We start from the raw sequence: 55,612 nt of genomic DNA, 5'->3' as shown, positions 1-55,612 counted from the left end.
CCGGGGCTCAAGCGCGGGGCGCCGTACCTAGCGCCGATCCTCGAACCGCTGCAGAAGCTCGAGCGTTATGCGAGCGCCGAACTGATGGCTGCCGTTATTTCGGCGATGTTCACGGTGTTCATCAAGAAGAACGACAACTTCAACGATGGCGGGCAGGGGCAGGCGGTATTCGGCGATGAAGACGCAGGCGTAGGCGGGGACCTAGGTCCAGCGCCGCTGGAGCTTGGCGAGGGCGCGATTGTCGACCTTGCACCAGGTGAAGAGCCGATGATCGCAAACCCGGCCCGCCCGAATGCCCAGTTTGACCCGTTCTTTTCCGCAATCGTGAAAGAGATTGGCGCCGCGCTGGAACTGCCGCTTGAAGAGCTGATGCTGCACTACAGCAGCAGTTACAGCGCCGCCCGCGCCGCGATGCTTCAGGCTTGGCGGTTCTACACCATGCGCCGCTGGTGGCTAGTGTGCGACTTCTGTCAGCCGAGCTACGAATTGATGTTCGATGAGGCCGTGGCCGCTGGGCGCATTCGTGCACCGGGCTATCACGACCCAGCGCTACGACGCGCTTACACCCAAGCCATTTGGATTGGTCCGGCGCGGGGCGCAATTGATGAACTCAAAGAGGCAAAAGCCGCTCGCGAGCGCATCGATGTCGGCATCAGCAACGAAACCATGGAAACCGCAGCGATGTCCGGAGAGACCTGGCAGCAGGTCAATCGTCAGCGTGCGCGTGAGCTGCAGCAGCGCCGCGACAACGGAACCACGCCTGTAGCCGCAGCGGCTTCTCCATCGGCGCCGGCGGCACTACCCGAAATACCTGAAGACGAGGAATGAACATGGCAAGAGCCTTTGAGCTGGCCAGCGCTCAGCCTTGGCTGATGCTCCCGGACGCCCTGGACAATCTTCTGTCGATTGCTGATCGGCAGAACGATCTGGAGGCGTTGGAAACTCGCCTGGGCAGACAGCTCGACCACACCCACACCGTCACACAGCGGGGAAACGTTGCGGTGATTCCGGTGACCGGGCCAATTTTCCGATACGCCTCTTTCTTCACGCGGATCAGCGGTGCGACCAGTACCGGAACGATCGCCACCGACCTGCAGGCGGCACTGGACAACCCAGCTATCCGCTCGATTGTGCTCAACATCGATAGCCCGGGCGGTGAAGCGAACGGTATCAACGAACTCGCCGATATGATCTTCGCGGCCCGCGACAGGAAAAAAATCGTCGCTTACGTGGGTGGCAGCGGTGCAAGTGCCGCCTACTGGATCGCGAGCGCGGCAAGTGAGGTTGTCGTCGACGATACGGCGCTGCTGGGCTCAATCGGCGTAGTGCTCAATGTCACCGTCTCAAAAGAGCAGGATGGCAGGAAGAGCTATGAGATTGTGAGCGGCACGGCGCCAAACAAGCGCCCGAACGTGGAGACCGACGAAGGGCGAGCGGAAATTGCCAAGACCGTAGACGCCCTGGCCGATGTCTTCGTGAGCAAGGTCGCGCGCAACCTGAATGTGTCCTCAGACAAGGTCCCCGAAATGGGCGGCCATGGGGGACTGAAGGTTGGAGCCGAAGCTGTCGCATCAGGCCTGGCGCATCGCGTCGGGTCACTTGAATCTGTTATTGCCGAGTTGGCCGGCCCTGCCAGCAACCCACCGAGGAAATCCCTTGTGACCACAGTAAAAACCACGGCGGAGCTGCACGCAGCTATTGAGACCGGAACCGATCCGAAGACCATCACCATCGCGGCAGCCGAAACCGTCGACAAGGACGCGATCCGTGCTGAAGCGGCCACTGCCGCCACCGCGAGCGAAAAAGCCCGCATTCTCGGCATCCAGGCGCTAGGTGTGAAGGGTTTCGAAACCGAAGTTCAAGCCGCCATCGACAGCGGCGTGTCAGTTGACGCGGCTGGCATGTCGCTGTTCAAGGCTGCGCAGGATCGTGGCGTGACCCTCGACAGCATTCAGCGCGACTCCAAGTCCGCTGCAGCTGCTTCTGCTGCGAATGGCAAGGACAAAAAAGAATTTTCCACCAAGTCCATTTGGGCTAGCCGCAAAGGGCCAAAAGCATGAAATACGACATCGTGACCCAGGGCGCGCGCACTGCCGCGTTTCTGCTCAATGAAGCGAGCGGCGAGCGTTCGCGCGAACAGATCCTGCTGCTCAAAGGCGCTACCGCTTTTCCTGCCGGGCAGATCCTGTCGAAGAATGCCGCCGGCAAATACGTGGCCTTCGTAGCGCCCGCTGATGGCGCAACGGTCGAAGTGGCGATTCTCTACGAAGGCCGCGATGCCGATAACACTGCTGACCGCTACGCGGCGGGGGTGGTGCGCGACTGCGAGGTGATTGAAAGCCTCCTCGTCGGCCTGACCGATCCTGCCCGAGTTGCACTGGCTGCCGCTGGCATCATCCTGCGCTGATTCAACCCACCCGATTAATACAGACCGCCGCTGGCGGTTTTTTCGTTTCTGGAGAACGGAATGGCCGATTTGAGTATTTTCGCGGGCGACGAGTTTGGTCGCATCGCCATGACCACCGCCATCAACCAGCCGGTTGAAGGCCAAGCGGTTCCTACCCGCCTGGATACGCTGTTCGAAGAAGAGGGCGTGACGACCACGGCCGTCTTCATCGAGCGCGAGAACGACAACCTCACTCTGGTGCCCGCTGCTGAGCGTGGCGCACCGAGTGACCCAACCACTGGTCCAGGCCGGGACATGATCCCGTTCCAGACCATCCACCTGCCAACTCGCGCCGTCATTCGCGCCGATGAAGTGCAGGGCATCCGTGCCTTCGGCAGCGAGAGCGAGCTGGAGACCGTGCAAGCCATGGTTGAAAAGCGCCTGCTCAAAATGCGCAAACGGTTGGACGCCACCATCCGTTATCAGCGTGTGGGCGCTATCACCGGCAAGGTATATGACGCCGATGGCACCCGTGTGCTGCTGGACCTGTACGCACGCTTCGGCATCGAGCAGCAGACCGTCGCCTTCACCATGAACGCTAGTGAAACCAAGTTGCTGGCCAAGGTCACAGAAGCCAAGCGCAAAGCCGAAGATGCAATCGGCGGGACCGGCATCATTGCTGGCTGGCTGGGTATCGCTGGTCGCAACTGGTTCGACTCGTTCACCAACCACGATTCGGTTCAAAAGGCGTTCGACCGCTGGAACGACGGCCAATTTCTGCGTGACGACCACCGTCGCGACGGCTTCAGCTTCGGCGGCGTCAACTGGGAAGAGTTCTACGGCAACCTGGGCGGCGTTCAGTTCATGGATGCGGACACCGCGTACCTGGTCCCGGTCGGCGTCGATGGTCTTTTCATCACCAACTATGCGCCGGCTGACTACATGGAGACGGTCAACACCACCGGTGTGCCGTTCTATGCCAGCCAAGAGCCACTGCGCCACAACAAGGGTATCGACATGGAGGCACAGAGCAACCCGCTGAGCCTCTGCACCCTGCCGCGCGCGATCATCAAGCTGACCAAGTAATGGGGAGCTCGGAGTTCGACGACATCTTCGACGATGCGGACGATGAGCTTTTCGAGGTGTTTGGCACCAAGGGCGGTGCGCTTTACGAAGCCAAGGATGGCGGCCCATCTGAAACGATTGGCGCGGTCATCCTCGAGAATGTCGGCTCGCCCAACGGTGAGACCTTCGTCGTGGTAGCGCTGGCGGTCGATCTTCGGGTGAGCGAGGTGCCGAACCCGCAGCGGGGCGATCTGGTAAACGTCAATTGCCGGCGTTACGCCTTGTCCGAGTTCCTGGGTACCGATGGAAAAATCAACCGCTACTCACTGCAACCGGTGGACTGATGCCTTCCAATAATCTGCTGAGCGCGGGCCGAAAGGCCTTGATTGAGCGACTTTCGACGATCTCCATCAACAACGGGTACCGAACTCCTGCAGGGGCCAATGTGCGCTCCGGTTGGTTCAACGAGGTGCTCAAGGAGAACGCCGTGGGTTTTCCATTGATCGTTGTTCAGAAAGCCAAGGGAATGGCGCCTGTAGCTGGTCCGCATGCGCTCAAGATCATGCAGGGCTTCAACGTGGTCGGGGCCGTCAAATCAGGGTTGGACGACTACGAAGACGCCGTTGAGGAACTGGAGCATGACCTGTTGCTCTGCCTGATGCCAACCCTTGGCGTTTTGCCGGACTGGCTGCCCCGGGGCGTAACCGGCATCACCATCGGTGCTCCCGAATCGTTCCCGCCTGCCGAGGGAGTCAGTGCCGCCACGGTACTGATCCCCGTTCACCTTCACACCATCATTCAGGTGCAACCAAATGCCCAAAGATGAAACCACGGTGGCTCCGGCCGCTGCGATCGAGACTGCCGAGCGCGCTACGCCTCGGTTTGAGGTCGAGTTGATCAAGCCTCATACCCATGCCCGCGAAGATCTTCTGCCGGGTGCAAAAATCAAAGTCACCGCTGAGCAGCGCACCTGGTTGAAGAGCCTTGGTGTCATCGCCGGCGACACTCCGGAGAAGTAAAACATGGCTCGTGAAATCGAAACTTTCGTCGTCGGCGGTCTGGTGAAGATGCGCCCGTACGGTGTCGGTGGTGCGTTCCTGCCCATTGGCCTGGTATCTACCCTGCAACAGGCCATCGAGAAAACCGACATCACTCTGGCTGACACCACCAGCCCGCAGGGCGGCGAGTACGACGCGATCAGCCGCATTACCAGCATGGGCCTGACCATGAACTGGCGTGAGCTGTACACCGCCAACTTGGCAGCGATGTACTGGGGCGATGTGTCCAAGGTTCCGGCCACCACCGTGACCGACGAGACTCACACCGCGACCAAGGGCGGCACGATCCTGCTGGATAAAATGCCTCTTACTATCACGTCGGTGACCGGTGCGACCGGCAGCACCGTTTATGTCGACGGCGACGACTACCAGATGACCGGGGCCGGGCTCGAGATCCTGGAAGCGGGCGCGATTGCCGACGCTGCTGAACTCAAAATCACATACAGCTCTGCGGCGGTGGATGTTGTCGAGGCGCTGACCAACAGCGGCAAGATTTACGAGATCCTGTTTGAGGGCGCCAACGGTGCGGGTACCAAGCAGCGCATGAACCTGCAGTACTTCCGCTGCCAGTTGAGCCCGGCTGCAAGCACTGACTGGATCAGCACCGATGACTTCATGGGTTCAGAGGTCACCGCCAAGGTGCTTTCCGATCCGGCCAAGGTCGGCGCCGGCAAGTCGAAGTACATGAAGATCATGAAAGAAGTGGCCGCCTGAGCTTCATAGATCCATGACCAGCCCGCTTCGGCGGGTTGCTCTCTTTGAGGTATGCAATGGTTCAGCAAACGAATTCCAAAGAGCTCCTGATTGGCGAACTTCCGGTGGTATGTCGAGAGCTCACCGTTATGCAGGTCCGCAAGTGGCTTGAAGAGGCGGGCAGTCTGAGCACGATGGACATAGTGTCATCCGCCTTGTTCGCAGACTGTTCGATCGATGACATCGTGCGGATGACCGACCTGACTCCCGACAAGATCGATGCGCTGCGCCCGTCGCAGGTTGAAGCAGTCATCGCCGTGTGTAAGGAGCTCAACCCTCATTTTTTCGCACTTCTGGAGAGACTGACCGGAGCTCTCCAAAACAAAGCCTGAAGAACCTTGATCAGGCTTTGCATGCCTTGGTTCGGCTTGGCCACGCCAATGCCCTCTATTACCCCTGGTCCTATTACAGAGCTGCCATCGCGGCCGCTAAGTGAGCCCCCGTGCAAAGCATTGAACTGAAGGTCACAGCTGACATTGATTCCGCAACCAAGAACGTTGGTGGTTTCCGGAAAGAATATGCAGAGATGGTCCGTGCGGTCGAAAAGCCGCTGCGCCAGGTGACCTCGTTCCGCGAGCTTGAGGGCGTGCTCGAAAAAACCGGCAGGAGTATCACGTCTGCCCGTGAGGCAGTCCGCTCGTTCGGTGACCAACTCGCGGCGACGGCTGTGCCAAGTCGGCAGCTTCAGGCTGAATACCGGGACTCGATCAACCAACTGAAGATCCTTGAGCGGCAGGAGCAGAGCCAAACCGCGCAGCTTGCGCGTATGCGCAAGGAGTTGCAGTCAGCGGGCATCGACACTCGCAACCTGTCGGCTGAGCAACGGCGCCTTCAGGGTGATCTGTCACAGAAGCTTGGCGTTGGACAGCGCGACAAAAGCATCCAAGACGCCCAGGCCAATCTGGGGATCGCAAAGTTTTCAAACACCAGCGCCGAGATTGCGCGGCTTCAGGCCGACTTTCAGTTGCTGCGATCCACCGGGAAGCTGTCGTCGACCGAGATCGCTATCGCACAGAACACTCTGCGCCAGAGCATTGCTGCCGCATCTGCGCAGACCTCGCAGCTCACCGGCGCAACGAAACAGTGGAGCGCGAGCCTTGATGATGTAAAAACGCAAATTCTGGCGGGTGCAGCCGCATTCGGCGGTTTCGCACTGGCTGCCACGCGCTCATTCTCGACGTTCGCAAGCTTTCAACAGCAGATCGCGGGCATCAACACCATCACTGATCTGACCCAGGACCAGCTTCATGATCTGTCTGACGGTATCCGCGCGCTCAGTCGCGACACCGGCAAATCAGCGAGTGAGAGTGCAGCGGCCGTCTACGACCTGCTCGGCAGTGGCGTAGCCACGGCAGATGCACTGGATGTGCTGGCGCTTTCCACCAAAGCAGCAGTGGCCGGTATGAGCGAGACCAAAACGGCCGCCGGCGTTGGCGTCTCTATCGTCAATGCCTACGGTGAAAGCATCTCCAACCTTGGGCTTCGGTATGACCAGCTGTTTGTGGCCATTCAGGACGGCGTCGTAAGTTTCGACCAGTTGGCGGCTGGCTTGGGCCAAGTATTGCCCACCGCTGCCGCTGCCAACGTGAGCTTCGCCGAAGTCGCCGCCGCGATTGCCCGAATGACCGTCCAAGGCATCCAGGCACCGATCGCGATTACTGCGCTGCGCAGCGCCATCAATCAACTGGCTTCTCCAGCCGTCGAAGCACGCAAAGCCATGGCGGGTCTAGGCATCGAATGGAAAGGCTTGTCGGCAACCCTCCAGCAAGTCGCTGATAAGAAGCTTGGCTTCGATGCTCTGGCGCAGATCATTCCCGACACTGAAGGCCGCACGGCAATTCTTGCATTGACCAAGGACTACACGTCGTTTGTTGACGAGGTGAAGAAGGTAGAAGGCGCAGCCGGCGCGACGGAGCGTGCCTACAGCATCATGAAAGCAACCCCGCAGGCGCAGGTTGAAAAGTTTAAGGCTGCACTGGAAGACCTGAGCAACTCCTTTGGCCAAGCGGTTGCTGCCGGCTTGCCGCTGATCGGGCTGCTGCGAGACCTGCTAAACGCATTCAACGAAGTCGATGAGCGAATCAAGCTCGGTATTCTTTCTTTTGTGGCTTTCGGTGTTGGAGCGAAAGCAGTGGGCGCTGCGATCACTGCCGCGCGTCTGGCATTTAAGGTGCTATCTGGTAGCGCAGCTGGAGCCTCCGCTCAGCTTGGGATTGCTGGGGCAGCCATGGATGGCGTCAGCGGAAAAGCCACCCGGTTGAGCGGGATTTTGAAAAGCCCACTGGGAGGCTTGGTCCGTGGTGGTGCGTATGGCGTCCTGATTTCTCAACTGGCTGAGCTGTACGGTCTGTATCAGCAGATGGAGGAACTCGAACAATCTCAAAAGGATCAGAAAAAGGCGACGGCTGATCTGATCACCAAGAACCAGGAGTATCAGGAAACCTTGATCGCCACGCCTCAGGCATTGGCGAACATGACCCAGGAAGAGCGGAAGAGCTACGCCGAAAGGCTTAAGGCAGCTCAGACCTACTACCGTGCACTGTCGGAACAGACGGCACGCGCCGACTCCGAGAAAAATGGCCCTACCGCACCTGTCAGCCCTGAAGCTCTCGAAGCATTTCGAAGGTCGAGAGAGTACGGCAAGGCAATCGATCAGATAAACGACGCTGAACAAGACCGGGTTGCCGAGGCCGACCGAAACAGCAAAGCACTTACTGGCATCCAGGACAAGCTGACGACGGACACGAAGGCGGCATTGGCCAAGCAGGTGCAGGCGCAGCGTGCGGCAGTCGCAGATATCAAGAAAGCTCAGAAAGAGCACTTAGATACTCAAAAGAAATACGCGGACGCGCTGGCCTCCCTCAACTCCGGGAGCGACTCAACTGACGTTAGCTATGGCTCCGCCCAAGCCCTTAAAGTTGCGGCCAAGAAAGCGCTGGACGATGGCGATATCGAAGGAGCGAAAAAGCAAGCTGATCAAGCCCTGAAGGTCATTCAGAAGCTGGCTGATAGTGGCGCGAACACCTACGGCTTCGCAGGGTTCATCAAGCAATTGCAGGCTATTGAAGACGAGGCCGATAAGATCACTTTGTCGAAGGCAGAAGATAGCCTTAAATCCGCCACGGATAAAACAGCGCAGTTGAAAGCGGATTTGGACGCACTCAGTGTTGTCAAGATAAAGCCAGAGCTTTCCGAGGAGGCCGTAGCTCAAGTCAAAAAGCAAATGCGGGAATTGCAGCTTTCATTGGGTCAGCCGGTGGATCCATTGGTTGCCACGACCGCCTTGCCGCAGGGGACCAACCTTGCGGACAGCTTGGTTAAAAAGGTGACAGCGGGAACCCAGGTTCCCAATGCAGATGATATTGCAAATCCACCGGTCCTACCGACCCAGGGTCGAAAGCTTAAATATGTCCCCGGCACGGATAGTTATTCAAGCGAGACGATTGGTGTTGATGTAGCGCCCAAACTACCCGCAGATGCAGCGTCAACTCTGCAAAAGCAACTGGACGGGCAGGGCGACATTCCTGTCGACGTTGAACCAGAAGTTCCAGAAATCGATTCAGTGGATGTCCCGGTCGAGACCGCCGTTGATGACGCCGCGCTGACCGAAACTCAAAGCCATATCGCAGCGGTGGCTGATCAATTTAGACGAACTCTCACGATTCCGGTGACCGTCACCGGCGGCGGTGACGCGGGATTGACGGTTGCCAGCAATGATCTGGCCGGATACGCCGATGGTGACATGGTGCGCGGACCTGGCACCGGCACCAGCGACTCCATCCTCGCAAGGCTTTCCAATGGGGAGTTTGTGATGCGGGCGGCGGCAGTGCGTCATTACGGTCCGCAGTTACTTCGTCAAATTAACGACCGGCGACTGCCTAAGTTTGCCGAGGGTGGTGCTGTGGGGTCTCGGTTCGTGCCAGATGTTTCGGCACCCCCGCCGGCGCTGCTTGAACAAGCAGCCCCCGCCAGTCAGGAGCCTTTCGCCAATGTTGCGCTGACGGTTGGTGGGGAAACCTACAACGTCCAAGCGCCACAGCTGGAGTTCCAGAGGATCGTACGCAACCAACGTCTGAAGTTCGGCACTTCCTAGTATCCCGCTTCGGCGGGTTTTTTATTTCTGGAGTAACGATGAGCCTTCCACTGATCACGCTGAGCGGCGTTCCGATTGTTCTCCACGCCGGCGCTCCCGATCAGGCAGATACGCCCTTGCTCGGCGAAACCGTGCTTCGCCTTTCAGGGGGCGAGGCGGTCAAGATGACTCACTGGGGTAAAGCGTCGGGCACGATCAGCGCACAAGGTTGGATGCCGCCTGGGCTTGATGGGTTGGATTACAGCCAGCCTCTCGAACTCCGGTTGACGTCTCAGGAGTGCATTGTCGGCGAAGGGCGAGTTTTCGCCCTGACCAGCACGCCTCGGCCGGACGTCAATCCTTGGGCCTTCGCCTTGGTTGGGGCTCAATGGGAGCCGACAACATGCATCTTCTCAGGTGCGCAGGCTGAGGCTGCAATCGTTATTGGTGCCACGCGCTATATGGTGCAGTGGATGCCTGCTTATCGAGTGTTCGCCAGCAAACCGCCCAAAACGCAGAGTTCGGGACAGTCAAGCTTCGGCTGGACCATCACCTGGGAAGAAATCTGATGCTCAATGGTGGTCCGATAAATGCGGCTGCGATTAATGCTTTCCTGAAAACCGTACCCTCTGTTCCAGAAGCACAGCCAATCGTTACGGGTGAAGCTTTTCGGTGGCGAGTGCAGGTGATGGTCGCTGGCGCCGATGTGAGCGCTCGGCTGACGGGGCAGGTGGAGATTGATCGGGAGCGCGGTGCCGCCGGACTGGCATCGTTTACCCTTCACATGCTGCCTGGCTCGGTATTGCCGATGGATTGGGTAGGCCGTGAGGTAACCGTCGACTACATCAGCACCGCCAAGGGCATCACGACACAGAAGCGGCGATACACCGGCAGGATCGTAACCACCGAGTGGAATCCGATTACCCGGTTACTCGTTTGCCAGTGCGGGGACCAGCTGCAGCAGCGGGTCGAAAGTATGACGGTCGAGGACGTCGACACGCTGATCCCGGCGTTCTGGTCTCCCAATGTCTTCGACGCCGCCGAAGGAAGGAGCCGGTGGGACTACGCACAGGAGCGGCTGGGTACTATTCAGTCGAGCCTCGATTCGTCGGCAGACGGTAGTCTGCGGCTGACCACCTGGTACGCGGGTGCCGAGGAGTACGTTTTCCGTGCTGGCACGACAATCTACAACTCGATCAAGCTCAGTTACGCCGATCTCACCAGCCTGACGAATAAGGTCGAGATCGAAACCAGTTACAGATTCTCGCGGCTCCACCAGCTCAACCAAGGATTTCACTGGACCCATCCGGACACATTTGGCCTCGGCGGCACCCAAGGGTTTTGCTTGTGGCGCCAAGACAGCACCGACCTGCCGGACGTTGCAATGATGAAGGATTCAGCGTCTGGCGGCGGTTTCAGCATTATTCGGACTCCCGGCTACACCCGGGTACCCGCCAGCGGCGCCGATATCTGCGGCACCGGCCAGCCGTGGGTCAACTCGTATCCGGATCTGCTGCTCGGCTTCTCGTTTGTCGGTGCTCGCCGGTGGACTCAGGCTGTGACAGAGAAGTACACGCTTACGGTGGTGTCAGAGGTGAGCGTTGCCCAGGCGGGTGAGGTTACCTCTCGCGACTCTCTGTCGGTCGAGTACTCGAATGCAATCGTTGATGACTGGGAAGGCACATCCTTTGGCATTGACGCGCCTCGGCCAACTACCACCGAAGGCGCTGTTGGCATCAGGGAGGGCGGCGGGGGCGGCACGGAGATTGGAACCGTTACCGATGGCGGGCTATCTGGCCATGCCGACGTTCGTGATGAAGATGCTCGGCAGTCAGCCCTGCGGTGCGTCCTCAATCAGGCAAAGACCGCTGTTGTGTTGGCCCATAGCGGCACCACGATCAGTTGGGACGTGCCTACCAGCATGGTGCTGGATATCGATTTGGGCAACACGCTGCGGATATCTGATCAGGGCATCAATGCTCGCGCCAGGTGTAGCCGGGTACTCGACACTCTTGATCTGGCGTCCGGATCGGCAATTACCACGCTCGCGATCACCGTCATGCGAGGGGGTGGCACCGTGGACGACCCGCTGGATCCGCCGGCGCCGTCAGTTGAGCCGCAACCCGATGATGCCGAGGACCCAGTCTCGACCTCGTTGCCTACCCAGCTCGGCGGAAAACCGAGTTCGCCAGCCTACGACGAATCGATGGAAGGATTTGCGGGCAACTATGACAACGCAGATCCGACCCTTGAGCAATTTCCTCGCCGGCTACAGATCACGGCTACCGAAATCGACGCATTGTTGCGTGATGAAAAAATAGTCGAGTTGACGGCGACGTACCGCGTCAGCATTCCCAACGACCTTCTGGAGCTTTGACCATGTCACTTGAAAGTGATCGCAGAGCCATCGGTACCAGCAACGAGCAAGCGCGGCAGAACATAGGCAAGCAGTTAACCAACGACCTCAACCGATTGGTGCGGCCGCAATCTCAGAGAAAGCAACTGCCAGAGCTTGCCAAACGTGGACCTCTCCCAGCTCAGACGGGCACCAGCACTTACACAGCGCCGGCCGCCGTAGGTGGCGGAGGGGGTATCGCTTCACCGCTGAGCGAAACCGACTACTCCAAGCGGGAATACTGGGAAAACTCGATCATCAGTAGCGATGGTTTGTTCTCGATCCCTGCCATCAAGAAGCTGGTCCTGACTGACGCCGACGGCGTGCAGGCAATCATCAACCTCGCCAAGCCTGTACAGCCTCAGCCTTCATAGGAAAAAACATGCTCGCATACTTGAATAACTGGGTGACACAGCTGACTGCCGCGATAACTGCCGAGGACGAACTTCTGCCGCTGGGTAGTGCGGCGGATCGGTTGCAGTTCGAAAATCAGTATTACCTGACTCTTACAGAGTCGCTCGATCCACTTGCTGGCGCGCCTTACGAGATCATTATGATCCAGGCTGGCGGCGCCCAATTCTCAGCGATTCGTGGAGCCGAAGATACAACCGCCAGGGCATGGCCATCCGGGACGTTTGTGTACATGTCGCTCACAGCAGGAGTTCTGGGCATCATCGTTCAATCAATCGAGCAATTTGATACTCGTTTGAGAGCGCTCGAGGCAAACGCAGGGGGCGGCGGCGACACAGGGGGTGGTGATCCAGGCGACGGCGGTCCTTTATAAGCCGCAACGATTGAAGGAGTCGACATGCAACGAATGCTGGTATGGCCTTGGCATGGGCTGATAAAGGACGGCGCGGTTCAACTGAAAGATGGGAGCATTCGAGCATACAACCAGCCTCTGAACTTCCCCACGGCTCAGTACGGCTCCGGCGACACGCACAAGATCGTAGTGCCGAACATTGAGCCGCTAAGCGACGCCGAGATCAGCCAGGCACCGGCGGGCGGTGAGTATTGGGCTGGACAGGCGCTTATCTCCGCTGGCTCGCTTTACAACAAGATCATCAACGGCTGGATCTATCAGGCGCTCGACGGGAGCCGATGGCAGATCAGCGTGTTGAATCGCACGCTCACCGACACTGACGCAACCCTACAACTCCGGGCGAGTTTGTTTGGAGAGTTCGGAAGGGCGGGCGAGACGCATACCACCACCCTGAACGTAGCCGTCGGGCGTCTCGCGGACCGGACGCTACGGACGAGAATATTCGCGGATCTTGGGCCAGCCACCGCCTGTGTGATCAGGCTGCACTCAGTGAGTGAGAGTGGGCGGACCGCCATCTTTGCCTGGATGGCCTACAACGATCTAGGGCAGAGCGAAGAGTTCACGAAGGTCTTGGATTTCAGGCCGCGCGCTTACATGTATTACAAGGTCTCTATCGAGGGTAGTCATTCCCAGCTGAGGCTGACTGGAGAAATCCTGTACACGCTGGACGATATTCTTTCCGTCAGCACCGAGGCCAACGCCAGCACTCTTCGATGCTCGTTCGCGCCAGGCATAGCTACGGAAGAAGTGGGGCGAGAACCGTACTTTGACTCCAACGGCGCGCCTGCGGGCGAGAAGGTCACCTATAACTACTCCGAGCAGGTCCCCATTGTCACGATGGAGGGCGGACAGTGGCGCTCACCGTCATCGTGGGTGATCCGCAAGCGATGGATGGTTATGGTGTCGTTCACTGGCGAAACCCCAAGACCGTGTTACCTGACCGCAACGGATACCAGCATGGTGGGTTCGGCCAGCTTCACTCGCATCACCGACACCCAGTACATCACGCAGGAATATCCGGACGGGTCCTACAACGTTCTACAGGAGGGCGCATCGCACGTCGAAGGCGGGGGCAGCTCAGGCGGGAATTTCACTATCGCCTGGGAGGGCGGGGAATCTTCGTGGAGCGCACAGATTTCCTATGGAGCCGTCTACCACACCATTGGCAGCCTGCAAACTACAGTTATTTATTGTGACGACCAGTCCTCATCTGGCTCATCATCGGGGGCGTTCATGATGGACCCAGTGGGCGGCGGCGAACTAATGGGTAGCGGTGATGGTCGCGTGCCACAAGCATCCGCTGGGATAGGCTGGCTGGCAAAGCTGTATTCTTTCAGCCTCTACAGCAACAACCTGATCGGTGTTTCGGTGAGAAATAGTTCGGGTGATGAGCAATTCATAGGCTGCCTGACGGCGGACGGCTTTACTGCCCAGCCCGCGCCATACCCCTCCAACGATGTCCGTCACTTTGGAAGCTACAACCCGTTCACCAATGAAAGCGTGATCGGTTCTCCCGCACCCATCAACTGGGTTTGATCTAACTCTCGAAACAGGAGAAGCCAGCTATGCAGCCGGCCCGGCAAGACCTGCCCGTTACTCCGGGAACAACCTACAGAGATACCGTGCGGATCATGCAGCCTGAGTTCGTGTATCGGTCAATTACCAACATCGACGGCGCTCCGGTCCGCATCACTGCACCAGGCCATGGGCTGGTGTCAGACTGGCCGATCTGGGTCCGCGGCGTTCAGGGAATGCCCGAATTGAACCGCGAGCCAGCCAGGCAAACGCCGCACAAGGCCAAGTTCGTAGACGAAGACGTCGTTGAGGTGAATTCGCTATCCGCCACAGGGCTGCGGCCACAAGGAGGGCAACTCATCTATCGGCGCCCGGTCAGCCTGAGCGAAGCATCAGTAGAGATGGTAGTGAGCCGCGCAAACGTGCCTCTGTTCACGCTGGCGCTGGGCTCTGGGCTTTCGATCACCTCGGCAGGCACGATCGAACGCGTGCTGACTGCCGAGCAAACGGCCTTGCTGGTCGGCGAAGACCTGACCTACACCCTCGATGTCACCTACGCAGGACCGACTGTCACCCGCTATTTCGTCGGCGCGATCGGTGCTGATTGCCGGTGTGCAAGTGATGAGCACCAGGTGCTGAGCATTGGAGAGCAGGGGCCGCCTGGCATCGGCGCGGCAGAGATCAGCTCAGACCCTAACAACCGACTCACTTTCGGGACCGATCTCAAGCTCTACGTCTCGGACGATTTAATCCCCGACCCACTCAACTATTACATTCTCGCCAAAGGATAAGCCCTATGTCTCTCGAAACCCGAATCATCGGCCTGGCTCAAGCCATTGGTACCGACATCAAGACGCTGACCGCTAAACAAGGTGATCTGACCTCTCTTTCCACCACGGCCAAAGGCAACCTCGTCGCCGCCATCAACGAGCTGTATGGCCTGCTGGGTTCATCGGGCGCGGTCATTGACGATACCGCCGGCGACGGTGCGACCGCTGTAACCTGGTCGGCCAACAAGATTTTTGATTCCATCGAGGCCGCGAAGGTCGCGGTACAGAACTCGATTCTGGGTGGCGCCAGTGCGGCCTATGACACCCTGAAAGAATTGCAGGATCTGATTGTGGCTGACGACGGGTTGCTGACTGCTCTCACCACTGCGGTGGCGAATCGTGTGCGCTTCGACGACGTGCAGACGCTGAACACCGCACAGAAGCTTCAGGCTTGCACCAACATCGGCATAGGCAACCCGGAATCGGACTTCGCGGCTTCCTACGCTACCGCCAAGGCCTAAGCCATGAGCCTGGAGACGCGCATCCTCGCGCTGGCTCAGTCCATCGGGGCCGATATCAAGGCGTTGATAAGCGGGAAGGTCGATAAGACAACCGGGTACACGCGGGCAAATATCCTCGGCGCGGTGTCGCAGGCCGGCGGGGTGCCGACTGGCGCGATCATCAGTAACGTGCTGGATACCACGACCAACATTCGTGTCATTAAGTGGGCGGATGGCACCTCATGGGCGATCGGCAACATAGCGGCCACGGCCATCGGTGCAAACCAGACAGGTAACGTAACGGCCAACATGCCGGCAGGTACGTTTGCGGGCACGGCCATTGTTCTGCCGATGTGTTCCCCCGGCACCAGCCAGGACTGGTACGGGGTCACGTATGCGTTCTTCATAAACACCGGCCAGATATCAATCTTCTGCCGCAATGGTGCCACTGCACAGACTTTCCAAACCAGTTATATCGCCATTGGGCGATGGTACTAATCGAGGTCGCTCTATGCCTTACGCCGCGATGGACAAAATCAGTGAGACGCCGTTCGACGATGCGGTCGAAATCACTCAGGAGCAATACGACGAAGTCATGGCACTGCTCGCCAGCGGCCAATTCGTGCATGTGGTGGTAGACCCTGCTTTCGACTACGAGATTCTGCCGCCGCCACCTCCACCAATGAAGACCACGGAAGAGCTGATCGCTGATGCCACTGCTCAGCTCAACGCTCTAAACCGATTGGCGAATGCGCAGGTCACCGCTTTGCAGGGGCGCGTGGACGCACTTGCGGACGCCGTCGAACTGGAGATGGCTACACCGGAAGAGGTGGCTGAACAGACTGTTCGGGCAGCGCAGCTGAAGACGTGGAAGCAGTATCGGGTGCTGCTCGGCCGGGTAAGTGCGGCTGCGGGTTGGCCAGAAGAACCAAGCTGGCCGAGCATGCCAGAGCCTTATACCAATGAGACTTCCGCGGTAGCAGCACCAGCCGTATAAGCCTGACGAGTAGAAACCTGTAACGGAGCCTGCGATAGCGGGTTTTTTTGTGCCTGGAGAAAAGTGAATGCGTACATCCCAGAAAGGCATCGGCCTGATCAAATCAGCTGAGGGGCTGCGTCTCGTTGCATATCCCGATCCGGCTACGGGCGCTGATCCATGGACGATCGGCTATGGCTCGACCCGGGGCGTCGTAAAGGCATGACGATCACAGAGGAGCAGGCCGAGCGGATGCTCATGAATGACGTTGCCCGCTTCGAGCCGGAGCTTGATCGACTGGTGAAGGTTTCGCTGAGCCAGAATCAGTGGGACGCACTGATGAGCTTCGTCTACAACCTCGGCTCGGCCAACCTTGCATCGTCGACGTTGCTGAAGCTGCTCAATGCTGGCGACTATGATCGGGCTGCTGCTCAGTTCGGTCGATGGAACAGAGCTGGCGGTAAAGAAATGCCGGGGCTGACGGCGCGCCGGTTCGCCGAGCAGACACTGTTCCTGAGCAAAGCATGATCGCCGCGCTGAAGCTGGTGCCCATGTGGGCGTGGGGAGTGGTGGTGCTGGTCATCGCCCTGTGCGTCGGATCATTTGCAGCGGCGTGGTTCTGGCAGGCCAATGCTTACGGGAAGGTGATCGCTACCAACGAATCGAGTTACCAATCCGACCGGACGCTGATTGCCAATGCTGCTTCAGCCCAGGCCCGCGACGCCCTGGCCAAACAGCAGGAAGCCGAAAAGAAGCTTGCCGCCCTCGACAAAACCGCCACCGAACAGAAGGACAAGGCCAATGCTGAAAACGAAACTCTGCGCCGCGCTATTGCTGATGGCACTCGCCGGTTGCGCATCGCAGGCACCTGCTCAGCTGGTTCCGGTAGCAGCAACGTGCCCAAAGCCACCGGCGCCGCCGGCGTGGGTAATGCAGGTTCCGTCGAGCTCTCTGCAGCAACTGGACGATCTGTTTTCGATATCCGCGCCGGAATAATTGCTGACCAAGCAGCCCTGAGAGCTGCACAGGCGTACATAAGGGACGTGTGCCAATGAGGAAGCGCCTCGCGAAAACAGCGCTATCCGAAGGTCATGAAAGCGCTGTAAGCCTTGGTCATTGCCCAGATAAAAAGCCCGTAGGAGGTAAGGCCAAGCAGGATTGAAAGTGCATTGAACCAGAAACCCGCACGCTCTTTCCATTCTGGCTCGTCTGCATAGAGCCACTGACTCAAATAAGTCGATCCGGATGCAACCACAATGCAGAATACACCTAGCACAAAGATCGCCAGAGCGTTAGTAAAAGCCGGTATGTGAGCTTGCCTCTCCTCGGTTAGCTTACCGATAAAGGCAAGCAGGGCTACCGAGGCACCCCCATTCATTAGCAAAGCGGTTTTTAGCGCATTCTGACCTGATTGAATGACGGAGCGGAACATTTCCAGATCGGAGGCGTGGTTGCTCTTCTCCCGCTCAACCATGATTTGGAGCTGTGCTTTCAGATGTTCGATTTGGTCTTGGCTCAAGTCGGCAGGGCTGGTTCGCACGCAGTTATCGAGATATTGAATCAGGTTGTCGCACTGGATTGATTCGTTTTTGTTGCTTTTTATCTCCTTCACAGTCTCCAAGAGCTGTGAAGCAAATTCCTTTGCATTCATGTCCTTTACCACCTGGCCGGTCATTACTATTATTCCTTCCGTAAGTCTAAGGGAAGAATTAGGTGATCGCCCTGATTCCTGACATTCCCCGCCTCCTTATTCACTTCAACCCAAGTGAAATTCCTCAGTTAGCCTGCAGCCTTCCTTCGTAATTTGGCGGAGTGCCGGGCCGCCGCTGTCGTAGTGGCCAGTGGGGAAGTGCCAGACCCATCTTCTGGTGCCGCTCACTTTCATGCCGAAAGCGCTGACTTGGGACACCCAAGCCCCCAAGTCAGCTCGTCAAAGGATCTTAAACGCTGGACCGCTTCGCGAAGACGAGGTCGAGGCAAACTAACCTACAATGTGTCAGTGGGTTAGGTACCAACCTCTTGGCTGGCACCTGCGCGCTCCACTCTTGGGATTCCCTAAATACGATCAGATTTTCGAAAGAGCAACTCGCCAGTCCCCATTTTCGGTTCTTGACAAAGTGCTTAGATCTCCAGATTATCAATCAATGACCCTTACAAATCTCGTTAGCATGGTGCGCCCCTTGATGACTGCCTTTGGCGGGCCATAGGGCGATGTGCGCTTAGAACAGAAGCATTGACCAGAAGCCCCGCCAGAAATGGATGGGGCTTTTTCATTCCCCTTCCAAATCATTGATGACAAGGAGAGTGAACATGCTGTTGATTCGCCCAGCCACACGTACTGACGCCGAGGCCGCGTTTGATATACGCCTCCAGGCGATCCGGCATCAATGCATTACCGTCTATACCGCTGAGCAAGTAATGGCGTGGACTGATGTGGCGCTCACAGACCGATATCGGGCTTGGGTGGAAAAGGAGTACCACGTTGCCTGGTTGGGCGAGACGCCGGTCGCAACAGGTCTGATTGATTTCCAGTCTGGTGAGATAGGCGCTATTTTCGTTTTGGCTACATTCATGGGACAGGGGATTGGCAGGGCAATGCTCCTATACCTTGAGCGACTGGCCTTTAAAGCCGGAATCGTCGACATCCATTTAGATGCTACCCCTAACGCAACCGCGTTCTACCGTCGGTGCGGCTATCACGGAGATAATCAAGGTATCTATACCTCGCCCTCCGGTCTTGAGCTAGCTTGTACGCCGATGCGAAAACAGTTGGCGAGTGAAGAGCTACTGGCCGAAACGCGGGCGACAAGCAGGCTCCCAAACTCAGTCTGAGTAAGTCAGTCCGGCATCCATTGATGCGGCAATAGATGCTCAATTTCACTGGCTTACTGCGTCGGCAGCCGCGTCAGCACATCTTAAAGATAAGCATACGGATCATGCTCGCTGATGCGCGCCAACTGGATCATACTCATGATCACGACCGCGCGCTTGCCGCTGCGCGGCGATCCGGCAGACATCAATTTGAGCGCCCAGGTGCCCAAGGTTGGATCTAGTTCAGCACCACATAATCTTCACGCACGTGCTTGGAGCCGAGTCGCTGGGGTTCGACTGAAATCTGGCACGCTGGCTGAGCCGGGACTAGGCATGATTTGGCTATTTCAATGTTGAGCCTGTAGTAATTATCCTCCGACGGCACTATCGTGGCCACTCTTCTGCCATCGGAGGCAAGGCTGTGGGCGTTTTTGACAAAGTATTGAATTATGCCGTCGGTTGGGCGCTGGACAGGTTAACTGACGGTGTCCAGTCTGGCTCGGCAGGCGGAACAGTTGCTATCGTTTCTGATTCAAATTTCAAGGAAGCCGCCGCCGAGATTAGGCAGGCCGTAGCAGGCGTAACCGCTGCCGTCATAGGGAAGATCGAAAGCGATCAGCTTGAGCTGCTTTGTTCTCGCATACGTAATATGGGAGACCTCATCAAACTCGCCGACCAGTCAGAGGTCCGGCGATATATTTTTACGTTGCGAGAAGTGGTGGACTACGCCGAGAACAGGGTTTCAGAGGGTAAGAAGGAATGGCAAGGCCCGTTTCTTATGGGCAAGGTCGCGATTTTCGGCGCTCTCCAGTTTTGCTCAGCAGAGTCCTCAGAGGATCGAAACGCGCTGGAAAGCCTCTGTAGGAAGGCGAAGTATGGGCTTCTTGATATAGCCGTGACTGAGATGGTTCAGACAGGGAAGAAAATCCCTTGGGATCAAATTGAGCGGTTCCTATCTGCAAAAAGTGATGCTGATTTGACGCTGATTGGCCCCGATAACTCTACTTGCGCTTCTTCCGGTGATATATCGTCAGCTACCTACGTAGGTCTGGATGATATGTATGTTTCTGAAATAACCGTGAAAGTATCAGCGAGGGTGAGGCGCGGTGATGTAGTTGCGATTCTCGAGGGAGGTAAGGCGACGGAAGATGTCGTTGCCGAACATGATGGAGTTGTACACTCCATATTGGTTATGCAGGGAGACCTCGTGACCACTGGAATGATCATTGCCCATATCAAAAGGTGCTGAGCTCCCACGCTTCTGTTTCCAGCCGCGTTAGCTGCCGCGCTATCTTGATCCGCCGCTCGGGGCCCGAGTGGGATTACACCGGCAATCCTGGCGCTCCGACCTTCACCCCGTCAGCTCCGGCTCGAACGACTGAAGCGCCGGACGTGCCTGGGGTGATGATGCCCGTGGGAGAGGCCAAGTCTGACGCGATCTGGGCGGAAGTGGTGAGGGATCCGGCATATGTCAGCCGATTCGGTCGCAACTCAGGCTACACGGTCGACCCTTCTTGCCTGGCCGATCGCGCCTGCCATCCCTGAAATCGCCGCAGATCCCGCCGCGCTGGCGCCCGACACTATCTGATCGCAGCACGCGACCGGACCCGCCATCGAGCGGGTATTTTTTTGCCTGGAGAAAGTGATGGACGTGACTGAAAAAGATCGCGATGTACTGGCGCGCACGTTGTGGGGCGAGGCGCGCGGCGAGGGGCTGTCCGGTATGGTTGCCGTGGCATGGTCGATCCGCAACAGGGTCGAGGACGGCAAGGATAGGTCGTGGTGGGGCGAGGGCTACACCGGTGTGTGCCAGAAGCCGTACCAGTTCAGCTGCTGGAACAAGGGCGACCCCAATCAGCCTTTCCTGAGTGGCGCCCGGCAAATCCCTTTCCGCGAGTTGGCGCAGTGCCGCCTGGCCGCTGACATGGTGATCGATGGGAAAGTGCCAGACCCAACTAGCGGGGCGACCCACTACTACGCCGCTTCAATGCTGACGGCACCAATATGGACGGTTGGCGCGAAAAAAACGCTCACCCTCGGCAATCACATTTTCTTCAAAAACGTGCCCTGAAAACCACTAGCTGCGAGAAGTATGGTCAATTGGGACAATGGAATCTTCAGCATCTTGCGCGACCCGGTTCACGGTATCTGCCCATGTGGCCAACAGCTTGGTTCTCATGTCCGCATAGCCGGTTTCGTTGACCATATGAGCGTCAACCAATGCTTGGGCAAAGCCACAAAGGAATTGGTATCGTTCGGCAGCATGTCGTGCATCGCCGGTGCTTTGGATGTCCGCAAGAACGGCTACCCAAGTTGCATACACATTGTCCGGTAGGCCTATGGGCAGCCCGGCAAGGGCGAGGTTCGATTTTGGCATCTGCGGTCCTTAAGCATCGGATCAGAAAGCGTTAACCCTACGCGCCTACGGCATCGCTTGCTATCAATTCATCCGGACGAAATCACATTTCGTCAGAGAACCATGGCTCAGTTGGAACTACGCCATAGCTGCCATTTCTAGAATGTCATGACGAGTTTAGGAGGGATATATGCCGTCATCAGACCTTCAAGAATGGAATTTCCACTGGCGTCTCGTCGCTGGCATAGTTTCCTGCCGCAAGTGTCTAGCCCATCAGTCGGAGGAATTGCGAAACGCTCTACTTGTGCATACCGATACGTGCCCCTATCGGTTGAGTAAGCGTACTCCATGGGACGAACTGGGTCGCGCACTTCATAACATCGGTGTGTCAGATCACTGATCCCTGCCGCTGACACCGAGGACCACTGCATAACTAGTTCCAGTGCCCAGCTGCAGCCATTTCTGATGTACAACGCCACCTCATCACCTGAATCCGACTAATCTTCAAGCTTCACCCAGGGAGGTTATCCGTCATGTATGACGAAAGAGAGAAGGCGCTAAAGTTGGCATTAAGGACAGTCCTCAGCGAGGCTAAAGAGCGAGGGCTGGATGTCGACCTGCTCTGCGAGGGGGCAATGCGATCAATTCTCGACGGTCCGGCGCGGGAGCCGGTGTTGATTGCTGACGCAGTATTGGCAATTGAAGTGGCAGCGGATGCGCTGGATTGGGCCGCACTGACATCTGCCTAAAATTGGCCTGGAGTCGCGCGTAAGTTTAGAACGGCGGCGGCTCACTGCGGGTATCTGCGAGTTTCATTACCATCTCTTGCAGGTGGCGATTCTGCTCGTACAACTGCTGATTGTTCTGGCTGAGGCTGGACATCTCACCGATCCGCATCACCAATGACGTTTGTCCTTTCGCTGCAACTTCCCTTCTTAGGCGGTCACGCTCGTCAGTTACGACGGTCAGCATTTCCACCAGTCGCTCAACGTTCTGGCGATGCCGGATCACCTCTTCCCTCAGAGCTTCGTTTTCGATTTCAATCAGCTCGACCTCTTCGGCATCATAATTTTGCCCCATGGCGCTATCTTCAATACTGTTTGGATATACAGTAATCTAGATTCGCGAGCAAACGCTACCCGCCGCTGACGAGCTGCGTGCAGACGGTTCTCTATTTCCGATGTGTATAATTGGCCTCCCCAGATGTGGCATTTCTGCCTTGGGGGAATTTTGGGGGAATTGATCCCCCGAATAGTGTGGAACCATGTTGTGTCATGCTTAGCTGAAAGCCGCACCATACAAGGGTTTTTGGATTTATGGGCAATATTTGTTGGGAGTGAAAACGGATTCGAAATCCGTTGTACTGGCGACAGTACCTAGGGTTCAAATCCCTATCTCTCCGCCATTATTGCTACACGCGAAACCCCTGATGACTTCACCGTTATCAGGGGTTTTTCGTTTCCGCGGTTAATTGCCAGGCAACATCCCGCCTTGCTCGACGAGTAAGAGCGAGTCATCGGGCTAAAGAAGGAATTCAAAACCCGACGCGCCCGTCAGGGCGCACCGGTTCTCAAGCCTTATGCGTCCCAGGGACGATCGCCATTCTCGTCCTTGATGCGGGTCGGCAGACCCATCACATCAAGTGCTTTCAGGAACGCCTGGGCAGGCAGTTCTTCGACGTTGACCATGCGTTGCACATCCCACTCGCCGCGGGCGACCAGCAGGGCGGCTGCGACCGGTGGTACGCCAGCGGTGTAGGAGATGCCCTGGCTGTCGGTTTCGGCGAACGCTTCTTCGTGGTCGGCGACGTTGTAGATAAAGACTTCGCGCGGCTTGCCATCCTTGGTGCCTTTGACCAGATCACCGATGCAGGTCTTGCCGACATAACCCGGCGCCAGCGAGGCTGGGTCCGGCAGCACGGCCTTGACCACTTTCAGCGGCACGATCTCAACGCCTTCGGCGGTCTTGACCGGTTGCTCGGAGAGCAGGCCGAGGTTCTTCAGCACGGTGAATACATTGATGTAGTGCGCGCCGAAGCTCATCCAGAAGCGCACGTTGGGCACGTCGAGGTTCTTCGACAGCGAGTGCACTTCATCGTGGCCGGTCAGGTAGAGGTCCTGGGAGCCTACGACGGGCAGGTCGTCGGTGCGTTTGACTTCGAACATGGTGTTGCTGGTCCACTGGCTGTTCTGCCAGCTCCATACCTGTCCGGTGAATTCGCGGAAATTGATTTCCGGATCAAAATTGGTGGCGAAATACTTGCCATGTGAGCCGGCATTGACGTCGAGAATGTCGATCGAATCAATGCGGTCGAAATACTGTTGTTGCGCCAGCGCTGCGTAAGCGTTGACCACACCCGGGTCGAAGCCGATGCCGAGAATGGCTGTGACGTTCTTCTGCTGGCATTCTTCGAGGTGTTTCCACTCGTAGTTGCCATACCAGGGCGGCGTTTCGCAGACCTTGCCCGGCTCTTCGTGGATAGCGGTATCGAGGTAAGCAACGCCGGTGTCGATGCAGGCGCGCAGCACGGACATGTTGAGGAATGACGAACCGACGTTGATGACGATCTGCGATTCGGTTTCCAGAATCAGCGCCTTGGTCGCTTCTATATCCAGTGCGTTCAGCGCGAAAGCCTTGATTTCAGCAGGCTGTTTGAGGCTGCCCTTGGCTTTGACGCTGTCGATGATGGCCTGGCACTTGGAGATGTTGCGCGACGCGATAGCAATACGACCGAGTTCGTCGTTGTGCTGCGCGCACTTGTGGGCCACCACCTTGGCGACACCTCCTGCACCAATGATAAGAACGTTCTTCTTCAATTTCTTTCTCTCTCCTTTCTGCCAGCTTACGAGAGGCTGGACAGGTAATCGTCGAAACCAAACTCACGAACCACCTCGACTGTACCGTCGAGTTGTTTCACTGCGATGGACGGCATTTTCAGGCCGTTGAACCAGTTTTTCTTGACCATGGTGTAGCCAGCCGCGTCCACGAACGACAGCCGATCGCCGATGGCCAGCGGACGATCGAATGGGTATTCCCCGAAAATATCCCCTGCCAGGCAGGATTTACCGCACACCATGTAAGTATGCTCGCCTTCGCTTGGGGCCAGCTTGGCGTCCAGGCGGTAGATCAGCAGGTCGAGCATGTGCGCTTCGATGGAGCTGTCGACCACGGCCAGATTCTTGCCGTTGTACAACGTGTCGAGGACGGTCACTTCCAGCGAGGCGCTTTGAGTGATGGCTGCTTCGCCAGGCTCCAGATACACCTGCACGCCGTATTTCTGCGAGAACGCCTTCAGGCGCGCGCAGAATGCGTCCAGTGGATAGCCTTCGCCGGTGAAGTGAATGCCGCCACCCAGGCTTACCCACTCGACCTTGTGCAGCAGGTGCCCGAAACGCTCTTCGATGGTCGATAGCATCTTGTCGAACAGGCTGAAGTCGCCGTTCTCGCAGTTGTTGTGGAACATGAAGCCGGTGACCTGTTCGATCACTTTTTCGATTTTTTCCGGGTCCCACTCGCCCAGACGGCTAAACGGGCGCGCCGGGTCGGCCAGCAGGTAATCGGAGCTGCTCACCTGAGGGTTGACGCGCAGGCCGCGCACCTTGTCCGCGCAGGCAGGGGCATGACGCTCCAACTGGCTGATGGAGTTGAAGATGATCTTGTCGCAGTTCTCGAGCATCTCTTCGATCTCGTCATCTGCCCAGGCGACGCTGTACGCGTGCGTTTCGCCTGCGAATTTCTGGCGGCCCAGTTTCAGCTCATAAAGAGAAGAAGAGGTGGTCCCGTCCATGTACTGCTGCATCAGGTCGAACACCGACCAGGTTGCGAAGCATTTGAGCGCCAGCAGGGCCTTCGCACCGGAGTGCTCGCGCATGTACGCGATCTTTTCCATGTTGCGAAGCAGCTTTTCTTTGTCGATAAGGTAGTACGGCGTTTTGATCATTTCGTGGCCTCCAGCAATGCCAGGCGAAAAAGGACGGGGATTGTGCCTTCACTCGAAAGGGATCGAAAGAGCGAAACCGACTTTTTGCTGCCAAATGCGACGTTCGCGACTGAATTTGCCGCTTCCTGAAACATTTTGTGTGCAGTTCGGCGATAACGCTCAGTGCGATTCCTGACAACTCTTTCACTGTGCAGCCCCTTCGTGCTCAGCCATCATTTAGCAATCAACACAGTGACAAAATGTCGCAATCGCTTGGAGACGAGTAAGNCGTCGTGAAAACCGACCTCCGGGGCATCCTTTCGATCACGAATTGATAGAGCAAACAGAGAAAAGGCGATCACTGAAAATGACCAAGACCTCGCGACCTTTATATATTTCCTACGCTGGCCCTTCGCTGCTGGAGATGCCGCTGCTCAACAAGGGCAGCGCCTTCACGCCGCAGGAGCGTGTGGATTTCAACCTGATCGGCCTCTTGCCGCAGAACGTTGAAACCATCGAAGAACAGGTAACTCGCGTCTACGACCAGTACAACCAGTGCGCGAGCGATCTCGACAAGCACATTTATCTGCGTTCGATTCAGGACAACAACGAAACCCTGTTCTTCCGTCTGCTGGACTCGCACCTGGAAGAGATGCTGCCGATTATCTACACCCCGACTGTCGGCCAGGCGTGCCAGGAGTTCTCCAAGATCTATCGCACCCACCGCGGCCTGTTCATTTCTTACCCGGATCGTGATCGCATCGACGACATCCTGCGTAGCGCCACGAAAGATCGCATCAAGATTATCGTGGTCACTGACAGCGAACGCATCCTGGGGCTGGGTGATCAAGGCATCGGCGGCATGGGCATCCCGATCGGCAAACTGTCGCTGTATACCGCATGTGGCGGCATCAGCCCGGCCTACACCCTGCCGATCGTGCTGGACGTGGGCACCAACAACAAAGAACTGCTGGACGACCCGATGTACATGGGCTGGCGTCACGAGCGCGTCACCGGCAAGGAATACGAAGATTTCGTCGCGATGTTCATCGAAGCCGTGCAGCGTCGCTGGCCGGACGTGCTGCTGCAGTTCGAGGACTTCGCCCAGACCAACGCCATGCCGTTGCTGGAGAAGTATCGCGACGAGCTGTGCTGCTTCAACGATGACATTCAGGGCACTGCGTCGGTTGCCGTCGGTACGCTGCTGGCGGCCTGCAAGGCCAAGAATGAAACCTTGGGCCAACAGCGTGTGGTGTTCCTGGGGGCCGGTTCGGCCGGTTGCGGGATCGCCGAGCACATTATTGCTGCCATGGTGATCGAGGGGCTGAGCGAAGCCGAAGCGCGTAAGCGCGTGATGATGGTCGACCGCTTCGGCCTGCTGACCGACAGCATGGACAACCTGCTGGACTTCCAGAAGAACCTTGCACAGAAGGCTGGCGACGTGGAAGGCTGGTCGAGCGGCGAGGGCTACCCTGAGCTGCTGGATGTGGTCACTAATGGCAAACCTACCGTGTTGATCGGTGTGTCGGGCCAGCGCGGTCTGTTCACCGAGCAGATCATCCGCGAAATGCACAAGCACTGCGCCAAGCCACTGGTGATGCCGCTGTCCAACCCGACCTCGAAAGTCGAGGTCACGCCGCAGGAAGTCCTGACCTGGACCAACGGCGATGCGCTGGTGGCAACCGGTAGCCCGTTTGCTCCTGTGACCGTGGGCGACCGCACGTTCCACATCGCGCAGTGCAACAACTCCTACATTTTCCCGGGCATTGGCCTGGGGGTGATCGCGGCGAAAGCTACGCGTATCACTGACAAGATGCTGATGGCCGCGTCCAACGCGCTGGCCGAGTGCTCACCGATGGTGACTGGCAAGGGCGACGCGGTTCTGCCGCCGCTGAAAGAAATCCAGGACGTGAGCAAGAAGATCGCGTTGGCTGTGGCCCTAGAGGCGCAGGCTGAAGGCGTGGCACTGGAAACCACCGAGGAGATGCTGGTGGAAGCCATCGAGCGTCATTTCTGGATGCCGAACTACCGCAGCTATCGTCGTAGCGCGGTATAAGCCGGACCGGAAAGTCCGTGCCACCTCTGTAGCAGCACGGCTTGCCGGCGGTAGCGTTCTCAAGACCGACCGCCGGCAAGCCGGACTGCTACAGATGATCATCGCGCTACGAGAGACCGCCCCATGGAAACATGCGGCGGTCTTTTGTTTTGTGGCAAATAACTTCAGGATGAAACCCCGACAAAAACAAAAAAGATCGACGAGGGACGCATGCAAACGGACAGTGTGCTCTATGACTACGTGATCGTTGGCGCAGGCCCGGCTGGCTGCCTGCTGGCCAATCGACTGTCACTCAACCCTTCTCATCGTGTCCTGTTGCTCGAAGCGGGCGGGCAGGATAACTACGCCTGGATTCATGTGCCGGTGGGCTATCTCTACTGCATCGGCAATCCGCGCACTGACTGGTGTTTCAAGACCGAGGCCGAGCCGGGCCTGAACGGACGAGCCTTGAATTACCCGCGAGGCAAAGTGCTGGGCGGCTGCTCCTCGATCAACGGCATGATCTACATGCGTGGCCAGTCTCGCGATTACGACGGGTGGGCGGCGCAGGGGAATGTGGGCTGGAGCTGGCAGGACGTGCTGCCGATCTTCAAGCGATCTGAAAGCCACTACGCGGGCGATTCTGAATTGCATGGCGCGCAGGGTGAATGGCGGGTCGAGCAGCAGCGGTTGTCATGGACGTTGCTGGATGCGTTTCGCGAAGCTGCTGCGCAAACGGGCATTGCCTCCATTTCCGACTTCAACGGCGGCGATAACGAGGGTTGCAGCTATTTTCAGGTGAATCAGCGGCGGGGCGTGCGGTGGAACGCGTCAAAGGCATTTCTGCGGCCCATCGCGCAGCGTCCCAATCTCACCGTGCTGACCCATGCCGAAGTGTCCCGGATCGAGTTTGAAAACGGCCGTGCCAGCGGGGTGCTCGCCCAGGTGGGGCAGCAGGAGCGACGGCTGCGGGCCCGGCGTGAAATCATTCTGTGTTGCGGCTCTATCGGCTCGCCCATGGTGCTGCAGCGTTCCGGGATCGGCCCCCGTCCCTTGCTGGAGAAGCTGGGCATTGAAGTGCGGCGCGAGTTACCCGGTGTGGGCGCGAACCTTCAGGATCATTTGCAGCTGCGGCTGATCTACAAAGTCAGCAATGGCCATACCCTGAACCAGATGGCCGGCAGCCTGTGGGGCAAAATGAACATGGGGCTGCGCTATGCCCTCAATCGCAGCGGGCCGCTGGCCATGGCGCCGAGTCAGTTGGGCGCGTTTGCCCGCTCAGGGCCGGAGCAGGCGACCCCCAACCTTGAATATCACGTGCAGCCATTGTCGCTGGAGCGGTTTGGCGAACCCTTGCACCATTTTCCGGCGTTTACCGCGTCGGTGTGTGATTTACGCCCGCAAAGCCGTGGGAGCGTGGAAATCCGCTCGCCACTGGCCGACGCCGCGCCGCTTATAAAGCCCAATTACCTGAGCGATGAAGCCGACCTCAGGGTCGCCGCCGACGCGATCCGACTGACCCGCCGCATCGCCGCCGCCCCCGCGCTCGCGAGCTTCGATCCGGTCGAGTATCTGCCTGGCGCCAGCCTGCAAACCGAGGAGGAACTGCGACAAGCCGCCAGCAGCATTGGCACCACGATTTTCCATCCGGTCGGCACCTGCAAAATGGGGCAGGGGCGGGACGCGGTGGTCGATGAACGACTGCGGGTGCATGGCGTCGTTGGACTGCGGGTGGTGGACGCCTCGATCATGCCGACCATTATCTCCGGCAACACCTGCTCGCCGACGGTGATGATCGCCGAGAAGGCGGCGCAGATGATTATCGAGGATGCGTTCGCGAGTGAGTCGTCAGCGTGGGCCGAGGCTGTCCCTGTTTCCGAACCCACCCCGTGACACGAATTACACAGCGTTTAAACGTTCGACCATATCCGGGAATTTTTCGACCAGCCTGATCAGCAACGCAGCCTGCGCGTTGGGTCTGGATTTTTCTTGTTCCCAATTACGCAGGGTGCTTGCACTGGTGCGGATACGCTTGGCGAAAACGTTCTGAGACATATGCAAACGTTCTCGCAGGGCAACGATTTCCTGGGCTGAAACATCAGGAACTGGTTTTTGCGCAAATCTATCGCTGCGCAGAGTAATTTTTCCTTCTCGATGGGCCGACATTTCTTCGACCCCTTGCATCATTTCGGCGAACAGATCGCGCTTTTTACTCATCACATGCCTCGTTTCTTGAGCTCTGCCTGGATGGCTCCCCGGAGCTGTCGTTCCTGATCAGCGGTCAGGTTTTCAAGCTCATCCTTGGCGTAAACGGAAAACATCCAGAATTGCCTGTCGTTGATCAGCAGGTAGTAGATGATCCGCAGGCCCCCGTTTGCCCTTGCCCTTGCCCCTGCGCTGATCTGGCCAGCGCAGCTTCCTGAACCCGCCAGCATCCATGGAAATATACGCAAATTGATTATAGTAATGCCCCGTGCCTGGCTACCTTAGCGCCGAGAGAAACCTCACTCACGAGGTCTTTCGCCACGAGCTGTTGCTGCGACTTTTCCTACGGAAAAAGAAGTCAGTACCAGACCTTTTGTTCTCATCCTTTTCACAAAAAATTGATGGCCAGCTGCCTAAAGTTTGCGACGTCGGAGGAGTTTTCATCTTTCTTTGATCGACGTTGTCCTTTTCAGCCAAGCAGACCCTCATGCCGAACCTCAAAGCAGTTCGCCCGGAGCTCGTGACCGCGCTCGCCAGTATTTTCTTATTGCTCGGGTTTAACCTGACGCTCTGGCAGCACCTGTTCGCCATTACCGATTTCAACGGTAAGGGGCTTTTATTGCGTGGCGCTTTTACAGTGATGGTTTTTTGTGCGTTCAATATTTGTCTGACGCTGTTTGCCTTCAGGCATGTATTGAAGCCGATGCTGATCGCACTTTTCATGATCAGCGCAGGCGTCGCTTACTTCATGAGTCAATACGGCGTCATGATCGACGCCGGCATGTTTCGCAACTTCGCGGAAACCAACGCCACGGAAGTGCGCGACCTGTTGTCATTGAAACTGGTCGCGTACGTGTTGTTTCTCGGAGTACTGCCTTCGGTGATCCTGTGGAAAGTCCCGGTCAATTACCGTCGCTGGCCTCGGGAAGTACTGAGCAAGGTGGTGGTCAGTGCCGTCTGCGCCTGTGCGATCGCCGGGGTGGCGTTGCTGAACTATCAAGGTCTTTCCTCGCTGTTTCGTAACCATCATGAACTGCGCCTGATGGTCGTTCCGAGCAATTACATCGGTGCATCGGTCGGGTACCTGAGCGAACAGGTGAAGTCCGCGCAACAGCCGTTCGTGAGCATCGGTCAGGATGCAAAGCTGGCCAGCGACTGGCAGCAGCACAAGCGCAAGTCCCTGACGGTGCTGGTGGTGGGCGAAAGTGCGCGGGCTGAGAACTTCGGCATTCTGGGTTACAGCCGCGACACCACCCCTCAATTGAGTAAGGAACGTGGCCTGCTGACCTTCACCGATGTGCATTCCTGCGGGACCGAAACAGCGGTGTCGGTGCCGTGCATGTTCTCCAATATGGGTCGCAAGGACTACAGCGCCAGTGCCGCGAAGAACGAGGAAGGCATGCTCGACGTGCTCAAACGTGCGGGGCTCGATGTGATCTGGCGTGACAACCAGTCGGGTTGCAAAGGCACCTGTGACCGCGTGACGCTCCAGGATGTCAGCAACCTCAAGGATCCGGCACTGTGCGCCAACAATGAGTGCCGTGACGAAATCCTGCTGCAGGGGCTGCAGAACTTTATCGATCACCTGGACAAAGACACGGTGTTGGTGCTTCACCAAATGGGCAGCCACGGTCCGGAATACTTCAAGCGTTATCCGAAAGCATTCGAAAAGTTCACGCCGGTGTGTGAAAGCAATGCACTGAATAACTGTTCTCGCGAAAGTATCGTCAACGGGTATGACAACACGTTGTTATATACCGACCATGTACTGGCGTCGCTGATCGATATCTTGCGCGGCAGTCAGGACAAGGTGGACACCGCCATGTTGTATCTGTCCGACCATGGTGAGTCGTTGGGTGAATACAACTTGTTCCTGCATGGCACGCCTTACATGCTTGCGCCGGATCAACAGAAACATGTCCCGATGATCGCCTGGTTCTCTGATAACTATCAGCAGTCATTTGGTGTGGACACTCATTGTTTGCAGAAAGAGCGCAATGAGCCCCTGAGCCAGGACAACCTGTTCCACTCCATGCTGGGCTTGTTGCAGGTTCGTACCCGCGTCTACAACCCGGCGCTGGACATGTTCGCCGGCTGCCGGGGGATCTATACGGACGGGGTACTGGCCAATGAGTGAACAGGCGACCGACAAGCGTCAGGCTCAGCACTACGTTGAGCACCATGAGAAAGGGCTTGCTCGGCGCTTGAGCCTGTGGCGTGACGCTCAATTGGCGAGAGAGGCGTTGCGCGATGCAGGCCAGCCCGGCCTTGTTCTGGATCTTCCAGCGGGTTCAGGGCGTTTCTGGCCTGTGCTGGCCGAACACAGCAATCGGGTCATCCTCGCCGCTGATCCGTCCACCGAAATGCTGGAAATCGCCGAGGCGCAATCTTCGTCCGAAGTGCGCAAACGGATTCGTACCTTTCAGAGCTCGGCATTCTCAATCGGCCTGTCGGCCAACGCCGTGGACTGCATATTCTGCATGCGACTGTTTCATCACATAGCGGACAGCCGCAGGCGCGTGGAAATTCTCCAGGAGTTTCATCGAGTGACCCGCGACACCGTCATCGTGGCGTTGTGGGTCGATGGAAACATCAAGGCGTGGCGACGCAAGCGGCAGGAGGGCAAACGGCTGAACCAGCATGGCCTTGCCGCTGTGCGCAATCGCTTTGTGGTCTGCCGTGAAGAAATCGAATCGGAGTTTCTCGACGCCGGTTTCAGGATTGTCAGCCATCATGACTTTCTGCCGGGTTACGCCATGTGGCGCGTTTATGTACTTCGCAAGATGAGCGCCTGATCCGATGGACGGTCGCAATCAAGTGCCTGGCCGATAAACACGAAGATGAAGTTGTTCAAGACTTGCAGGACGGATGCCCGGTAAACGCCTATAGCGATATATACTGCGCGCCATTCTTCAAGGGAGAGCCGTGTGGCCATCGATATTCACTGGATTCGCGACGACGACAGCCTCGCCCAACATTGCGCCCAGTGGCAGACTCTGCCATTCGTCGCACTCGACACCGAATTCATGCGGGTCGACACCTTCTACCCCATCGCCGCGCTCTTGCAGATCGGTGACGGTTCGCGCGCTTATCTGATTGACCCCCTCCTGATCAACGACTGGAAACCCTTGTCCGCGCTGCTGGAAAACACCGGCGTCATCAAGGTGGTTCACGCCTGCAGCGAAGATCTGGAAGTCCTGTTGCGTCTGACCGGCAGTCTGCCGGCGCCTCTGTTCGACACCCAACTGGCCGCCGCTTATCTGAACCTCGGGTTCTCGATGGGTTATTCGCGTCTGGTCCAGGAAGTGCTGAACATCGAACTGCCCAAGGGCGAAACGCGTTCGGACTGGCTGCAGCGTCCGCTGTCCGACACGCAGATCAGCTATGCCGCCGAAGACGCCGTGCATCTGGCGGAGGTCTTCAGCCTGCTGCGTCCGCGCCTGTCCGACGAGAAATATGCCTGGGTGCTCGAAGACGGCGCCGAGCTGGTTGCCAACCTGCGCCGCGAGACCGACCCATACGAGGTCTATCGCGAAGCCAAGCTGGCGTGGAAACTCTCCCGTGCGCAGTTGAACGTGTTGCGCGAATTGTGCGCCTGGCGCGAGCAACAGGCGCGGCTGCGTAATCAACCGCGCAATCGGGTCTTGCGCGAGCATTCACTCTGGCCGCTGGCAAAGACTCAGCCTGACAACCTCGCTGCACTGGCGAAGATCGAAGACATGCACCCCAAGACCGTGCGACAGGACGGAGAGTTTCTCCTGGACCTGATCAAGAAAGCCGGCAGCGTATCCCCGGACATGTGGCCACCGGCTCTGCCCGAGCCACTGCCCATCGAAGCGTCGAACGTATTGAAGAGTCTGCGTGCCATTGGTCAGCAGCAAGCCGAGCGCCTGAACATGGCGCCGGAGCTGATGCTGCGCAAGAAGACGCTCGAAGCCCTGCTCAAGACCGGTTTCCCAGACGGTCCCTATAAACTGCCCGATTCGCTGCGTGGCTGGCGCCGCGAATTGATGGGCCAGATGCTGCTCGACAGCCTGGCCAATGCCGGAGAACAGCCTTGAAACGTATCTGCTCCATCTACCGCAGCCCGCGCAAGAACGAAATGTACCTCTACGTGCTCAAGAGCGATGCGCTCGAGCGCGTCCCGGTCGAATTGCTCACGGCATTCGGCAAACCGCAGCACGCCTTCGACCTGGTCCTGACGCCTGAGCGCACTCTGGCCCGCGAGGACATCCACGCAGTGCTGGCCAACCTGGAAAAACAGGGCTACCACCTGCAGATGCCGCCTGCCGAAGACGAGTACATCGAGCACTTGCCTGAAGAGCTGCTGCGCCGCAACGACCCGGTCTGATCGACGCACCACCCCGCCATTCATCGCGGGGGTATACCGGACCGCTGTCTGCGTCCGGGCTTGCCCATTGCGCTGCAAGGGCCAGCCCGGACGATTTGCGGTCGCACGTCCTGTTTTTTCGAGTTTTTAATCCATGCGCGTTCTGATTGCCGAACACGATTACGTTGTTTGCACCGAGCTGCTTCGCAAGGCCGCTCCGCACATCGAAGTATTGAGCAGCGGCGACTCGGCCGAACTGTCGAAAATGGCCGCCGATACGCCGATATGGCTGGGGCAGCCGGATCTGCTGGCTAACCTGTTGCGTCAGGGACACAAACCGCAATGGCTTCAATCGACCTGGGCTGGCATCACGCCGTTGCTGGCGCCGGGTCTGAATCGCGATTATCGATTGACTCGCGCGGTGGGTATCTTTGGCCAGGTCATGGCCGAGTTCGTGCTGACCTACATGTTGGTGCATGAGCGTGAAGTGCTGGCGCGGCTGGTGAGTCAGGTCGAGCGCAAATGGGACGATCGGCCGGGCCATAGCCTGGCCGGGCGCAAGGCACTGATCGTCGGGACCGGCGACATCGGTGTCAGCGTTGCGCAGTTTCTGGCGCCGTTCGGTGTCGAGGTCCACGGCATCGCGTCGACGGCGCGGACGCAGGCGCCGTTCGTCGAGGTCGGTTCGCTGGAAGACCTGCCACGCATGGTCGGGGACGCCGATTTTGTCGTCAATCTGCTGCCCAACACTCCGCAGACGCACGATATCTACGATGCGAAGCTGTTCGCCCAATTCAAGCCATCGGCGTTGTTCATCAACGTCGGGCGTGGCGTGGCCGTAGTCGATGCCGATCTGGTCGCTGCTCTCAAGGAAGGCCATCTGGCGGGGGCGGTCATCGACGTCTGCCGTCAGGAGCCATTGCCGCAGCGTCATCCTTTCTGGACCGCCTGGGGCCTGCTGTTGACCGGACATTCCTCGGCGCCTACTTCGCCAGCGGCGATGACCGGATTGTTCGTCGAGAACCTTGATGCCTATGCGGCAGGAGAGGCGTTGCGCGGAGAAGTCGATTTCGCGAAGGGGTATTGAGCGTTAGCGGTTCGCCCTTGTAGGAGCGCGCTTGTCCGCGATTCCCGAGTGTCAGTCACCCCATTCAGGGAAGACACATTGCAATCACGGGCAAGCGCTGCTCCGACGGACGGAGTGGGCTCACGCCGCTTTACAAACTGAAATCGCCTTCAGCCACCAACTCTGCCAACGGTCGGCGCGGGCTTGGGGTTTCGCGGGCTTGCAGGTATTCGGCCAGGGTCGATTTGTCGCCCAGCTTGCCAATCGCCACCGCCGCGTGCAGCGCGTAGCCTTCCGGAATCTTCAGCTCCTTGCGGGTCAGTTCCTGATCGAAACCGGCCATGCCGTGGGTGTGCCACCCGCTGAGACTGGCTTGCAGCGCCAGATGTCCCCACGCCGAACCGGTGTCGAAGGTGTGCCACAGCGCCGGGGTCTCTTGCGTCGCGCCGGGCGCAGTGAATGTGGTCTTGGAAATGATGATCACCAGTGCCGAGGCGTGTTGCGCCCAGCCACGGTTGAATTCGTTCAGCAGACCCAGAAAACGCTCCCAGTTGGGCGTATCGCGACGGGCGTAGAGAAAGCGCCATGGCTGCGAGTTGTAGGCCGATGGCGCCCAGCGTGCGGCCTCGAAGAAGCTCAACAGGGTTGCCTGCGGGATGCTTTCGCCGGTAAAGGCACGAGGCGACCAGCGATCAGTGAATTGCGGGTGAATGGCGTACTCGGCAACGCGTGAATTGGCGCTCATGGGCATTCTGATCCTGAAAAGTAAGTAAAGCCGAGGTCGCCGATTCGGGCGACGTACGGGATCAATCAGATGGGCCGTGGACGGCAGACATCATCGAAACAGACGGGTGGTGCGTAGGGTGCGAGCGATGCTCTGGTGTGGGGCTCGCGCGGGCATAAAGCTACTGCCAGGTCCGTTCCGTGACAAGTCCATCCGTACCGACAGTCGCCAATGCTTGGCCGCAGTGCGATGTCCCACTAGACTGGCGGCCTTTTCAATTGCCGATACCGATTCCCGCAAACATGACCGTCAAAGTCGAACCCTTCTGGATGCGCAAAACCCTTAATCAGCTCGATTCGGTCGAGTGGGAGTCGTTGTGCGACGGGTGCGGCCTATGCTGCTTGCAGAAACTCGAGGATGAAGACGACGGCAGCGTCTATTACACGCGCATCGCCTGTCAGTTGCTGGATCTGAAGACCTGCCAGTGCACCGATTATCCGAATCGTCGGGCCAAGGTGCCCGATTGCATTCAGCTCACGCCGGATCAGGCGGATGAATTCAAATGGCTGCCGCCGACCTGCGGCTATCGTCTGGTCAGCGAGGGGAAGAATTTGCCACGCTGGCACCACCTGGTCTGTGGTGACCGGGAGCAGGTCCACAAGCAGCGCATTTCGCAGTCGGGCCGGATGCTCAGTGAAAAGAACGTGGCCGAGGATGACTGGGAAGACTATCTGATCTTCCGCGCTGGCTGACGTACTCCCGGTTTTGTGCCAATGAATGGCGGGATGCGTTAAACGCCTTGGGGGCCTTTCACCGCATCGATGCTTTTCACGACAGCTTCTTCAGCCGCCACTTCCGCCTTGGTCTTGAGCTTGCTCAGTTCCGCACCGGCCTCTTCGATACGGGCGCGGGCGCGATCCATGTCGCTGCGGCTCTTTTCCAGCAGTGATTTGGCCGAACAATGGCCAGTGATGCCTCGGGCCAGTACCGCGCCGCCAATGGCCAGTTGCACCAAACCAAAGATGCCGCCACGGCGCAGGCCTTTGCCCATCATCAGTACGCCGCCGGCCAGTGAGCCGATTCGCTCCCACCCTTGTACGTTCTGCTCTGGATAATCGTGCAGTTGGCGTTCAACGCGTTTAAGGATCGGGGTATCGCTCATGATGCGTTCTCCATGAAGAGGTAGGGTCCCTAAAGCTGACTGTCATACGCGCAAACTGTTCAATGCATTTGTCGAGGCCAGTCGATCAGGTGCGATCGGTTTCGCGACCGAACTGCGGTCCGGAGCGGGTGTTGTTGCCTTTGGCCATGCGGTCGTAAAGCACCACATTGACGGTCGCGGCCAGGTTCATGCAGCCGGTGGTGGGGATATACACCACGTCTTCGCACCAGTCGCGAATCTCTTTGTCCAGAGAGCCGTCCTCAGGGCCGAAGATGTAGATGGCGCGGTCGGGGTGGGTGTATTCCGGCAGGGCGCGCGCGCCATCGACCAGTTCGACCGCCACCGGCACGCAACCCAGCGGAATGATCTTTTTCAGATCGTCGATGCCGATCAGCGGAATGTCTTGATGGATCTTCTTGGTATCGGTCACGAAATCCCGCGCCCGTTCGTAGCGCTTTCCGGTATAGAACACCGACGCCACGCCGTAACAGCCTGCCGCGCGCATCACCGAGCCGACGTTTTCCGGGGACTTGGGGTTATACAAGCCGATGCAGGCATAGCGTTTGTTGGCCACGGGGGAGGGTGCTCTTGGAAGAAAGCGCGGGATTATACGGGAGGTTGCGTACTGTTGGGGTTGCCGGTGTTGCAGCGCGGCGTGCCGGCGGTGGCGATCTCATGGACGCTACCGCCGGCAAGCCATGCTGCTACGGGCGCCGTGTCAGTCGTCTTTTTTCATCAACCCGGCAAGTGCCGCAAACGGATTGTGCGTAGCCTTGGCCGCTTTGGGCGTACTCAGCGAGCTGTCGGAGAAGTACTGCTGGTCGGTGTAACGCGAGTGTTCGTTGTCGTGGCAGTACAGGCAGAGCAGTTCCCAGTTGGATCCGTCCTGCGGGTTATTGTCGTGGTTGTGATCGCGGTGATGCACGGTCAGCTCGCTCAGGCGCTTGCCGGAAAACTCGCGGGCGCAACGGCCACAGACATGCGGGTACATGCGCAGTGCCTTGTCGCGATAACCCATTTCGCGGTCACGCTGGGCATCGGCGAGGATGCGGTCCAGCTTGGAAGTGTTGGTCGGGGTTCCCGAGCTCATGGTGTCACCTGTTTCGTGTGCTGTTGGCAATGGAGCAAGTCTAGCGCTTNGTATGCCGTGTGCCTTTGTTGCCGTGAGCGTAGACCTTGACCTCTTCGGCCTTGAAACCGGCCTTGCGCAGCTTGTCGCTGAAGGCCGAGTCGGCGCTGGCAGACCACACGGCCAGCACACCTTTGGGACGCAAGGCCTGCGCGCAGGCTGCAAGACCACCTGCCGAATATAGCCAGCTGTTGGCTTTTTGCGTCAGGCCTTCCGGGCCGTTGTCGACGTCGAGCATGATGGCGTCGAACCCCTGCGGCTCGCTTTTGAGCACCTGCGCGACGTCCTGAACGACGACCCTGGCGCGGGGATCCCGCAGAGGATTGCCCGATTTCTCGCCCAACGGCCCGCGATTCCACTCGACCACGCCGGGCACCAGTTCGGCGACTACCACTTCGCCGTTTTTGCCCAGGTGCTTGAGCGCCGACGCGAGGGTGAAGCCCATGCCCAGGCCGCCGATCAGCACGCGCGGGTTCTCACGCGATGCGACCTTTTTGCAAGGAATCTCCGCCAACGCGTCTTCGGAGCCGTGCATGCGTGTGTTCATCAACTGGCCGCCGTCGCCGCTTTGAATCTTGATCACGAAGTCTTCGCCATACTCGAACAGGCAAAGGGCGCCGCCGTGAGGGATGGGAGTGGTGTCGAGCAGGACGAAACGTTTCATGGAGGACTCGGTGAGGGCGTGGCTCTGTGAGATCAATTTGTCAGCGCACGAAGCGCCGGGCAGGAGTAGCCTGAGCGTCACAGTAGAAGATTGGCATAGGAGGCCAACGATGAAGCGGTCCATTCTAGCGGCGATTGCCTTGTTGTTGTCGGGTGCGTCGCAGGGTTTTGCCGAGAATCTGCAACCCATTCTCAATACACCGGAGCCGATTGCCGCAACCTCTGGCTCGCCCGGCACTGCCACGCCGACTCCTTATCCACAAGTCACGCCGCCCAGCATTCCCCGCGCGGGCGGGCAGGGTAATCCACCGTTGCTGCCGAAGATTCCCCAGCCCGGGCCGCCAAAACAGGATGAGCCGCTGCCGGGATTGCCGCCACCCGCCAAGCCTGATCCCTGAGTCGGGCCGTCATTCCTGCTGGGCCAGCACCTGTCCATCCATCATGCGCAGGCGCCTGGACATGGCGATTGCAATCGCGCGAATGATCCTGGCGGCTACTTTCGGGGCGTCGTTGATCATTTTGTCCAGGGAGTCCTTGCCCAGATTCAACAGGTAGCAGGGCGAAGCGGCGATGCAACTGGCCGAGCGGCGTTCGCCGTCCAGCACTGCCATCTCACCGAATGCCCGACCACTGCGCAGTGTCGCGGTTTCGACCTGTTTGCCCTCGCCGTTGAGTTTCTGCACCGACACCGTGCCCGAATGGATAATGCACATGAAGGTGCCCGCGTCGCCTTCGTTGAAGATCGCCTGGCCTTTTTCGATGCTGCTGATGCTGAAGTAACCGGCTGCAGCCGAGAAGTCCGCAGGTGTCAGTGCGAGGAACAGACCGCAGTCCATCAGCATTTCGCGAATTTCATTATTCAGAGATGAAGGTGTTGGCATGTGATGTTCTTGTTCGGTGACTTGAAGAATAGAAACGCAAATGTCTGACTCGTATAACAGCCCCCGGACCTACAGCGTCCGGGAGCCGTCTGATATGACAAATGGCGAGGAGGGAGTTCCTCAGGCCAGTTGCAATACCTTGAAGATAAAACCGTATTCGAGCGCTACGTCACGCAATCCCTGGTAACGGCCGCTCATGCCGCCGTGCCCCGCACCCAGCTCGGTCTTGAGCAGCAGCAGGTTGTCGTCGGTCCTGGTGTCGCGCAATTTTGCCACCCACTTGGCCGCTTCCCAATACTGCACACGACTGTCGTTATAACCGGCGATCACCAGCATTGCCGGATAAGCCTGCGCGCTGACGTTCTCGTAAGGCGCGTAGGCCTTGATGCGAGCATATACGTCGGGCTGCTGCGGATTGCCCCATTCGTCGTATTCGGTGACGGTCAGCGGCAGGTCCGGGTCAAGCATGGTGTTGAGCACGTCGACGAAGGGCACCTCGGCAATCGCTGCCTTGAACAGCTCGGGACGCTGGTTGACCACGGCTCCGATCAACAATCCGCCTGCGCTGCCACCGCTGATCACCAGTTTGTCGGCGGTGGTGAGGTTTTCACTCATCAGATGTTCGGCGCAGGCAATGAAATCGCTGAAGGTGTTCTGCTTGTGCTCTTGCTTGCCATTGCGATACCAAGCCTCGCCCAGTTCGCCGCCGCCCCGCACATGGGCGATGGCGAAAGCGATGCCGCGATCCAGCAGACTGAGGCGGGCGTGAGAGAACCATGGGTCCAGACTCTCGCCATAGGCGCCATATCCGTAGAGGTAAAGCGGGACCGACTGGCCTGCCAGCTCACGCTTGACCACCAGGCTGATCGGCACCTGAGTGCCATCGGCGGCGGTCGCCCAAAGGCGCTGGCTGACGTAGGCATCGGCGTTGAACTCGCCGAGTACCGGGGTTTCCTTGAGGACGGTCTGATCCCCGGTCGCTAGTGTCAGTTGACGCACCTGGGGCGGGCGATTCAGCGACTGATAGCGCAAGCGAATCTTGTCGCTGTCGAATTCAAGGGTGTCTTGCACATACAGGTTGTAGGCCGCATCCGGCAGTTGCACGCGATAAGCCGGCAGACCTTGCGGGTGAACTTCGACGATCGGCAAGCCGCCTTCGCGCAGGCTCAGGGTCAGGCCTTTGGCATTCAGGCTGAAACCATCGAGCATCACCGTGTCGCTGTGAGGGATCAGCGTCTGCCAGTCCTTACGCTCCGGCACTCCGCTGGTTTTTTCAGGCGCGTGATACAGCGCGAAGTTAATCCCTGCCTGGTTGCTGCGAATCAGCCAGCTCCACACGCCGTCGATCAGGCCGTGATCCACCGAATACTCATGACCTTCGCTGCGCGGTGCCATGCAGACGAACGCCTGTTCCGGTTTGCTGGCGTCCAGCACCCAGGATTCGCCCGTGGTCTTGCTGTCCAGCGCCAGTACCAGTTGGCGCTCGGAACTGGTGCGATAGCAATGCAGGAAGAAGCGCCCGTCCGGCTCGTTGAATACCAGGTCGGCGGAGTCGTTGCCCAGCGTGTGGCGATACAGCTTGTGTGGCCGGTGAGTGTCGTCCAGCTCGCCAAAAAACAGCGTCTGGCTGTCATTGGCCCAGGTCATGCTGCCGTCGCAATCTTCGAAGGGCAGGCTGGTGACGTCCCCGGTGCTCAGCTCTTTGACGTACAGCTGATAGACCTCTTCGCCGCTGGTATCCAGGCTGTAGGCCAGACGTCGATGGTCCGGGCTGATACTGAAGGCGCCGAGGGAGAAAAAGCCGCCATTGGCCAGCGCATTGGGGTCGAGCAGCAGTTCCTCGGCACTCTCGTCGACGGTCTGCGAATCGTCGGCCGGACGCGGGCAGCGGTAGTGGCGGGCGTATTCGTCGCCCTCGGTGGTGCGGGTGTAATACAGGTACGGGCCCCACGGCGAGGGCAGGGAAAGGTCGGTTTCGAGAATCCGGCCTTTGATTTCCTGAAACAACGTTTCGCGCAGCGCCTGCTGATCGGCCAGTTGCCGCTCCTGGTAGTCATTTTCGGCCTTGAGGTAATCGAGCACCTCATCGGTATCGCGATTCTGCAGCCAGGCATACGGATCGGCGCCATCGGCCTTGCGGGCAACGGGGGCGCTGGGGGTGCTGTTGGAGGAAGGCATGCTGGGCTCTCTCAATGAACTGATTCGGGCAGGCATCGCCGGAGTGGGCGCGCTGGGGACCGATAACTGAAGCCGGGGAAGCTAGGCTGGCGAAAAGTCGTTATCATAAGCGCCTCTTTACCTGCCTTACCACGGACGTCATGACCGACAACGACTATCTGATTGCCTGGGGCCTATACGCATTCGCTGCGTTGGGTTGTCTGTTGGTGTGGTTCAAGCTGACCGGCTGGATGTGGCGCTACCTGCGCGAACCCCTTTGGGTCATCGGCGCGGTCCTGCTGTTCTGCCCCACCATCATCGACCCGGTCAAGGACAAGTATGCACCGGCCCTTGCCATCAGCGTGCTGGATCTGGCCTTCAAGGTTGGCAGCAATGTCTGGCGAGCGGTGCTGGATCTGGCCACCTATGGCGCTGTCGGCCTGGGCCTGTACGTCATCTTCGCGCTCATTCGCTTGCCTTTCCTGCGCAAGAAAAAGGCCCGTCAGGCGCACGCCGAAGCCGCCGCCGCACAGGCTGCCGCCGAGCAGAAACAGGCAGAACAGGACGACGAGCCGTTTGCGGCGCAAGGGCCCGCCCGTTATGCCAGCCAGCCCGCCGCGCCTGCCAATGGCGGCAGCGGCACCAGCGGTCGTTATCGGGTCGAGCCGAAGCTGTAATGACGCCTACGCTGGTTATTCGCCGCTAAGCATACCGAGACCCGAGCATGTGTGAACTTCTGGGCATGAGTGCCAATGTACCGACCGATATCGTGTTCAGCTTCACCGGGCTGATGCAGCGAGGCGGTCGTACCGGCCCACATCGTGACGGCTGGGGCATCGGCTTCTATGAAGGACGCGGCCTGCGTCTGTTTCAGGACCCTGCCGCCAGCAGCGAGTCAGAAGTCGCGCAACTGGTGCAGCGTTATCCGATCAAGAGTGAGGTCGTCATCGGCCACATTCGCCAGGCCAACGTCGGCAAGGTCTGCCTGTCCAATACGCATCCTTTCGTGCGCGAGCTGTGGGGCCGTAACTGGTGTTTTGCCCATAACGGCCAGCTCGCGGATTTTCACCCGCGTGCCACGTTCTATCGCCCGGTGGGGGATACCGACAGCGAAGCGGCGTTCTGCGACCTGCTGAACCGCATACGCGAGGGTTTTCCTGAGCCCGTCGAGGTCGAACAGTTGGTGCCTACACTGGTCGAAGCCTGTAGTGAATATCGAACCAAAGGCGTATTCAACGGCTTGCTCAGTGATGGCGACTGGCTGTTCTGTTTCTGTTCCACCAAGCTCGTACACATCACCCGCCGTGCGCCGTTCGGCCCGGCCCGCTTGAAGGACGTCGATGTGATCGTCGACTTTCAGGCAGAGACCACGCCCAACGACGTGGTGACGGTGATTGCCACCGAGCCGTTGACCGAAAATGAAACATGGAATCGCTACGAGCCCGGCCACTGGAGCTTGTGGCGTCGCGGCGAATGCGTGGCCGAAGGCCGTACCTGAGAGAGAGGGACCTATGCTGCGAAGCTATCTGCGACTGGTGTTGTTCACGGCGGGCCTGTTGATCGGCGTGCAGATTCCCGGCTTTATCAGCGATTACAGCAAACGTGTCGAAGCGCACCTGATCGAGGCGCAGAAGAGCCTTGGCGGGTACAACGACACCGCTCAACGTTTCTTCAAGGGCGATGTTCAGGCGCTGATCCAGCATTACCGCAGCAGTGACGACCCGGTGTTCCGCACCGACGCTGACAACATCAACACCCTGCTGACCCGCACCCAGACCCTCGACCGCGAGTGGCTGGCGCTGCAAGGGCCCTGGTACATGCGCGCCTGGCATGTGCTGACCGCGGCCGATCCGGACATCCGCACGGAGACATGGAACGGCTATTCCTGGCAGGTGTTGCTGTCGCCGGACGTCATCGGTTGGGGCCTGGTTTGCGCGCTGTTATTTTCTCTGGTCATCGAAAGCTTCGTGCTGTTCATCGACTGGGTGTTCGTCGGACGGCATCACGTGCGGCAGGTCAATCGCGACTGGCGTTGATGAGCAGGATGCCCCACTTTCATTTGCACAGGAGATATCCCCTTGGGCCGCCTGTTATTGAATTGTGATATCGGCGAAAGTTTCGGCGCCTGGACCATGGGTCTGGATGCCGAGGTCATGCCGTACATCGACTGCGCCAACATCGCCTGTGGCTTTCATGCCGGCGATCCCAGTGTCATGCGCAAGACCGTTGCGCTGGCACTCACCCACAACGTCACCATCGGTGCGCACCCGGCGTACCCGGATCTGGTGGGGTTCGGTCGCAGGTCGATGGCCTGCTCGTCGCAGGAAATTCAGGATCTTCTGCACTACCAGATCGGCGCGCTGGATGGGGTCTGTCGTGCCCAGGGCGGTCGCGTCAGCTACGTCAAACCCCACGGTGCGATGTACAACGACATGATGGCCAACCCGACTCAGTTGCGCGCGGTGATCGAAGGCATCGCGCGCTACAACCCCGAACTGCCGCTGATGCTGCTGGCCATGCGCGACAACACCGCGGCTCAGGCGATGGCCGACGAGTTCGGTGTCACCCTGTGGTTCGAAGCGTTCGCCGATCGCGCCTATGACAGCGCGGGACGCCTGGTCTCACGCAGCCTGCCGGGCGCCGTCCATCACGATCCGGAAATCATCATCGCTCAGGCGCTGACCCTTGCCCGTGGCGAAGCACTGATCGCCAGCGACGGCAGCGAATTGCTGCTCAACGCAGACACCCTGTGCGTTCACGGCGACAACGCCAGTTCCATTGCGGCCGTGCAGCGGATCCGTCTGGCCCTGAGCGACATGTCGGGGGGCTGAGCGAGATCGTCGCAATGGCCGATTGCCCGGTTGCGAGACCGTCTTGCGACTATCACTTGGCCAGATACCGCATCCCTTCCTCAAGCCCGCGCAGGGTGAGCGGGTACATCTGATCTTCGATCAGATCCCGAACGATGTTGGTTGAAGTGGTGTAGCCCCAGGCGTCTTTGGGGTAGGGGTTGATCCAGATGATTTTCTTGAACTTGGCCATGAAACGGTGCATCCAGACGTAGCCCGCTTCTTCGTTCCAGTGTTCGACGCTGCCGCCCGGCTGGGTAATTTCATAGGGCGCCATGGCGGCGTCGCCAATGAAGATCACTTTGTAATCGGCGCCGTATTTGTGCAGCAGGTCCTGGGTCGACGTGCGTTCGGAGGTGCGTCGCAGGTTGTTCTTCCACACCGATTCATAGATGAAGTTGTGGAAGTAGAAGTACTCCATGTGCTTGAACTCGGTCTTGCAGGCCGAGAACAGTTCTTCGCAGATCTTCACGTGGGCGTCCATCGAGCCGCCGATGTCGAACAGCAACAACAGCTTGATGGTGTTGCGCCGTTCCGGGCGCATCTGAATGTTCAGCAGACCGGCGTCCCGGGCGGTGTGGTCGATGGTGCCGTCGATGTCCAGTTCGTCCGCCGCGCCTTGCCGGGCGAACTTGCGCAGACGCCGCAACGCCACCTTGATGTTGCGCGTGCCGAGTTCGACCTGATCGTCGAGGTTCTTGTACTCACGCTGATCCCAGACTTTGGCCGCCTTGCCCTGACGCTTGCCGGCATCGCCGACGCGAATCCCCTCCGGGTTATACCCGCCTGAACCGAACGGACTGGTGCCGCCGGTGCCGATCCACTTGTTGCCGCCGGCGTGACGTTCTTTCTGCTCTTCCAGACGCTTCTTGAATGCTTCGATCAGCTTGTCGAGACCGCCAAGGGATTGAATCTGCGCGCGCTCTTCGTCGGTCAGTGAACGCTCGAATTCCTTGCGCAGCCAGTCTTCGGGAATCAACGCCTGAAGGTGGTCGTCGAGTTTTTCCAGCCCGTTGAAATACGCGCCAAAGGCCCGGTCGAACTTGTCGTAATGGCGCTCGTCCTTGACCAGGATTGCCCGCGACAAGTAATAGAACTCGTCCATGTCGGCGAAGGTCACCCGGTGTTTCAGGGCGTTGATCAGGTCCAGCAGCTCGCGTACCGAGACCGGCACCTTGGCGGCGCGCATTTCGTTGAACAGATTGAGCAGCATGATGGTTGTCCCGCACTTGTCGTTCAGGGCTTAGCGATTGCCACGACGGGTCATGAACGCCAGACGCTCCAGCAACTGAACATCCTGTTCGTTCTTGACCAGCGCGCCGGCCAGGGGCGGAATGGCTTTGGTCGGATCGCGCTCGCGCAGCACCGCTTCACCGATGTTGTCGGCCATCAGCAGTTTCAGCCAGTCCACCAGTTCGGAGGTCGAAGGCTTCTTCTTCAGGCCCGGCACCTTGCGCACGTCGAAGAACACGTCCAGTGCTTCGCTGACCAGGTCTTTCTTGATGTCCGGGTAATGCACGTCGACGATCTGCTGCAGGGTGTTGCGGTCGGGGAAGGCGATGTAGTGGAAGAAGCAGCGGCGCAGGAAGGCGTCCGGCAGCTCTTTTTCGTTGTTCGAGGTAATGATGATGATCGGGCGCTTCTTCGCCTTGATCGTCTCGTCGATCTCGTAAACGTAGAACTCCATCTTGTCGAGTTCTTGTAACAGGTCGTTGGGGAATTCGATGTCGGCCTTGTCGATTTCGTCGATCAGCAGAATTACCCGCTCTTCGGCCTCGAACGCTTCCCAGAGCTTGCCTTTCTTCAGGTAGTTACGCACGTCGTGGACTTTGTCGACGCCCAGTTGCGAGTCACGCAGCCGGCTGACCGCGTCGTACTCGTACAGACCCTGATGAGCCTTGGTGGTCGACTTGATGTGCCAGGTGATGAGCCTGGCGCCAAAGGATTCGGCCAGTTGCTCGGCGAGCATGGTCTTGCCGGTGCCGGGCTCGCCCTTGACCAGCAGCGGGCGCTCCAGGGTGATGGCAGCGTTGACTGCGAGCTTCAGGTCGTCAGTGGCGACGTAGGCGCGGGTGCCTTCGAACTTCATCGGTAAATCCTCGAACATGGCGTGTGGACACAATGCCGCACGACTCAAACCAGCAATAAGAATGCACCGACTATAACGCGCCCCCCGCTCGACTGTGAACGCAGACGCTTTATTCAGTAGCTGAATGGCGGGTCGCGGTGTGACTGAGAAAATTGTAACGCTCGTTGCGGTATCGCCAATTTGGCTATAGATTGCGCTGCATGTCTACCCAGCATCGATTCAGAGACAAAACAGGATTCAACTGCGGGAAAAAGATCATCTGCCGCCTCACGTGCAGCTCACGGGAGGTGGTCTGGATGTCTTGATTTGCCTGCAGTTGGTTGAACCCATGCGCGGCCACGCACCGGCCGCTGTGCTCAAGGAAGCGCTTGAATGGGTACGGGCCCACCAGACAGAACTGATGGAGGAATGGAAAAAATGGCATCCATGAAGCGACCACGCCTCAAAGCAGTCGAGGCGCTCGCCGGGCGCAAGCTGGCGCTGACATTTATCAACGATCAACAGTTCGGCCTCGACATGAGTGCGGACATTCAAAACTTCCCCGGTCTGTCCCCCTTGCAGAGTGACGATGCCTTCCTGCAGGCCCAAATCGGTGATGATGGCTGGACGGTGGAGTGGGTGGATCTGGATATCCAGATTGGCGCCGACACGCTGTATCTCGATGCTCAGGCCCAGGCCGCTACAGACGAGAACACGCGGATTTTCATCGGATGGCGAGCAAGAACGGGGTTGCCACTGGCGCTGGCGGCTGAAGCGCTGGGGGTCAGTACGCGTAGCATTACCCGTTACAGCAACGGGCGCGAGGCAACGCCCCGGACCCTGGCACTCGCCTGTATTGGTTGGGATGCCTTGCAGGGGCAGGGGCAAAACGGGACGTTACTCGCCGAGGATCGGGTGGTTTATGGCGTTGATGAAAATCCGGATAAACCACAGCACTGAGCTGTAGCTGTCCGGCGAGGCGGCGTTCCGTTTGCCAGCGGCAGCAATCTTCAGTGCGCCACCGCCGGCAAGCCGGGCTGCTGCAGAGGTCAAGCAACTGCGTTACATCACTTCGCCTCACTCTTCCCGCTGTCATAACGCGTATTGAACGCCTGTACGAACGCATTGCGCAGGATCTGCAGGAAGGCCTGAAACGCGCTGACGTCCTGCTTGTGGACGCTGCCGCTCAGTTCAACTCGGGTCGCGAACTGGTTTTTACGCTGGTTCTTGAGCACGGTTTCGCTGGCGCCGACCATGGCTTCCCAGATCGAGCGGAAGAAGCCTTTGTTCTGGTTCTCGACGTCCTGTTGCCAGTTGAAGATGTCGACATCGCGCAACAGCGGTTTGATGTAGCCGCTGAGCTGGCCTTTGTTGGCATGCGCCTCGATGACGATATCGCCGTCGCCCGCATTGAAGTCGAACTTGCCGTAGGCTGAGGCGAAATCATTCATCTGCTTGAGTTGCAGGTCGGTGACGCGCAGTTTGAAGTCGAAATCTTCAAAGTTGCTGAAAGGGTCGAACGTGGCATTGGTTTCCAGTGGGGCGTGGCCCAACAGTCGAGCCTTGCCTTCGAAGCGGGCGTCGCGCTTGCCCGCCGAGTCCACGACGTTGGTGATGTTGTAGACGCTGGCGTTGACGTCGTCCGCTTCAATTTTCACTTTAGGGGTAGAGTTGAAGTTGCTGAAGGTGATCTTGCCGTCGTTGACCCGCACTTCGTTGAGCGTGATCGGCAGCAACTTGTTCAACTGCGCGCGCCAGTCGGTGCCCGCACCGGTCTGAGACTGTTGTTTGTCAGCGCCGCCGTCTACGAAGTTGAGCTCGGGGCTGATAAACGCAACCTCTGCCACCACCGCGTGGTCGTACCAGAGTGAGTGCCAACTGACCGAAATATCGATCACCGGCACCTTGAGCAGCGGGACCGGAACCTTGCCGTCGACCTTGACGATGTTCAAGCCGTTGATCTTGTACGCCCCTCGCCACAGCGCCAGATCGACATCGGTCACTTGGCCGCGATAGTCGCCCATGTCGGCGAGTTTATCGTTGAGGTAATTGCGCACCACATAAGGCAGTGCGATGTGCAAGGCGATCAGCAAGACGACGAGGCCCACGACTGTCCACAGAGGCCAGCTATAGCGACGTTTCATGGCAACGCTCTCCAGTTCATTAGCTGTGTTGACTGTCGGCGTTGCCATCGGTTCGCTGCGACTGGACGCAATATGTGCCCAAGGCATACGCTTTGGGCTTTTCCAAACCTGCACAAGGACCCGGTCATGAGCCGAATTTACGCAGACAACGCCCATTCCATCGGCAATACGCCGCTGGTGCAGATCAACCGCATCGCGCCGCGCGGGGTCACGATTCTGGCCAAGATCGAAGGGCGTAATCCGGGGTATTCGGTGAAGTGTCGTATTGGCGCGAACATGATCTGGGACGCTGAAAGCCGAGGCAAACTCAAGCCAGGCATGACCATCGTCGAGCCGACCTCCGGTAATACCGGCATCGGGCTGGCATTCGTGGCAGCTGCGCGCGGGTACAAGCTGATGCTGACGATGCCAGCCTCCATGAGTATCGAGCGACGCAAGGTGCTCAAGGCGCTGGGCGCCGAGTTGGTACTGACGGAACCTGCCCAAGGCATGAAAGGCTCCATCGCCAAGGCCGAAGAACTGGTCGCCAGTGATCCCGAAAAATTCTTCATGCCCGCCCAATTCGAGAACCCGGCCAACCCTGCGATTCACGAGAAGACAACCGGTCCGGAAATCTGGAATGACACAGACGGCGCCATCGACGTACTGGTGGCGGGCGTGGGGACTGGCGGCACCATTACTGGCGTGTCGCGCTATATAAAGAACACCATGGGCAAGCCGATCATCTCGGTAGCGGTCGAGCCGATGATCTCGCCGATCATTACCCAGGCCATGGCCGGTCAGGAGATAACGCCCAGCCCGCACAAGATCCAGGGCATTGGCGCGGGTTTCATCCCGAAAAACCTCGACCTGTCGATCATCGACAAGGTCGAGCTGGTGAGCGATGAAGAGGCCAAGGCCATGGCCCTGCGCCTGATGCAGGAGGAGGGGATCTTGTGCGGCATCTCCTGTGGCGCTGCGATGCAGGCGGCGGTGCGGCTGGCGGAAAAACCGGAAATGCAGGGCAAGACCATCGTCGTGGTGCTGCCGGATTCGGGCGAACGTTACTTGTCGAGCATGCTGTTCAGCGATCTGTTTACTGAACAGGAGCTGACCCAATAGTCGTCTCGATGAACTCTCCGGCTTTTTACCGGGCCGTCTAAGGCTTATGATGGCCGCCATCCAGGCCCGCTGGACAGTTGATACACGTCATTCGGCGGGTTTTTTATAGTGAGTAGAATGCGTCGCCTCGATCTGCTTTTGATTCTGGGCACAGCCCGTGGGAGCAAGCTTGCTCGCGATCTGGCGCGAAGCGGCAGAAAAATCAGGCGACTCGGCGTTTCAGGCATACCGCGTCATCCGGATTTCACGACTGCTGCGCAGCCGATCGCCTGCAAGCACGGCCGCCCTCCGGGCAGAAGCGGCCCGGTGAGAACAACAGTTAGCTATTTGCCTGTTCCAAGGAGAGTTTCATGACCCTTTCTTTCGCTGCCAAGGCGGCGATCCTGCTGCTGTTCGTGGGCAGTACGCTGTACGTGCATCTGCGCGGCAAGGCGCGTTTGCCAGTGTTGCGCCAGTTCGTGAATCACTCCGCGCTGTTCGCTCCGTACAACGCCTTGATGTACCTGTTCTCCAGCGTGCCGTCCAAACCCTATCTGGACCGTAGCAAATTTCCCGAACTCGATGTGCTCAAGGACAACTGGGAAACCATCCGCGACGAGGCAATGCACCTGTTCGACGAGGGCTATATCCGCGCCGCTGCCAAGGACAACGACGCCGGTTTCGGTTCGTTCTTCAAGAAGGGCTGGAAGCGTTTCTACCTGAAGTGGTACGACAAACCGCTGCCTTCGGCCGAAGCGTTGTGCCCGAGGACGGTTGAACTGGTCAGCCGCATCCCCAACGTCAAAGGCGCGATGTTTGCGCTGCTGCCCGGTGGCAGTCACCTCAATCCCCACCGCGATCCGTTCGCCGGTTCCCTGCGTTATCACCTGGGGCTTTCGACGCCGAACTCCGATGATTGCCGGATCTTCGTCGATGGCAAGGTCTACGCCTGGCGCGATGGTGAGGACGTGATGTTCGACGAGACCTATGTGCACTGGGTCAAGAACGAAACCGACGTCACGCGTGTGATTCTGTTCTGCGACATCGAGCGCCCGCTGAGTAACCGCTTCATGACCTCGATCAACCGCAGCGTCAGTGCGTTTCTGGGGCGCGCCACCGCACCGCAGAACACCGATGACGAGCGGGTCGGCGGGATCAATCAGGCCTACGCCTTCAGCAAGCGCTTCAGCAACGCCTTCAGCGGCAAGGTGAAGCAGTTCAAACGTGCCAATCCCAAGGCCTACCGCATTCTGCGGCCGGTGCTGGCAGTGATCGTTTTGACGTTGCTGGGTTACTGGCTGTTCGGCTGATAACTAAACGTTGCATCGCGCACCGCGCGCTGGTTATATTCAGCGCCGGTGCTTCGAAACATGTCGTAACACCCACCCCTCATTCCGAAGAAGATCAGCGCCATGCCTGCTTCCCACTCGCAACTCGTGTTCGATACCGCAGCGTCCGCTGTGGCTGAGCCGTGCGGGTGCCAGCAAGCGTTCTACATCACGCGCTATCCACCTCCTGCTCCTGTGACCGGCCCGGTCGTGTGCGTCGTCGCACCGCCAGGCGTCGTTGTGCCCGGCTGATCGATTGCGCTGAAGCTGTCGACCCAGTCCTGCAAACGCCAACAAAACCTCAGTGAATCCGGTTCTACGCCGGGTCCGATTTTGTCTGAATCACAGGTGACACCATGTTTGCCAATAAAGCCCTGGCCTCGCTGGCCACGACTACCTTGTTCGTCCTGCTCTGGAGTAGCGGGGCCATCGTTTCCAAGTGGGGCCTGACCCATGCTTCGCCGTTTGCGTTTCTGCTGTTCCGTTTCTTGCTGGCGTTGATAGCGCTGGCCATTCTGATCCCGACCCTGGGTTACAAACTCCCCGCAACCGGGCAGTCGATGCGCTACGCGTTGGCGACTGGCGCGGTGTTGCTGGGGGCCTATCAAATCTGCTACCTGCTGGCGCTGGACATGAAAGTCGCACCGGGCGTAATGGCGACCATCATGGGGGTGCAGCCGATCCTGACGGCCGTGCTGGTCGAACGCTCTCGTTCCGGTTCGCGGATGTTCGGTCTGTGCCTTGGGCTGGCGGGGCTGGTGCTGGTGGTGTACCAGGGCATTGGCGACGGCGGTTCGCTGGCAGGCATGGCCTTTGGGGTGCTGGGCATGTTGAGCATGACCGGCGGATCGATCATGCAGAAGCGCATTACTGACAATCCACTCGGCACACTGCCGGTTCAGTATTTTGCAGGGGCGGTGGTCTGTGCGGTGTTCGTGCCGTTCCAGCCGTTTCATTTCGAGCACAGTTTCGGATTTTACGTGCCGGTGCTGTACATGGGACTGGTGGTCTCGGTGTTGGCGACCTTTCTGCTGTACCGCCTGATCGCCCAGGGCAATCTGGTCAACGTCACGAGCCTGTTCTATCTGGTGCCAGCCGTGACTGCGATCATGGATTATCTGATTTTCGGCAACCGCCTGGCGCTCCTCAGCATGCTGGGAATGGTGCTGATCGTGGTGGGGTTGGTGTTTGTGTTCCGCAAGGTGAAGTAGCGGCACCTGCCTTGCGCGAGCGCGCTGCTACGCTTGGCGGATCTGCCCTCTCGAGCATCCGCCATGTCCACCCCTTGGCCCGCCGCTGATATCGCCCGCCTGATCCTCGCCGGCTTCGACGATTATCGGGATCATTTCCGGCGCATCGCCGATGGCGCTCAGGCACGCTTCGAGCAGGCGTTGTGGCAGCAGGCCCAAACCGCATCGGCGGCGCGGATCAGCCTGTACGAGGAAAAGGTCAGCGAGGTCACGGGCGGGCTGAACACGGCATTTGCCAGCGACGTTCTACTGGACGCGCCTCGCTGGCCGTTGGTGAAGAGCGCCTACATCGAGCTCATTGACCTGCGTCTGGACGATGAACTGGCCGAGACCTGGTACAACTCGATCTTTTGCAGTCTGTTCAGCCATGACCTGATCAGCGATGGCTGCATGTTCATTCACACCACGCGACCGACGCTGCGGGACCATGAACGGGCTGCGCAGACACGGGTTTATCAGCCTCATGGCGAGTTGTCGGCGATGCTCGCGCAGGTGTTCAGCGATTACCGGTTCGCTGTCGCGTATGCCGATCTGCCCGGTGATCTGATTCGCCTCGAAACGCGGTTGCGCGAGTGCCTGCCAGACTGGGTGTGCAAGGACCCGACGCTCACGCTGGAACTGTTTTCGTCGGTGTTGTATCGCAACAAGGGCGCATATCTGGTGGGCCGCATCCACACCCTCGACGAGCAATGGCCGCTGGTGATTGCCTTGCTGCATCGCGAGGGGCGGGGCGTGCAGATCGACACGCTGATCACCGACGAGGCCGAGGTCTCGATCATCTTCTCGTTCACTCGCTCGTATTTCATGGTCGATGTGCCGGTCCCTGCCGAGTTCGTCGGCTTTCTCAAGGGCATTTTGCCGGGCAAGCACATTGCCGAGCTGTACACCTCGATCGGTTTCTACAAGCATGGCAAATCGGAGTTTTACCGCGCACTGATCAAACATCTGGCCGATACCGACGATCGCTTCATCATGGCGCCGGGTGTGCGCGGCATGGTTATGAGCGTATTCACGCTGCCGGGTTTCAACACGGTGTTCAAGGTCATCAAGGACCGGTTTTCACCGTCCAAGAACGTCGACCGAGCCACCGTGATCGAGAAATATCGGCTGGTGAAAAACGTTGACCGGGTTGGGCGCATGGCCGACACCCAGGAGTTCGCCGATTTTCGTTTTCCGGTGGCCAAATTCGAACCGCAGTGCCTTGAAGAGCTGTTGGACGTCGCGCCCTCGACCGTCGTGCTGGAAGGCGACACCGTATTGATTCGTCACTGCTGGACAGAACGGCGCATGACCCCGCTGAACCTCTACCTGGAGAACGCCAGCGAAGGGCAGGTACGTGAAGCACTCGAGGATTACGGGCTGGCGATCAAGCAACTGGCGGCGGCGAATATCTTTCCCGGCGACATGCTGCTGAAGAACTTCGGCGTCACGCGCCATGGCCGCGTGGTGTTCTACGACTACGACGAGATCTGCTTTCTGACCGAGGCCAATTTCCGGCGCATCCCCGAGCCGCGTACGCCAGAGGACGAGATGGCCTCCGAGCCCTGGTATTCGATTGGGCCGCTAGACGTTTTTCCGGAGGAATTTCCGCCGTTTCTGTTTGCGGACATGGGCCAGCGGCGACTGTTCAACAGCTTGCATGGCGAGCTGTACGACGCCGACTACTGGAAGGGATTGCAGGAGGCGATTCGCGCGGGGAAGGTGATCGATGTGTTTCCGTATCGCAGGAAACCCGCATAACCCTTGTAGGAGCGCGCTTGCCTGCGAACGCGTCCGTTCAGGCCCCGCATTGTTGACTGCGATAACGCAATCGCGGGCAAGCGCGCTCCTACGATGGATCGGCGTGCGTGTGAACGCGTTTCTGATCTCAGCTCAAACTCACATGCCGGCTCAACAACGCCCTTAATGCCGCAGGCTTCACCGGTTTGGCCAGATACTCCAGCCCCGCCGCATGCACCTGCGCGATCAGCTCGGGTCTACCATCGGCGCTGATCAACACGCCGGGCACCGGCTCTCCCAACTGCGTGCGCAGCCAGGCCATCAGTTCGGTGCCGGTTTCACCATGGTCCAGGTGGTAATCCACCAGCGCCAGGTGCGGGCGGATGCCGTCGTCGAGCAGGGTCTGGCATTCCTCGCGATTGCGCGCCGTCCAGACCTGACACCCCCAGCGACTCAACAGGCTGTTCATGCCAATCAGGATGCTGTCTTCGTTGTCGATGCACAGCACCTGCGTACCGTTGAGCGAGGCACGTTTGGGTTCGACGATGGCTGTATGCGTCAACGTCTGGGTGCGGGCCAACGGCACGGTGACGCTGAACACGCTGCCTTTGCCCGGCCATGAGCGCACTTGCAGCGTATGCCCCAGTACGCGGCACAAGCCATCGGCAATCGCCAGGCCCAGGCCCAGCCCTTTCTCGGCGCGGGTCTGATGACTGTCCAGGCGTTTGAATTCTTCGAAGATCACCTGGCGTTTGTCTTCGGGAATACCCGGCCCACGATCCCACACCTCCAGACTCCCATGCCCCTCCTTGCGCCGCACACCCAACAGAATCGGGCCCTTGGCGTAACGGAACGCGTTGGTCAGGAAATTCTGTAACACCCGACGCAGCAACTTTGCATCGCTGGCGATGCGCAACTGGCTGCCACGCACACGAAAGCTCAACCCCTGTTCCTGCGCCAGCGCCTTGAACTCGGCTCCCAGCGTGTCGAACAGATTATTGAGCGGGAAAGGGGCGATGGTCGGGGTGAACTTGCCGTTCTCCAGGCGAGAAATATCCAGCAGGTCGCTGATCAGGTCTTCGGCCGAACGCAGCGAGCTGTCCAGGTGCTGGATCAGTTTCTGTGCCTCGTCAGGAATATTTTCATTTGCATGCAGCAGCGCTGCGGAAAACAGGCGCGCGGCGTTCATCGGCTGCATAAGGTCATGACTGACCGCCGCCAGGAAACGGGTTTTCGACTGGTTTGCGGCTTCTGCGTGGGCCTTCGCCTCGGTCAACGCGGTGTTCAACTGTGACAGCTCGCGGGTACGCTCGGCGACTCGCAGTTCTAAGCTTTCGTTGGCGCCTTTGAGCGCGTGTTCGGCTTCGCGGAACGCTGTGATGTCGGTGAAGCTCATGACGAACCCGCCACCCGGCATCGGATT

59 protein-coding genes and 4 pseudogenes (2 of these 63 running past the window's edge) are annotated in these 55,612 nt (G+C 58.7%); 44 read left to right on the top strand and 19 right to left on the bottom strand.

Features of this window, described 5'->3' with window-relative positions:
- The 21 genes and pseudogenes from D3M70_RS08975 to D3M70_RS32940 form a co-directional block, all read left to right on the top strand.
- Window positions 1–828, top strand: partial view of a phage portal protein gene (locus D3M70_RS08975; RefSeq protein ID WP_120125422.1) — the 3' portion only. The gene continues 789 nt to the left of window position 1, outside the view; only the last 828 of its 1,617 coding nucleotides appear in the window; the start codon falls outside the window, past its left edge; the stop codon is at window positions 826–828.
- A 2-nt stretch (window positions 829–830) separates the two neighbouring features.
- Window positions 831–2,060, top strand: coding sequence for a S49 family peptidase (locus D3M70_RS08970; protein ID WP_120125421.1), 1,230 nt, complete (start codon window positions 831–833; stop codon window positions 2,058–2,060).
- Entirely contained in the window at window positions 2,057–2,407 is a 351-nt protein-coding gene (locus D3M70_RS08965; protein WP_120125420.1) for a head decoration protein, read from the top strand. The genes D3M70_RS08970 and D3M70_RS08965 overlap by 4 nt, the downstream gene beginning before the upstream one ends.
- Before the next feature lie 60 nt (window positions 2,408–2,467).
- Window positions 2,468–3,472, top strand: a complete 1,005-nt coding sequence (locus tag D3M70_RS08960) for a major capsid protein (protein ID WP_120125419.1) — start codon at window positions 2,468–2,470, stop codon at window positions 3,470–3,472.
- Window positions 3,472–3,795 (top strand): hypothetical protein, encoded by a 324-nt coding sequence (locus tag D3M70_RS08955; RefSeq protein WP_120125418.1) that lies wholly within the window; start codon window positions 3,472–3,474, stop codon window positions 3,793–3,795. Before D3M70_RS08960 ends, D3M70_RS08955 begins: the two co-directional genes overlap by 1 nt.
- Window positions 3,795–4,277, top strand: coding sequence for a hypothetical protein (locus D3M70_RS08950; RefSeq protein ID WP_120125417.1), 483 nt, complete (start codon window positions 3,795–3,797; stop codon window positions 4,275–4,277). Before D3M70_RS08955 ends, D3M70_RS08950 begins: the two co-directional genes overlap by 1 nt.
- Complete coding sequence (locus D3M70_RS08945) at window positions 4,264–4,470, top strand: hypothetical protein (RefSeq protein WP_120125416.1); 207 nt, start codon at window positions 4,264–4,266, stop codon at window positions 4,468–4,470. Before D3M70_RS08950 ends, D3M70_RS08945 begins: the two co-directional genes overlap by 14 nt.
- Window positions 4,471–4,473: 3 nt before the next feature.
- A complete protein-coding gene (locus D3M70_RS08940) occupies window positions 4,474–5,223 on the top strand; it encodes a hypothetical protein (RefSeq protein ID WP_120125415.1) in 750 nt (249 codons plus the stop codon).
- Window positions 5,224–5,279: 56 nt separating this feature from the next.
- Window positions 5,280–5,594, top strand: a complete 315-nt coding sequence (locus D3M70_RS08935) for a hypothetical protein (protein ID WP_120125414.1) — start codon at window positions 5,280–5,282, stop codon at window positions 5,592–5,594.
- Window positions 5,595–5,704: 110 nt separating this feature from the next.
- A complete protein-coding gene (locus D3M70_RS08930; protein WP_120125413.1) occupies window positions 5,705–9,355 on the top strand; it encodes a phage tail tape measure protein in 3,651 nt (1,216 codons plus the stop codon).
- Window positions 9,356–9,393: 38 nt separating this feature from the next.
- Window positions 9,394–9,903 (top strand): hypothetical protein, encoded by a 510-nt coding sequence (locus tag D3M70_RS08925; protein WP_120125412.1) that lies wholly within the window; start codon window positions 9,394–9,396, stop codon window positions 9,901–9,903.
- Window positions 9,903–11,711 (top strand): hypothetical protein, encoded by a 1,809-nt coding sequence (locus D3M70_RS08920; protein ID WP_120125411.1) that lies wholly within the window; start codon window positions 9,903–9,905, stop codon window positions 11,709–11,711. Before D3M70_RS08925 ends, D3M70_RS08920 begins: the two co-directional genes overlap by 1 nt.
- A 2-nt stretch (window positions 11,712–11,713) precedes the next feature.
- Complete coding sequence (locus tag D3M70_RS08915) at window positions 11,714–12,103, top strand: hypothetical protein (RefSeq protein ID WP_120125410.1); 390 nt, start codon at window positions 11,714–11,716, stop codon at window positions 12,101–12,103.
- Between the two features lie 8 nt (window positions 12,104–12,111).
- The gene (locus D3M70_RS08910; RefSeq protein WP_120125409.1) at window positions 12,112–12,513 is read left to right on the top strand and encodes a hypothetical protein; all 402 of its coding nucleotides are present in this window, start codon (window positions 12,112–12,114) and stop codon (window positions 12,511–12,513) included.
- A 24-nt stretch (window positions 12,514–12,537) separates the two neighbouring features.
- Entirely contained in the window at window positions 12,538–14,088 is a 1,551-nt protein-coding gene (locus tag D3M70_RS08905; protein WP_120125408.1) for a hypothetical protein, read from the top strand.
- Between the two features lie 29 nt (window positions 14,089–14,117).
- Window positions 14,118–14,858, top strand: coding sequence for a hypothetical protein (locus D3M70_RS08900; RefSeq protein ID WP_256659776.1), 741 nt, complete (start codon window positions 14,118–14,120; stop codon window positions 14,856–14,858).
- Between the two features lie 5 nt (window positions 14,859–14,863).
- Complete coding sequence (locus D3M70_RS08895) at window positions 14,864–15,358, top strand: hypothetical protein (protein WP_120125407.1); 495 nt, start codon at window positions 14,864–14,866, stop codon at window positions 15,356–15,358.
- Window positions 15,359–15,361: 3 nt separating this feature from the next.
- Window positions 15,362–15,835 carry a hypothetical protein gene (locus D3M70_RS08890; protein WP_120125406.1) on the top strand — a complete coding sequence of 158 codons (474 nt, stop codon included), beginning with the start codon at window positions 15,362–15,364 and terminating at the stop codon, window positions 15,833–15,835.
- Between the two features lie 13 nt (window positions 15,836–15,848).
- Window positions 15,849–16,334 carry a tail fiber assembly protein gene (locus D3M70_RS08885; protein WP_165869763.1) on the top strand — a complete coding sequence of 162 codons (486 nt, stop codon included), beginning with the start codon at window positions 15,849–15,851 and terminating at the stop codon, window positions 16,332–16,334.
- Between the two features lie 67 nt (window positions 16,335–16,401).
- Window positions 16,402–16,841: pseudogene (locus D3M70_RS08880) on the top strand (lysozyme).
- Complete coding sequence (locus D3M70_RS32940; protein WP_256659774.1) at window positions 16,838–17,368, top strand: lysis protein; 531 nt, start codon at window positions 16,838–16,840, stop codon at window positions 17,366–17,368. The pseudogene D3M70_RS08880 and the gene D3M70_RS32940 overlap by 4 nt, the downstream one beginning before the upstream one ends.
- Window positions 17,369–17,391: 23 nt before the next feature.
- Here the strand turns inward: D3M70_RS32940 and D3M70_RS08870 are convergent, their stop codons facing one another.
- On the bottom strand, window positions 17,392–17,988 hold the full coding sequence (locus D3M70_RS08870) for a hypothetical protein (protein WP_256659773.1): 597 nt from the start codon (window positions 17,986–17,988) through the stop codon (window positions 17,392–17,394).
- A gap of 635 nt (window positions 17,989–18,623) precedes the next feature.
- Here D3M70_RS08870 and D3M70_RS08865 point away from each other — a divergent pair.
- Window positions 18,624–19,145: a GNAT family N-acetyltransferase gene (locus D3M70_RS08865; RefSeq protein WP_120125404.1), complete on the top strand. Its 522-nt coding sequence runs from the start codon at window positions 18,624–18,626 to the stop codon at window positions 19,143–19,145.
- A gap of 53 nt (window positions 19,146–19,198) precedes the next feature.
- Here the strand turns inward: D3M70_RS08865 and D3M70_RS08860 are convergent.
- Window positions 19,199–19,362 (bottom strand): annotated as a pseudogene (locus tag D3M70_RS08860) (transposase domain-containing protein); the annotation flags it as partial.
- Between the two features lie 183 nt (window positions 19,363–19,545).
- Between D3M70_RS08860 and D3M70_RS08855 the strand changes: the two are divergent.
- Window positions 19,546–20,373 (top strand): lipoyl domain-containing protein, encoded by an 828-nt coding sequence (locus D3M70_RS08855; RefSeq protein ID WP_120125403.1) that lies wholly within the window; start codon window positions 19,546–19,548, stop codon window positions 20,371–20,373.
- A gap of 396 nt (window positions 20,374–20,769) precedes the next feature.
- Complete coding sequence (locus D3M70_RS08850) at window positions 20,770–21,195, top strand: cell wall hydrolase (RefSeq protein ID WP_120125402.1); 426 nt, start codon at window positions 20,770–20,772, stop codon at window positions 21,193–21,195.
- Between the two features lie 6 nt (window positions 21,196–21,201).
- Here the strand turns inward: D3M70_RS08850 and D3M70_RS08845 are convergent, their stop codons facing one another.
- Window positions 21,202–21,501: a hypothetical protein gene (locus D3M70_RS08845; protein WP_120125401.1), complete on the bottom strand. Its 300-nt coding sequence runs from the start codon at window positions 21,499–21,501 to the stop codon at window positions 21,202–21,204.
- Between the two features lie 512 nt (window positions 21,502–22,013).
- On the opposite strand from D3M70_RS08845, the gene D3M70_RS08840 reads away from it, so the two are divergent.
- Window positions 22,014–22,229 (top strand): hypothetical protein, encoded by a 216-nt coding sequence (locus D3M70_RS08840; protein ID WP_120125400.1) that lies wholly within the window; start codon window positions 22,014–22,016, stop codon window positions 22,227–22,229.
- Window positions 22,230–22,254: 25 nt separating this feature from the next.
- Here D3M70_RS08840 and D3M70_RS08835 read toward each other — a convergent pair whose 3' ends face one another.
- The 3 genes from D3M70_RS08835 to D3M70_RS08825 form a co-directional block, all read right to left on the bottom strand.
- Window positions 22,255–22,560, bottom strand: a complete 306-nt coding sequence (locus tag D3M70_RS08835) for a hypothetical protein (RefSeq protein WP_120125399.1) — start codon at window positions 22,558–22,560, stop codon at window positions 22,255–22,257.
- Window positions 22,561–23,057: 497 nt separating this feature from the next.
- Complete coding sequence (locus D3M70_RS08830) at window positions 23,058–24,296, bottom strand: saccharopine dehydrogenase family protein (protein ID WP_120125398.1); 1,239 nt, start codon at window positions 24,294–24,296, stop codon at window positions 23,058–23,060.
- Window positions 24,297–24,322: 26 nt separating this feature from the next.
- Entirely contained in the window at window positions 24,323–25,420 is a 1,098-nt protein-coding gene (locus tag D3M70_RS08825) for a carboxynorspermidine decarboxylase (protein ID WP_120125397.1), read from the bottom strand.
- 346 nt (window positions 25,421–25,766) lie between these two features.
- On the opposite strand from D3M70_RS08825, the gene D3M70_RS08820 reads away from it, so the two are divergent.
- Both D3M70_RS08820 and D3M70_RS08815 read left to right on the top strand, forming a co-directional pair.
- On the top strand, window positions 25,767–27,455 hold the full coding sequence (locus D3M70_RS08820) for an NAD-dependent malic enzyme (RefSeq protein WP_120125396.1): 1,689 nt from the start codon (window positions 25,767–25,769) through the stop codon (window positions 27,453–27,455).
- A 210-nt stretch (window positions 27,456–27,665) separates the two neighbouring features.
- Window positions 27,666–29,327 (top strand): GMC family oxidoreductase, encoded by a 1,662-nt coding sequence (locus D3M70_RS08815; protein ID WP_120125395.1) that lies wholly within the window; start codon window positions 27,666–27,668, stop codon window positions 29,325–29,327.
- A 6-nt stretch (window positions 29,328–29,333) separates the two neighbouring features.
- Here D3M70_RS08815 and D3M70_RS08810 read toward each other — a convergent pair whose 3' ends face one another.
- Both D3M70_RS08810 and D3M70_RS32935 read right to left on the bottom strand, forming a co-directional pair.
- Window positions 29,334–29,651, bottom strand: coding sequence for a DNA-binding transcriptional regulator (locus D3M70_RS08810; protein ID WP_120125394.1), 318 nt, complete (start codon window positions 29,649–29,651; stop codon window positions 29,334–29,336).
- A pseudogene (locus D3M70_RS32935) lies at window positions 29,651–29,864 on the bottom strand (toxin); the annotation flags it as partial. The gene D3M70_RS08810 and the pseudogene D3M70_RS32935, both read right to left, overlap by 1 nt.
- Before the next feature lie 262 nt (window positions 29,865–30,126).
- Here D3M70_RS32935 and D3M70_RS08800 point away from each other — a divergent pair.
- From D3M70_RS08800 to D3M70_RS08780, 5 genes are all read left to right on the top strand, one after another.
- Window positions 30,127–31,776: a phosphoethanolamine transferase gene (locus D3M70_RS08800; RefSeq protein ID WP_120125393.1), complete on the top strand. Its 1,650-nt coding sequence runs from the start codon at window positions 30,127–30,129 to the stop codon at window positions 31,774–31,776.
- On the top strand, window positions 31,769–32,434 hold the full coding sequence (locus tag D3M70_RS08795; RefSeq protein ID WP_120125392.1) for a class I SAM-dependent methyltransferase: 666 nt from the start codon (window positions 31,769–31,771) through the stop codon (window positions 32,432–32,434). The genes D3M70_RS08800 and D3M70_RS08795 overlap by 8 nt, the downstream gene beginning before the upstream one ends.
- 132 nt (window positions 32,435–32,566) lie before the next feature.
- Window positions 32,567–33,700, top strand: coding sequence for a ribonuclease D (gene rnd / locus D3M70_RS08790; RefSeq protein ID WP_120125391.1), 1,134 nt, complete (start codon window positions 32,567–32,569; stop codon window positions 33,698–33,700).
- A complete protein-coding gene (locus D3M70_RS08785) occupies window positions 33,697–33,990 on the top strand; it encodes a YcgL domain-containing protein (protein ID WP_120125390.1) in 294 nt (97 codons plus the stop codon). The genes rnd and D3M70_RS08785 overlap by 4 nt, the downstream gene beginning before the upstream one ends.
- Window positions 33,991–34,123: 133 nt before the next feature.
- Window positions 34,124–35,056 (top strand): D-2-hydroxyacid dehydrogenase, encoded by a 933-nt coding sequence (locus D3M70_RS08780; RefSeq protein WP_120125389.1) that lies wholly within the window; start codon window positions 34,124–34,126, stop codon window positions 35,054–35,056.
- Window positions 35,057–35,186: 130 nt separating this feature from the next.
- On the opposite strand, the gene D3M70_RS08775 is transcribed toward D3M70_RS08780, so the two are convergent.
- On the bottom strand, window positions 35,187–35,780 hold the full coding sequence (locus D3M70_RS08775) for a nitroreductase family protein (RefSeq protein WP_120125388.1): 594 nt from the start codon (window positions 35,778–35,780) through the stop codon (window positions 35,187–35,189).
- Between the two features lie 281 nt (window positions 35,781–36,061).
- Between D3M70_RS08775 and D3M70_RS08770 the strand changes: the two genes are divergently transcribed.
- Window positions 36,062–36,511 carry a YcgN family cysteine cluster protein gene (locus D3M70_RS08770; RefSeq protein WP_120125387.1) on the top strand — a complete coding sequence of 150 codons (450 nt, stop codon included), beginning with the start codon at window positions 36,062–36,064 and terminating at the stop codon, window positions 36,509–36,511.
- Between the two features lie 38 nt (window positions 36,512–36,549).
- Here the strand turns inward: D3M70_RS08770 and D3M70_RS08765 are convergent, their stop codons facing one another.
- The 4 genes from D3M70_RS08765 to D3M70_RS08750 all read right to left on the bottom strand — a co-directional run.
- A complete protein-coding gene (locus tag D3M70_RS08765; protein WP_120125386.1) occupies window positions 36,550–36,921 on the bottom strand; it encodes a DUF2892 domain-containing protein in 372 nt (123 codons plus the stop codon).
- Between the two features lie 85 nt (window positions 36,922–37,006).
- On the bottom strand, window positions 37,007–37,495 hold the full coding sequence (locus D3M70_RS08760) for an RNA methyltransferase (RefSeq protein WP_120125385.1): 489 nt from the start codon (window positions 37,493–37,495) through the stop codon (window positions 37,007–37,009).
- 144 nt (window positions 37,496–37,639) lie between these two features.
- The gene (locus tag D3M70_RS08755; protein WP_120125384.1) at window positions 37,640–38,011 is read right to left on the bottom strand and encodes a YajD family HNH nuclease; all 372 of its coding nucleotides are present in this window, start codon (window positions 38,009–38,011) and stop codon (window positions 37,640–37,642) included.
- 50 nt (window positions 38,012–38,061) lie between these two features.
- Window positions 38,062–38,714, bottom strand: a 653-nt coding sequence (locus D3M70_RS08750; RefSeq protein WP_133306453.1) for a spermidine synthase, incomplete at its 3' end; no start/stop codon positions are given.
- 109 nt (window positions 38,715–38,823) lie between these two features.
- Between D3M70_RS08750 and D3M70_RS08745 the strand changes: the two genes are divergently transcribed.
- Window positions 38,824–39,111 carry a hypothetical protein gene (locus tag D3M70_RS08745; RefSeq protein ID WP_120125382.1) on the top strand — a complete coding sequence of 96 codons (288 nt, stop codon included), beginning with the start codon at window positions 38,824–38,826 and terminating at the stop codon, window positions 39,109–39,111.
- Between the two features lie 9 nt (window positions 39,112–39,120).
- Here D3M70_RS08745 and D3M70_RS08740 read toward each other — a convergent pair whose 3' ends face one another.
- Together D3M70_RS08740 and D3M70_RS08735 are read right to left on the bottom strand one after the other, a co-directional pair.
- Window positions 39,121–39,594 (bottom strand): cyclic nucleotide-binding domain-containing protein, encoded by a 474-nt coding sequence (locus D3M70_RS08740; RefSeq protein WP_120125381.1) that lies wholly within the window; start codon window positions 39,592–39,594, stop codon window positions 39,121–39,123.
- A 120-nt stretch (window positions 39,595–39,714) separates the two neighbouring features.
- Entirely contained in the window at window positions 39,715–41,772 is a 2,058-nt protein-coding gene (locus D3M70_RS08735; RefSeq protein WP_120125380.1) for a S9 family peptidase, read from the bottom strand.
- A 140-nt stretch (window positions 41,773–41,912) separates the two neighbouring features.
- On the opposite strand from D3M70_RS08735, the gene D3M70_RS08730 reads away from it, so the two are divergent.
- From D3M70_RS08730 to D3M70_RS08715, 4 genes are read left to right on the top strand one after another with little or no spacing between them, the layout of a single operon-like run.
- Complete coding sequence (locus D3M70_RS08730; protein ID WP_120125379.1) at window positions 41,913–42,428, top strand: MFS transporter; 516 nt, start codon at window positions 41,913–41,915, stop codon at window positions 42,426–42,428.
- 47 nt (window positions 42,429–42,475) lie between these two features.
- Window positions 42,476–43,249: a class II glutamine amidotransferase gene (locus D3M70_RS08725; protein WP_120125378.1), complete on the top strand. Its 774-nt coding sequence runs from the start codon at window positions 42,476–42,478 to the stop codon at window positions 43,247–43,249.
- A 13-nt stretch (window positions 43,250–43,262) separates the two neighbouring features.
- On the top strand, window positions 43,263–43,787 hold the full coding sequence (locus D3M70_RS08720) for a DUF2937 family protein (RefSeq protein WP_120125377.1): 525 nt from the start codon (window positions 43,263–43,265) through the stop codon (window positions 43,785–43,787).
- A 42-nt stretch (window positions 43,788–43,829) separates the two neighbouring features.
- The gene (locus D3M70_RS08715) at window positions 43,830–44,582 is read left to right on the top strand and encodes a 5-oxoprolinase subunit PxpA (protein ID WP_120125376.1); all 753 of its coding nucleotides are present in this window, start codon (window positions 43,830–43,832) and stop codon (window positions 44,580–44,582) included.
- A 52-nt stretch (window positions 44,583–44,634) separates the two neighbouring features.
- Here D3M70_RS08715 and D3M70_RS08710 read toward each other — a convergent pair whose 3' ends face one another.
- Together D3M70_RS08710 and D3M70_RS08705 are read right to left on the bottom strand one after the other, a co-directional pair.
- Entirely contained in the window at window positions 44,635–45,813 is a 1,179-nt protein-coding gene (locus D3M70_RS08710) for a VWA domain-containing protein (protein ID WP_120125375.1), read from the bottom strand.
- Between the two features lie 30 nt (window positions 45,814–45,843).
- Window positions 45,844–46,689 carry a MoxR family ATPase gene (locus D3M70_RS08705; protein ID WP_120125374.1) on the bottom strand — a complete coding sequence of 282 codons (846 nt, stop codon included), beginning with the start codon at window positions 46,687–46,689 and terminating at the stop codon, window positions 45,844–45,846.
- 200 nt (window positions 46,690–46,889) lie between these two features.
- On the opposite strand from D3M70_RS08705, the pseudogene D3M70_RS08700 reads away from it, so the two are divergent.
- A pseudogene (locus D3M70_RS08700) lies at window positions 46,890–47,119 on the top strand (DUF4160 domain-containing protein).
- Entirely contained in the window at window positions 47,116–47,628 is a 513-nt protein-coding gene (locus D3M70_RS08695) for a DUF2442 domain-containing protein (protein WP_165869762.1), read from the top strand. Before D3M70_RS08700 ends, D3M70_RS08695 begins: the two are co-directional and overlap by 4 nt.
- A gap of 107 nt (window positions 47,629–47,735) precedes the next feature.
- Here D3M70_RS08695 and D3M70_RS08690 read toward each other — a convergent pair whose 3' ends face one another.
- Window positions 47,736–48,812: a DUF748 domain-containing protein gene (locus D3M70_RS08690; protein WP_120125372.1), complete on the bottom strand. Its 1,077-nt coding sequence runs from the start codon at window positions 48,810–48,812 to the stop codon at window positions 47,736–47,738.
- A gap of 126 nt (window positions 48,813–48,938) precedes the next feature.
- Between D3M70_RS08690 and cysK the strand changes: the two genes are divergently transcribed.
- From cysK to aceK, 4 genes are all read left to right on the top strand, one after another.
- Window positions 48,939–49,913 carry a cysteine synthase A gene (gene cysK / locus D3M70_RS08685; protein ID WP_120125371.1) on the top strand — a complete coding sequence of 325 codons (975 nt, stop codon included), beginning with the start codon at window positions 48,939–48,941 and terminating at the stop codon, window positions 49,911–49,913.
- 350 nt (window positions 49,914–50,263) lie between these two features.
- Entirely contained in the window at window positions 50,264–51,202 is a 939-nt protein-coding gene (locus D3M70_RS08675) for an aspartyl/asparaginyl beta-hydroxylase domain-containing protein (protein ID WP_120125369.1), read from the top strand.
- A gap of 374 nt (window positions 51,203–51,576) precedes the next feature.
- Window positions 51,577–52,431, top strand: coding sequence for a DMT family transporter (locus D3M70_RS08670; protein ID WP_120125368.1), 855 nt, complete (start codon window positions 51,577–51,579; stop codon window positions 52,429–52,431).
- 63 nt (window positions 52,432–52,494) lie between these two features.
- Entirely contained in the window at window positions 52,495–54,210 is a 1,716-nt protein-coding gene (gene aceK / locus D3M70_RS08665; protein ID WP_120125367.1) for a bifunctional isocitrate dehydrogenase kinase/phosphatase, read from the top strand.
- 127 nt (window positions 54,211–54,337) lie between these two features.
- On the opposite strand, the gene D3M70_RS08660 is transcribed toward aceK, so the two are convergent.
- Window positions 54,338–55,612: the 3' end of a hybrid sensor histidine kinase/response regulator gene (locus D3M70_RS08660; protein WP_120125366.1), read on the bottom strand. Its footprint extends 2,199 nt past the window's final position; the window shows 1,275 of its 3,474 coding nt (coding positions 2,200–3,474); its start codon lies off the right edge, out of view; its stop codon occupies window positions 54,338–54,340.

Source organism: Pseudomonas sp. LS-2 (assembly GCF_003605735.1).
Taxonomy (GTDB): Bacteria; Pseudomonadota; Gammaproteobacteria; order Pseudomonadales; family Pseudomonadaceae; genus Aquipseudomonas.
The sequence above is the reverse complement of the archived record's forward strand: the minus strand, read 5'-3'. Positions and strand labels throughout refer to the sequence as shown.

Excerpts from the sequence above, each read along its gene's own strand:
- D3M70_RS08870 (WP_256659773.1), bottom strand. The coding sequence starts at position 17,988 with ATGACCGGCCAGGTGGTAAAGGACATGAATGCAAAGGAATTTGCTTCA.
- D3M70_RS08695 (WP_165869762.1), top strand. The coding sequence starts at position 47,116 with ATGAAGCGACCACGCCTCAAAGCAGTCGAGGCGCTCGCCGGGCGCAAG.
- D3M70_RS08765 (WP_120125386.1), bottom strand. The coding sequence starts at position 36,921 with ATGAGCGATACCCCGATCCTTAAACGCGTTGAACGCCAACTGCACGAT.
- D3M70_RS08740 (WP_120125381.1), bottom strand. The coding sequence starts at position 39,594 with ATGCCAACACCTTCATCTCTGAATAATGAAATTCGCGAAATGCTGATG.
- D3M70_RS08850 (WP_120125402.1), top strand. The coding sequence starts at position 20,770 with ATGGACGTGACTGAAAAAGATCGCGATGTACTGGCGCGCACGTTGTGG.
- D3M70_RS08815 (WP_120125395.1), top strand. The coding sequence starts at position 27,666 with ATGCAAACGGACAGTGTGCTCTATGACTACGTGATCGTTGGCGCAGGC.
- D3M70_RS08910 (WP_120125409.1), top strand. The coding sequence starts at position 12,112 with ATGCTCGCATACTTGAATAACTGGGTGACACAGCTGACTGCCGCGATA.
- D3M70_RS08835 (WP_120125399.1), bottom strand. The coding sequence starts at position 22,560 with ATGGGGCAAAATTATGATGCCGAAGAGGTCGAGCTGATTGAAATCGAA.
- D3M70_RS08840 (WP_120125400.1), top strand. The coding sequence starts at position 22,014 with ATGTATGACGAAAGAGAGAAGGCGCTAAAGTTGGCATTAAGGACAGTC.
- D3M70_RS08780 (WP_120125389.1), top strand. The coding sequence starts at position 34,124 with ATGCGCGTTCTGATTGCCGAACACGATTACGTTGTTTGCACCGAGCTG.
- D3M70_RS08810 (WP_120125394.1), bottom strand. The coding sequence starts at position 29,651 with ATGAGTAAAAAGCGCGATCTGTTCGCCGAAATGATGCAAGGGGTCGAA.
- aceK (WP_120125367.1), top strand. The coding sequence starts at position 52,495 with ATGTCCACCCCTTGGCCCGCCGCTGATATCGCCCGCCTGATCCTCGCC.
- D3M70_RS08955 (WP_120125418.1), top strand. The coding sequence starts at position 3,472 with ATGGGGAGCTCGGAGTTCGACGACATCTTCGACGATGCGGACGATGAG.
- D3M70_RS08965 (WP_120125420.1), top strand. The coding sequence starts at position 2,057 with ATGAAATACGACATCGTGACCCAGGGCGCGCGCACTGCCGCGTTTCTG.
- D3M70_RS08960 (WP_120125419.1), top strand. The coding sequence starts at position 2,468 with ATGGCCGATTTGAGTATTTTCGCGGGCGACGAGTTTGGTCGCATCGCC.
- D3M70_RS08725 (WP_120125378.1), top strand. The coding sequence starts at position 42,476 with ATGTGTGAACTTCTGGGCATGAGTGCCAATGTACCGACCGATATCGTG.
- D3M70_RS08945 (WP_120125416.1), top strand. The coding sequence starts at position 4,264 with ATGCCCAAAGATGAAACCACGGTGGCTCCGGCCGCTGCGATCGAGACT.
- D3M70_RS32940 (WP_256659774.1), top strand. The coding sequence starts at position 16,838 with ATGATCGCCGCGCTGAAGCTGGTGCCCATGTGGGCGTGGGGAGTGGTG.
- D3M70_RS08865 (WP_120125404.1), top strand. The coding sequence starts at position 18,624 with ATGCTGTTGATTCGCCCAGCCACACGTACTGACGCCGAGGCCGCGTTT.
- D3M70_RS08705 (WP_120125374.1), bottom strand. The coding sequence starts at position 46,689 with ATGAAGTTCGAAGGCACCCGCGCCTACGTCGCCACTGACGACCTGAAG.
- D3M70_RS08775 (WP_120125388.1), bottom strand. The coding sequence starts at position 35,780 with ATGAGCGCCAATTCACGCGTTGCCGAGTACGCCATTCACCCGCAATTC.
- D3M70_RS08800 (WP_120125393.1), top strand. The coding sequence starts at position 30,127 with ATGCCGAACCTCAAAGCAGTTCGCCCGGAGCTCGTGACCGCGCTCGCC.
- D3M70_RS08825 (WP_120125397.1), bottom strand. The coding sequence starts at position 25,420 with ATGATCAAAACGCCGTACTACCTTATCGACAAAGAAAAGCTGCTTCGC.
- D3M70_RS08795 (WP_120125392.1), top strand. The coding sequence starts at position 31,769 with ATGAGTGAACAGGCGACCGACAAGCGTCAGGCTCAGCACTACGTTGAG.
- D3M70_RS08745 (WP_120125382.1), top strand. The coding sequence starts at position 38,824 with ATGAAGCGGTCCATTCTAGCGGCGATTGCCTTGTTGTTGTCGGGTGCG.
- D3M70_RS08890 (WP_120125406.1), top strand. The coding sequence starts at position 15,362 with ATGAGCCTGGAGACGCGCATCCTCGCGCTGGCTCAGTCCATCGGGGCC.
- D3M70_RS08915 (WP_120125410.1), top strand. The coding sequence starts at position 11,714 with ATGTCACTTGAAAGTGATCGCAGAGCCATCGGTACCAGCAACGAGCAA.
- D3M70_RS08950 (WP_120125417.1), top strand. The coding sequence starts at position 3,795 with ATGCCTTCCAATAATCTGCTGAGCGCGGGCCGAAAGGCCTTGATTGAG.
- D3M70_RS08675 (WP_120125369.1), top strand. The coding sequence starts at position 50,264 with ATGACCCTTTCTTTCGCTGCCAAGGCGGCGATCCTGCTGCTGTTCGTG.
- D3M70_RS08935 (WP_120125414.1), top strand. The coding sequence starts at position 5,280 with ATGGTTCAGCAAACGAATTCCAAAGAGCTCCTGATTGGCGAACTTCCG.
- D3M70_RS08720 (WP_120125377.1), top strand. The coding sequence starts at position 43,263 with ATGCTGCGAAGCTATCTGCGACTGGTGTTGTTCACGGCGGGCCTGTTG.
- D3M70_RS08900 (WP_256659776.1), top strand. The coding sequence starts at position 14,118 with ATGCAGCCGGCCCGGCAAGACCTGCCCGTTACTCCGGGAACAACCTAC.
- cysK (WP_120125371.1), top strand. The coding sequence starts at position 48,939 with ATGAGCCGAATTTACGCAGACAACGCCCATTCCATCGGCAATACGCCG.
- D3M70_RS08730 (WP_120125379.1), top strand. The coding sequence starts at position 41,913 with ATGACCGACAACGACTATCTGATTGCCTGGGGCCTATACGCATTCGCT.
- D3M70_RS08820 (WP_120125396.1), top strand. The coding sequence starts at position 25,767 with ATGACCAAGACCTCGCGACCTTTATATATTTCCTACGCTGGCCCTTCG.
- D3M70_RS08920 (WP_120125411.1), top strand. The coding sequence starts at position 9,903 with ATGCTCAATGGTGGTCCGATAAATGCGGCTGCGATTAATGCTTTCCTG.
- D3M70_RS08970 (WP_120125421.1), top strand. The coding sequence starts at position 831 with ATGGCAAGAGCCTTTGAGCTGGCCAGCGCTCAGCCTTGGCTGATGCTC.
- D3M70_RS08690 (WP_120125372.1), bottom strand. The coding sequence starts at position 48,812 with ATGAAACGTCGCTATAGCTGGCCTCTGTGGACAGTCGTGGGCCTCGTC.
- D3M70_RS08925 (WP_120125412.1), top strand. The coding sequence starts at position 9,394 with ATGAGCCTTCCACTGATCACGCTGAGCGGCGTTCCGATTGTTCTCCAC.
- D3M70_RS08770 (WP_120125387.1), top strand. The coding sequence starts at position 36,062 with ATGACCGTCAAAGTCGAACCCTTCTGGATGCGCAAAACCCTTAATCAG.
- D3M70_RS08735 (WP_120125380.1), bottom strand. The coding sequence starts at position 41,772 with ATGCCTTCCTCCAACAGCACCCCCAGCGCCCCCGTTGCCCGCAAGGCC.
- D3M70_RS08755 (WP_120125384.1), bottom strand. The coding sequence starts at position 38,011 with ATGAGCTCGGGAACCCCGACCAACACTTCCAAGCTGGACCGCATCCTC.
- D3M70_RS08940 (WP_120125415.1), top strand. The coding sequence starts at position 4,474 with ATGGCTCGTGAAATCGAAACTTTCGTCGTCGGCGGTCTGGTGAAGATG.
- D3M70_RS08885 (WP_165869763.1), top strand. The coding sequence starts at position 15,849 with ATGCCTTACGCCGCGATGGACAAAATCAGTGAGACGCCGTTCGACGAT.
- D3M70_RS08710 (WP_120125375.1), bottom strand. The coding sequence starts at position 45,813 with ATGCTGCTCAATCTGTTCAACGAAATGCGCGCCGCCAAGGTGCCGGTC.
- D3M70_RS08845 (WP_120125401.1), bottom strand. The coding sequence starts at position 21,501 with ATGCCAAAATCGAACCTCGCCCTTGCCGGGCTGCCCATAGGCCTACCG.
- D3M70_RS08905 (WP_120125408.1), top strand. The coding sequence starts at position 12,538 with ATGCAACGAATGCTGGTATGGCCTTGGCATGGGCTGATAAAGGACGGC.
- D3M70_RS08895 (WP_120125407.1), top strand. The coding sequence starts at position 14,864 with ATGTCTCTCGAAACCCGAATCATCGGCCTGGCTCAAGCCATTGGTACC.
- D3M70_RS08670 (WP_120125368.1), top strand. The coding sequence starts at position 51,577 with ATGTTTGCCAATAAAGCCCTGGCCTCGCTGGCCACGACTACCTTGTTC.